The following is a 57,671-nucleotide window of genomic DNA, read 5'->3' as shown; positions in this document are numbered from 1 at the left end:
TGTCAGACAAGCAGACTGTTGAATAACTGGTTCCCATGGTCCGAGATCGATGCCAGGGTGCTTGTTGCTTCGAATATTGCACTTTATCAGCCCCACGTCCTATGGAATACCTCTCTTACCTGTACCTGCCCCTCCTGGAAAACGCTGCCCAAACCGAAGATATCGGTGAAGCATCTGTCCCCGCTCAAAGCAGTACTATTTCTGAATTGTCACCAGAAGAAGAGTTGGACTCAGTGATTGATAGCGATCGCGCCAATCAGATGTACCCAACTCTCTATTTCTAGATACTGACGATAGCCTCCATTATCTCCAATTCAACGGTCCTAATCAAGGTTTTCTGGCAGGCGTAGACAATTTGTCTTGTCCCGTGCTGGTGCTTGTTTCCGGTAGCCCACTCGCATCGTTTTGGCTCCTTTCCTGAACAGCTACTGATGCCTTTAACCTTACGGACTCTCAGCTTGGCAGCCGGTGAATGTGGCGCGTGCGCTTCCAAATCCCCCTTTTTTTTGGAACACCTGTCCGAGGTGGTCGGCACCAACTCGACGTTCCGCTCACTGGCTAACTTGTGGTCCAGTTGCTGACGATTGTAGGTGTGCGGCTCTGTTAGTAAGCACGCTTCCAACGTATTCCATATCTTCTGGTTGCCAGCGTCTTTGCGACCCTGGTTTAGGTGCATCCCATAGTCCACCTAATCCCTTGGGGACTCGCAAATTAATAATCCCAACGTCATTCCCGCGCAGGCGGGAATCCATCGTGGAACAGATTGTCTAGCGGGTACTTTATTTTGGGGCACATCCCTTGGCTTACCAGCGCTGCAACATTTCTTGCACCGTCGCTCATTCCAGTTGGAAAAAAGCGGCGATTTTCTCCACATACATCCCTTGGTGACTCAAACGAACTACTTCAGCTCGACCTTTAACCCGCTGAGGAACGGTTGTCGTGGTGCGAAGCTCAAACAAGGTGCGCTTTTCGGCTCCATTGAGAGCAACGCGTAAGCGTGCGTCCTTATTCCGCCTCTCCGTCATCGTTGAAATCAATATCTTTATCTAACTTTACACTCTGAGCTTTTCAAGTCTAATCTACTCTGATCTACTTAGATAGAACATTTTGGGGTTGCTCATTGCAACGTTTGAACGTCCAACTGACCTGATACCAATTTTCTTTGAAGCTATACAGAAGAAAGCCTGGTAGACAAGGGGCTTAAGCCCCTTGTTAAATGCAAACGCATCTTGAACTGGGATGAGATGGCTATAGTTGATATTGGTAACCAACCGATTCAATTTTTAATAACCACCCGTTAAATTAGTTTAATTTGAATCTGAACAGATTCAACCTTTGTCAGGCACGGGAGCTTAAGCCCCATGTTGCATGGCTGCATAGAGAAGTCAACGTTGGGTATGAAAAAGAAAACGATATCGATATAGTATGATCTCATAAGCTAACACCAAACTTGAGGTTTATATCTCTTGGTAAGTTGGCAAAGTTGCAACCCACTCCCCACTATTTCGAGTTAAGTGAATGTCTAAAAAGAAAAAAATTGAGCCACTGACGGGTGATGCTCTGCTGAGGAAAGTCAAGGAACTGGAAAACCTTAGCAAAGAACAAAAAGCAAGAGAGTGCGGCTACTATACCATCACCAAAAATGGTGTGGAACGAGTTAATATGATGAAATTTCTCAATGCTCTGATTGATGCAGAAGGCATTGAGCTAGATGGTAAGCAAGGGGCAAACGGGCGCGGTGGACGTAGTGCCAGCTACCGAATTAGTGTGCAATCTAATGGCAACTTGTTGATTGGTTCGGCTTACACAAAGCAAATGGATTTAAGACCCGGTGATGAGTTTGAAATCTCCCTGGGGCGTAAACACATTCATCTCAAACAAGTTGACCGTCCAGAAGATGAGGACTTAGAAGAGGAATACTTAGAAGACGAAGATTTGGAAGACGAAGATGAAGATTTAGAAGACGAAGATGATGATGATGATGAAGAGTGAGCCTTATCTCTTATGCTGCTGATTGCTCTGAAATTGAGAGGTTCAGTGGTTCAGCAAGCACTGCTGGCTTCTCAATATAAGGTTGGAGCAGTTGTTGCGTCATTTCGAGACTAAACACTAAAGAAACTTTTTCCTGCTCTAATAGTCCCAAAATATGGGTTGGGTCATTGCGATCCACCACAGGTAGTTGGCGCAAGCCCCTGGTTGCCATTCGGGCAAGAGCATCAGAGGTTGGCTCATCCTGGTAGGCATAGAGCAAGTCTTTGGTACAAATTTCTCCCAAAGTCTGACTGCTTGTGCTGTCTGAAGGGAGATGCTCTGAAGAGTCGGAATCTTTCTCCCAACGGGAAACCGCTCGTCGGATATCCTGAAGGGTCACAATTCCGATTAGCTCATACGCTTCATTTACTACCAGAACACTGCGGGCTTGGTGCCGGGTCAACATCAAACCTGCCTGGAGAACGGGGACGGAGGTTGTCAGTGTCAGGAAACTTTGGTGCATTGCCCGACCGACTGGCAAATGGGTCAAAAACTCCACATTTGGATCTGGCTGTACGTTCAAGCCTGTGGACTGAAGGGTAGGAGCATGACGGGCGATCGGCTTCAGACGTTCAACTAACCAGGCGCTCAAGCCCACCGCTGCCATCAGGGGCAGAATGATGCGATAATCGCGGGTCATTTCAAACAGTAACAAAATTGCGGTCAGGGGAGCACGGGCACTGGCTGCCAAAACGGCTGCCATTCCCACCATGGCATAGGCAGGTGGGGCAGCAATCCAATGCGGATCAATCGGTAAAACTAGCGGTAGGAGCTTTCCATAGGCGGCTCCCAGGGATGCCCCCAAAAACATCGCTGGAGCAAATACTCCTCCTACTAGCCCACTGCCGAGGCTGATTGCAGTCATCGCCAGCTTAACAACGAGCAAAGTCAGTAATAACCACAGGGAAAACTGAGCATCTCGCAGCATCGCCTCAACCGTCTCGTAGCCAATCCCCAAAATTTGAGGAAATTGCAGCGCCACAATGCCCACAACTACGCCACCGATCGCCGGACGCAGTAAAAGTGGCACCCGCCCCATCCATGCCCCACGAGTTACATTGCCCTGAAAGAAGTTTTGTGCCCATTGAATGCTCTGGGTGTAAGCAATTGAGATCAGACAGGCAAACAGCCCTAACCCCAGATAAAGGGGTAACTCCAGCGAGCTGCGAACTTCGTAAACTGGCAGGGCAAAGGCAGGCTGCCCTCCCTGTCCAATTTGCGTGATGAGTGCGGCAACAACGGCTGAAAGCAGTACTACACTGACGGCTGACGTAGCAAAGGTCGTGCCTAAAACCACTTCCAGGGCAAAAAACACGCCTGCGATCGGCGCATTAAACCCGGCTGCCAGTCCGGCGGCGGCTCCTGCCCCCAACAACAATCGTTGTCGCTCTTGGGACACCTGCAATGCCTGACCTAGAATTGCTCCAATACTTGCGCCAATTTCCACACTGGGACCTTCGGGACCAAGGGATGCACCTGTGCCCAGAGAGACCGAAGCAGCGACGGCTTTGGCACTTGCCTGAACGGATGACAGACTCTCTACCCCTTGCGCCGTAGACAGTAAGGATGCAATGCCAGGACCAAAATCCTGCCATCGCCACCGCATTAGCCCAACCACCAGCCCACCGATAACGGGAATAGTTGCCAGGGTCCAGGCACCCAAGGAGGCAATCACTCCCATAAAGTCTTCCAGCATCAGGCTGTGGATCTTATCGATTAAAAAATGGAAGCCTACCACCGCCAGACCCGTTCCACTGCCGATCGCCACTGCCAGCATCAACACGACAGTCTCGGGCGAGGGCTGCAAGCGGTTCAAGCCACGAGCAAACCAGGACGATGGTGAGCGCACCATCGACAACGAAGAGGCGAAAGAATCGGAAGGGGGACTGGCGTTCATTGAAGATCATAAAAAAATACGACCCTGAATTGCCCTTCCGGTTGCAGGCTCCTAAAGGGTTAAGCTTTGGCAACAAGAAATAAAAATTCAGGAAATAGTTTTAAGAATAATTCTGACGGCTATACATTAAGTGTACACTCCAACAGTCCTGCTATGCTTGTCTTTAGAGCATTTTGTTGATTGAATCTTTAGTGATGAGGTTTTGCTAAAAGCATCCAGAGGGGGCAAAGTAAATTGGCGAGTGTGTAATCTTGGTGAGGGAGAGAACGATTGTTTTGCGATCGCGTCTCATTTTTCAGAGTTTACCGCTAATCCTAACGCGGCAATTTAATGTCCAAACGGTAGCTGAAGTCGCTGTTGTATTAACTCATACGAATGAACGCCCATACGTTTAACACGCCTTCTCCGACTTGTCCGGTCTGTCACCGAACAGATGCCATTAAGCCCCACAAACTGCTGCGTGGGCTAATTACCTGCCAGCATTGTAGGCAGCGACTCGTTGTTAGCTGGAGTGGGCACTACGTCCGCGATCCATTCACCTTGAAGCACCTGCTAACGGAGCAACGGTTGCGCCAGCAAAGCCATCCCTTAGCACGGTTTTGGCGCGATTGCAAAAGTTTTGGTAACCCATTGCTGCTTATGGTTCTAAGTAGTGTATTTTTTCTAGGCACAGCACTAGTTCTGCTCCAAGGTTCTCCCTCCAGGCAATCACCTTTAAGTCAGCCAATGCTGCTTGAATATAAGGATGATTAAAACCACAACTACCCTACGGGAACGCTTTTCGAATAGTCGCCACGACGATAGGCGGATAGGCTTTTAAAGCATCCTCTTACAGCCGTTTCCGCTTGCATAAGCCACCCATCCACACGCAATTGTAGTTTACTCATCTGGAAAATCGCTGTAAGGGAATTGCTAGCCAGATTTCTGCTCAAGCCGCCGCTTTGCTCCCTGCTCAAACCAGCCAATCACCTGAGTCAAGGTCAAATTTGTCACATTTATATTCGACTCTTGAGCAATCTGCTTTAAAGGCGGTAACGATGAAATCACTAGCTTGGAAAAGAACTTTCTAAACTCGCGATCGCCTCCTCCCTGCAAACTCTCATCCTGGTAAACCCAGTCCTCTATCTGCCCAGAGGTGAGGGCTTCAATCGTAGTTTGCTGCTGTTGGGCAATTTTTTTTAGCGATCGCAGAGCATAAATCGCGACCCGCGTCGCAAACTTGTCATGAGAAGTCAACAACGCCTTGTCTACTTCGGCGCACTCTTCAGGGGTCAAAAACTCAGTCGAAGGTTGCATAGGGTCAGGCTAATTAATAATCCAGTATTGGTTGCAAGGATTTAGTGGGTTTGGCGAATTAAATAGCCGCAGCGATGTTCACCGTCCACCAGCCAGTGAGTTCTTTCGACCTGGCAGTCAAGGGCGATCGCAAACATCTCTAATTCATGCCCACACACACTGGGGTAAGACTCGGCAATTTGGGAAATCGCACAATTATACTCTGTCAGAATGAAGGAAGTTCCATCCCCTTCCTGAACGTCAGCAACATCCGTCTGGCTGGCACCAACAGAATAGTATTCCGCCATATAGCCTTCTTCTCGACGAATTTCAACTAAATGTTTAACCCGTTCTTCCAGTGAAGCATCGCCTAGCCGCTCCCGATATTCAATTGCTTTTCGCTCCCACTGCTTTCGCAGAATAGAGCCAACCTGATCAGCTCCCACCGTTTCAGTCAGGGTATCCAGCAGAGATACCGCAAACTCTTCATGGCGGTGGGGAAACTGATTTCGACCCTCCCGACTGAGGGCATAAACATAGTTAGGGCGACCCATCCCCTCATGAATTACCTGATGGATAATCAACCCTTCGGTTTCCAAATCCTTTAAGTGACGACGAATCGCTTGAGGAGTGATCTGTAAATGTTCAGATAACTCTTGCGCCGTAGCCTGTCCCTGCTTTAAGAGAAGATGCAGGATGTCCTGCTTTGTAGAGTTCTGCTGAGTGGCAGTCATTCTTTTTCCACAAGTAGAACCTTTGCTATCCATCAAAAAGTAAATTTAAAGGCGATCGCCCACTTCCATCTACTTTGACAACAACCATGTTGCTAAAGTACCCTACAATGTAGTTAAGCAACAAAGTTGTTGTTTTAATTATAGAATCGATCCGTTGTCTTGTCGCGCTGCCTCATGAATACAGAAGCCAACCCTCCCAAAGCCAGCGAAAAAAGCCTCGAAGCCATGAGGCACTTCTCAGAAGCCTATGCTAAGCGCTCCGGTACCTACTTTTGCGTCGATCCTGGGGTTACAGCCGTTGTGATTGAAGGGCTGGCTCGCCATAAGGATGAGTTGGGTTCTCCTCTCTGTCCCTGCCGACATTATGAAGATAAAGAAGCTGAAGTCCACGCGACTTACTGGAATTGCCCTTGTGTCCCAATGCGTGAGCGTAAAGAATGCCACTGTATGCTCTTCCTGACTCCCGATAGTGATTTCGCAGGCGAAAAGCAGGAAATTACTTTTGAGGAAATCAGGAAAGTTACTGGACAGTACTAAGCCGTTAAGACTAAGCAGTTAAAAGTTTTGAGTAATGAGTTCTCGATCAATGACTCCCCACTCAAAACTCAAAACTCAAAACTTCTTGAGAGAGACACTACCCATGAGCACGATCGTCCAAAACCTGGTTAATCAGCCCTATAAATACGGGTTTATCACTAACATTGAGTCCGACACGATTCCGAAAGGGCTTAGTGAAGATGTGGTTCGGCTGATTTCGGCAAAGAAAGAAGAGCCGGAATTTATGCTGGAGTTTCGCCTGAGAGCCTATCGCCAGTGGCTCAAGATGACTGAACCCACCTGGCAAAATGCAAGCTATCCGGCGATCAATTATCAGGACATCATTTACTACTCGGCTCCCAAGCAAAAAGAAAAGAAGAAGAGCCTGGAAGAAGTTGACCCTGAGCTTTTGGATACCTTTGAAAAGCTTGGCATTCCCCTATCTGAACAGAAGCGACTGACCAATGTGGCGGTTGATGCCATCTTTGATAGTGTGTCTGTCGCTACCACATTTAAAGAAAAGCTGGCGGAACAGGGTGTGATCTTCTGCTCTATTTCTGAAGCTGTTAGAGAGTATCCCGATCTGGTGCGGAAGTACCTCGGTAGCGTCGTCCCTACCGCTGACAACTACTTTGCAGCGCTCAACTCGGCGGTTTTTAGTGACGGTTCCTTCGTTTACATCCCCAAGGGCGTTCATTGCCCGATGGAGTTGTCTACCTACTTCCGCATCAACAATGGAGACACGGGACAGTTTGAACGGACGCTGATTGTGGCAGAAGAGGGTAGCCACGTCAGTTATCTGGAAGGTTGCACCGCTCCCATGTATGACACGAACCAGCTTCATGCGGCGGTGGTGGAATTGGTTGCCCTGGATAATGCTGAAATCAAGTATTCCACCGTGCAGAATTGGTATGCCGGAGACGCGAACGGGAAGGGAGGGATTTACAACTTCGTGACCAAGCGCGGCTTGTGCCAGGGTGTCAACTCCAAGATCTCCTGGACTCAGGTAGAAACAGGTTCTGCGATTACCTGGAAGTATCCCAGTTGTGTGTTGGTGGGTGACAACTCAGTCGGTGAGTTTTACTCCGTTGCCCTGACCAACCATCATCAGCAGGCGGATACGGGTACTAAGATGGTTCACATTGGCAAAAATACCCGCAGCACGATTATTTCTAAAGGAATTTCCGCTGGTCAATCGAAGAATAGCTATCGCGGCTTGGTCAAAATTGGTCCCAAGGCAACGGGCGCACGCAACTACTCCCAGTGTGACTCGATGCTGATTGGCGACAACGCCCAGGCAAATACCTTCCCCTACATCCAGGTGCAGAACAATACGGGCAGAGTAGAGCATGAGGCTTCTACCTCCAAGATTGGTGAAGACCAGTTGTTTTACTTTACCCAGCGCGGCATTTCCGCAGAGGACGCGATCTCAATGATGATTAGCGGCTTCTGTAAGGATGTGTTTAGCCAGTTGCCTATGGAGTTCGCCGTGGAAGCCGATCGCCTCCTCAGCTTGAAACTAGAAGGTAGCGTTGGTTAAACGGACGGTAACAGCAATGGTTCAAACTCTCCAGGCAAATGATGTCACCTTACGAGATTTAAAGTCTCAGTTTGGACTTCAATTTGTTGAAGACGAGCAGTTTTTTCCAGAGTGGAAAAATGAATTGCCAGGAATTAGCGATCTAGAAAAATTCTTCTTAGATAAGGTGAAAGCAGGCTATCTGAGTTTAGTTGAAGATCCCCCTCTGCTTGAAAAGCCTGTTCAAATAGCAATCTTGAGTCCAATTCTATTTCTGGCAGATCCCTTTCTTCCTCCTTTTAGACTGAAAGCGGAACACTCTATTGAAATTGCTGCCGAGGATAAAGGAACGATCATTCGGGGTCAACTTGATATTTTGTTGATGAAAGAGCAGTTCTGGATCATGGCAATTGAGTCTAAAAGATTCTCTTTCTCAATGGAGGCGGGTCTAGCGCAGCTTCTAGCGTATATGCTGGCAAACCCCCATACGATTAAACCGAGTTTCGGATTAATCGTAACCGGTGGGACTTTTGTATTTATCAAACTGATTAAGGATACAACTTCAAAATACGCCTGCTCTAGAGAGTTTGCGATTCGCAATGCTGGAAATGATTTGTACGAAGTTTTCAGAATTTTGAAGCGGTTTGGGCAGCTTTGAGAGTTAAGGATGAAGAGGTAAAAATTGGTGATGAGCGAAACTAGTGAAGTGATTCTTTCAGTGCGGAACTTAACCGCTGAGGTTGATGGTAATCAGATTCTGAAGGGGTTAAATCTAGAGGTCAAAGCGGGGGAAATCCACGCGATTATGGGACCCAACGGTTCCGGGAAAAGTACATTCTCTAAAGTGTTAGCGGGACATCCTGATTACATCGTCACGGGTGGCGAAGTGACTTTCCTGGGACAGAATTTGCTGGAAATGGGGGCAGAAGATCGTGCCCGTTCTGGAATTTTCCTGGCGTTTCAGTATCCGATCGAAATCCCCGGTGTCAGTAATGTGGACTTTCTACGAGTGGCGTACAACTCCAAACGCAAACATGAAGGCTTAGACGAACTGGATGCCTTTGACTTTGACGAACTGGTTCATCAAAAATTGGATGTCGTCAAAATGAAGCCTGAGTTCCTTAGCCGTAGTGTGAATGAAGGATTTTCTGGGGGTGAGAAAAAGCGGAATGAGATTCTGCAAATGGCTCTGCTGGAGCCGAAACTAGGGATTTTGGATGAAACCGATTCTGGGTTGGATATTGATGCGCTCAAGGTTGTCGCAGGTGGGGTAAATCAACTGACATCACCGGAGAAGGCGATCGTCTTGATTACCCACTATCAACGCCTGCTTAACTACATCACACCTGACTATGTGCATGTGATGGAAGGCGGGCGCATTGTTACCACGGGTGGCAAGGAATTGGCACTGGAACTTGAGGATCGCGGCTACGACTGGGTGTTGGAAGAAGAGGCAGTGGGGGCAAAATGACGATTCAAGTTTCTACTGTTTCAGATGTGAAGGCAACGAATGGAAAGTTGAGAGGCGATCGCGTAGCTTACCTGCACCAACTACTGAGTTTGCGTCCAGAACTGGATGAATCAGTGGATTGGTTACAGCCTATTCGCGATCGTGCCGCTGCCAGAGTGCAATCACTGGCAATTCCTTCTACGAAAGATGAAGAATGGCGCTTCACTGATCTGTCGTCACTGCTGCCAGTCAACTTTCAAGCGGTTAGCCATCAATTTCCGGTTAATCCATCGAAGATTGAATCATTGAGTTTGGCAGAAAGCCCCTGTTGTCTGGTATTTGTAAATGGTGTTTTTTCTCCAGAGTTATCAACTGAATCGGTCCTATCTGAAAGTTTGATCACCGGGAACCTTGCCGGAATTCAGCAAACTTCTCTCAAAGATAAGATTCAAACCTATTTAGCAAAGCAGCAGGGATCAGAAGAGGTTTTTACGGCACTCAACACGGCAAGTTTGAGGGATGGGGCGATCGTCTATGTGCCTAAAAATCAAACCCCTGATACGCTCATCCATCTGCTGTTCCTCTCTACCACGGGTGAAAGCGCAGCGATTTCCCATCCTCGCACCCTCGTGATTGCCGAATCTGGCAGCAGTCTGACATTCGTTGAGCAATATCTCTCGCTGGGAGAAGGGGTGTATTTCACCAATCCAGTGACGGAAATCTGGGTTGAAGCCAATGCTCAGGTGAATCAGACTAGAATTCAGAGGGACAATCAGGCAGCTTTCCATATCGGTAAAACGGCAGTCTCTCAGGCGCAGGATTCTCGTTATACCTGCAATGCAATCAGCTACGGGGCGCAACTTTCTCGTCATAATTTAGAGGTTTACCAGGCGGGTGAGCAAACGGAGACTACTCTAAATGGGCTAACGATGATTGCTGGAGAACAGGTAGCCGATACCCACAGCTTAATCTCCCTGACCAAACCCCACGCCACCAGTAACCAGGTTCATAAGTGCATCGTGGATGACCGCGCCCATGCGGTGTTTAACGGCAAAATTTTTGTACCGAAACCCGCCCAACTGACCAACGCCGGACAGCTCAGTCGTAACCTGCTGCTCTCCCCCAAAGCCCGTGTGGATACCAAGCCCCAATTGGAGATCACCGCAGATAACGTCAAATGTGCCCACGGAGCGACGGTGAGCCAGTTAGACAGCGATGAAGTCTTTTATTTGCAAAGTCGGGGCATTGATGCCGATGCTGCCCGCAGGTTGTTGACCTATGCTTTTGCCTACGATGTGATCAGTGAAATTCCCGTTCCATCCCTTCGAGAGTCCCTTGCCCAGTTCGTTAGAGAACACTTCTAAATTGCAATGACATTCACCCAGGAAAAAACCCTCGCTGCCAAAGTCCACGCTGATTTTCCGATTCTGCATCAGCAGATTCATGGGCATCCTCTGGTGTACCTGGATAATGCAGCGACCTCGCAGAAACCGATCGCCGTCCTCAACGCGCTTCAGCACTACTACGAACACGACAATGCCAATGTCCATCGGGGGGTGCATACGTTGAGTTCGCGGGCGACGGATGCCTATGAAGGGGCGCGGGATAAAATTGCAGCGTTTGTGAATGCCGCTTCCCGGCAGGAGATTGTTTACACCCGCAACGCCAGCGAGGCCATTAACCTGGTCGCCTACGCCTGGGGGATGAACACCTTGCAACGGGGAGACGAAATCATCCTGACGGTGATGGAACACCATAGCAACCTGATCCCCTGGCAATTTGTTGCGCAAAGAACGGGTGCGGTTTTGAAGTTTGTCGAACTGACCGAGACTGAAGAATTTGACCTGGAACACTTCAAGTCTCTGCTATCGGACAAAACAAAGCTGGTTTCCGTGGTGCATGTTTCCAACACATTGGGCTGCATTAATCCGGTGACGGAAATTTGTGAACTGGCGCACCATTACGGTGCAAAGGTCTTAATTGATGCCTGCCAGAGTGCGCCCCATATGCCCCTTGATGTTCAAACAATGGACTGTGATTGGCTGGTTGCCTCTGGACATAAAATGTGCGGTCCTACGGGTGCTGGGTTTCTCTACGGCAAATTAGATTTGCTGCGCTCGATGCCACCTTTCCTAGGGGGTGGTGAGATGATTGCGGATGTGTTTCTCGATCGCGCCACCTATGCCGACCTGCCCCACAAATTTGAGGCAGGCACGCCCGCCATTGCCGAAGCGATCGCCCTCGGTGCGGCAGTTGATTACCTGACCGCTATTGGTATGGATAACATTCATGCCTACGAACAGGAACTGACTGCCTATTTATTCCACCAGCTTGAGCAAATTCCCGAAGTGAGAACCTACGGTCCCAAGCCGAACGCTGATGGCAGTGGACGCGCTGCTTTAGCTGCCTTCACCACTGGAACCACCCATCCCCACGATCTTTCCACCATCCTGGATCAGGCAGGAGTGGCAATTCGGGCAGGACACCACTGCACCCAACCGCTACACCGTCACCTGGGTGCCCAGTCTACTGCACGGGCAAGTCTTTACTTCTATAACACTCGCGCAGAGATTGATGTGTTTATTGCTTCGTTGAAAGAGGCGATCGAGTTCTTCGGTAGCATTTTTGGGTAATGGGTCATCCAGACCTTGGAGGTCTCAAAAACCTCCAAGGGATGTGCCCCCAAATAAAGTACCCGCTAGATAAGCTGCTCCACGATGGATTCCCGCGTGCGCGGGAATGACGTTAATGACGTTGGGACTTTATTAATTTGCGAGTCCCCAAGGTCTTAAACCTGCCCTAATTTCTTGAGGATTTCCTGCTGCACCTGCTCAATGGGTTGGTCGCTGTTAATTCTGAGGAGACAGTGACGCATTTGATAGTACTCCAGCAATGGGGCGGTACGTTCAAGAAATAGCTCAATCCGCCGCTGAATCGCCTCTACAGAATCGTCTTCTCTGCCTCTGGCAAGGGAACGGTTGATCATTACCGATTCGGGTGCTTCCAGGGCGATCGCATAGTCTACACGCTGATTCAGATCTTCCAGCAAAAAGTCCAGTTCTTCTGCCTGAAAAGCTGTCCGGGGGTAGCCATCCAGTACCCAACCAGGGGTGGCATCAGGACGCAATAATCGCTGGCGAATGAAGTGAATCATGACTTCGTCAGGAACCAGTTCTCCCCGCTCTACATAGTTCTGTGCCTGACGACCTAATTCGGTTTGGCTGTCACCATCCGAATCCTTGGCGGCGATCGCAGTTCGCAGAATATCTCCAGTCGCAATCCAGGAAACCTCAAGGCGATGGTGCAACCATTCAGCCTGAGTTCCTTTGCCAGCTCCTGGTCCACCCAGAATTACCAGTCTCATGTATGTATCCTTTGGTGTTTCTTACAGCATTCTCCCACTAAGGTGGGGTGAGGAGTTGGGAGTTGAGAGTTGAGAGTTTTAGACCGGAGGTTTTCCAAAGCCTCCGAGATTTGGGGGAAAGGGGATCTATTGACGAATCGACATATCTAGTGTTTCATATGGGAGCAATATCATCAGGCACGCTATATTTTGCCTATGATCCTGGTATGAAAACAATAAAAATTTAACCCTTGAGGAAGGCAACATGTCTTCTCTTTGGGTTTAATTAGACCAGAGTTTGACTGATACGACGACAAGAATCGTCAACTATTGGTATCTATTCACCCACCACCCTTTAGGTTCTTTGACATGGTTTCATCTGTAGAAGCCCCATCACTCACTTCTAAGCCGCCAATTACCCGTCGAATTGAAGGCTTGGTTCAGGTGTTTACCTGTTCTCACCGCAATTTCTTTACCAATGTGATAGCGCAGGCATTAAGACTGGCAGGGCAGGGAACTTCGGTGCTGGTGGTTCAATTTCTTAAAGGGGGAATTGATCAGGGATTTGATCATCCGGTGCAGTTGGGGCAAAACCTGGACTGGGTGCGGTGCAATCTGCTTCGTTGTATTGACAACTCCCACTTAGAGGAGGAAGAGACGCGATCGCTGGTTGAACTCTGGCACCACACGCAGCAAGTGGTGATGGGTGGAGAATATGAGCTGATAGTGTTGGATGAGTTGAGCCTTGCGATCCGGTTTGGGTTAATTTCTGAGGCTGAAGTCTTAGCACTTTTGCATCAGCGTCCCCGCCATGTGGACATTATTCTGACTGGACCAGAAATGCCCGGTTCTTTATTGGATGTAGCGGATCAAATTACCGAGCTTCGGCGCAGTCATCAACCATGAAGTGGGGAAAGGGGAAACGCGAACTGCCCCAGCCATTCAATCATGAGTCTGTTCACAACCTCTGGATTCTCGTCATGGGGACAATGTCCTGTATCTGGAATTGGGGTGAAAGTTACCGGATGGGTTTCGGTGAGTTGCTGGTAAATGGCAGAAACGGTAATCGGTGTCCACGGGTCAGCTTCACCCCACAGCACCAGCAAAGGAGCCTGAACCCTGGGCAGCAACTCTACCGGGGAAGGACCTGGAGGAGCCGTCAAAACAGAGGCAAACACCTGAGCTGCACCTGGATCGCAGGATGGTTCATAAATCAAGTCAATTAAATCATCGGTGACGGCTTCCCGATTGCGGTAGACCTGGTAAAGGGTGCGACGCAGGCGAGCTTTTTGGCGAATGCGGTTGAACAGAATTGGACCAATGAGTTGCGATCGCACAACCCGCGTAAACGTCCCCATGATTATTCGCAGAGGGAAATTTAGCTCATCAGGACGGTGGTTCAAACCGCCTGCACAGTTAAGTAGCACTCCCCCTGCCGCCATTTCGGGATAGTTTGCCAGCAGCATCAAACAGAGCAACCCGCCAATGGAGTTACCCACAAAAACCGCTGGCTGCTGGATATGATCTGTCCAGAAGTCGCGTAACATTTCCTGCCACAGTTCCAGGGTGTAATCCAGAGCGGGCTTCTCGGAACCGCCAAACCCTAGCAAGTCGATAGCAAACACCCGGTAGCCTGCTGCTGCCAGAATGGGAAGATTTTTACGCCAATGTCCCAAAGAGGCACCAAATCCATGAATCAAAAGTAATGGCTGCCCCGTTCCCATTACGGTGTACTGTATCCTGTGACCCCGCCAGGTCCAGGTCAATTTCTCAAGCGTCGAAATCTTGTCGAGGTTTGTAACCACAGTTTTTATAAAGAATCATTAACATTTCTATCATAATATTTTTTCTATAAATTAAATTTTGGAGTTGGATCCATGACCGAACCCTGGCAGCAGCCCCATGTCATTCACCATAGCCAGCGACTATTGCAGAGCTTCTCCCATTGGGTGGGGCGATCGCTCCTGGATGGCAAAGGTACCGGTACCCCCCCAGAAATTGCCCGCTTGCTGTTTGAAGCCCCGTTTGTGCTGGTTTCCCACGGTACCGAAGCAGACCCCATCTTTAACTACGGTAATCGTAGAGCGCTGGAACTATGGGAATTGAGTTGGGAGCAGTTTACCCAAACCCCTTCCCGCTTAACTGTTGCCCCGGTTGAACAGGAGGAACGCGATCGCTTACTCGCCCAAGCTCGATCCATGGGCTATATCGACAACTACAAGGGGATCCGCATTTCCAGTACTGGCAAGCGATTCTGGATTGAGGACGTTCTGCTCTGGACCGTCATCGATGAACACCAGCAACCCTGCGGTCAGGCAGCAACTTTCCCTAAGTGGGAATGGATTGCGGATTGATGCTACCTGCCTTTTGCAGCAGGAGTGTTACCGGAAAGACCGGGAGCCGTTCCAGCCAGACCGGGAGGAAGGCTGCCTGATTGACCAGGCGTATTGCCCGAAAGACCGGGAGCCGTTCCCGTTAAACCGGGAGGACCACTGCCTTCCTGACCAGGGGTGTTACCGGAAAGACCAGGAGCCGTCCCAGCCAGACCGGGAGAAGAGTTGCCCAATTGTCCAGGCGTATTGCCCAAAAGACCGGGAGTCGTTCCCGTTAAACCGGGAGGATTGGACCTTCCTTGCCCCGGAAGATCTCCGGTTGCTCCGGTTCTCGAATCGGGTTGACGACCCGCACGCTGGATAATGCCTGTCACCGACAACGTGCTGGGTCGAGAAACCGTTCCAGATTGAGGGATGGTTAGATCGCCTGGATTTGGAGGGGTCACTGGAGACACAGCGGCAGATGCCGGACTATCCATCCCAGGGGACCCATCCTGAGTCTCACTCGTTCCGGTGGGAGAGCTTGAAGTTACAGGGTTCTGGGCTGTGCTGGAGCCAGTGATGGGAGCCTGTGCCTCGACAGCGGCGATCGTTTCTTCCTGGACGGCAGCGATCGCTGGATCCGCTGATCGGGAACCTTCCTGCCCCGACAGGCTTAATCCCTGAACCAGATTACTGGTTTCATAGAACGTTCTCAGGTCAAAGTTGTAGACCCGCTCAATTCGGTTCTGGACGATAACTGCCATTTGCCCCGCTACCAGTGGTTGGTTCTGAGTGCGATCGCGGTTAGCAACCTCAATTCCGCTAGTAGTCAGTGCCCCCACCAGCGTCGTCTCTGTCTCCGGCACGTAGCGAACAAACAGCGCCGAGCCACGAATGCCGGTAGCGGCGTTTGGCGTTTGGATGCGTGTCTGTCCCCGACCAGGGGGAATCAGCAATAGAACCGTGCCGTTGTTTAACCGAAAGTTGCGGGTTTTGGGTAAAAACTGAAACAATGCCTGCTCACCAACTCTTGCCAGAGAACCATCATTAAACCGCAGTTCTGCCAAAGATTGTTGCGCTGTAGAAAGGGCATCTCCGGGTGTCATGGTATCCCTGATCCTGGCAGGACGGGGAGCCTGATTTCGCTGTAACAGACGGACTGTTCTGCGAATGGATTGAACAACTGCTCGCGTTAATGGAGTCTCTGCCCGTACTGCAACAGGCAGCAGGAAGGCATGTCCTGCCCACACGGTTACAGTCAGGAACAGGGTTAATCTGCACCGCAGAAGTTTTCCGACCATACTAAACAACCTCAGCGAACTGGGCTTCGACTTCTCTACACCAGACCGTCAGTGCATCTCTTCATCTCTTCCAGACGAACAAATCACTTTACGGTTCCATCCCTTCCCGTTGGCACTGCTTGATTTCGGGGATAGAAAAAAGCACTGAATGCTTGAAACTTCATTTCAAATCATCTTGCTTCCAGCAACACCAAACTCATTCGTTAAACCAGCAAGGTAAGGGACGATAGAAGCCACCCATGAACAGAACGAAGAAAAGAATCACTTTGGTAGAAATACCAGGTAAAGACAACTCTATTGCCACTACTGTCAGATTCAGGCACAGGTAGATACTTCCGGATCTTTGATGCTTGATGCTCAGGTTCAGAATAGGCAAAAAGGGCAACAGCCGAACTCTACCAGAAGGTGCATGCTAAGGAAATTTAATTTTAACAACGAAAGACTTGCATGGACATTTCCCTAATGGAGTGTTGCACTGTCTAATTTTATGGATCTACTGATCGCCTATCACCCGGACTATGGGGCATCCCTCCCAGAAGGACATCGCTTCCCGTGCGGTGGGGAGCACAGGCTAATAGTCAGGTGTGGGCTTGGAACTCTCAACTCTCAACTTTCAACCCTCAACTCTCAACTCTCAACTTCCATAATCCACCCTTTGATCTCGGTTTCGGTGAGGGGGCGTTCTAGTTTGATGTACTCACTTTGGGCTGCCTGGAGCAGGTGTTGCATTTGCACGGGCACTCCCTGGTCGGCAGCCAGAAAAGCGGCGTTTAAGGCAATGTTGCGAATGTTGCCACCAGGAACATTAAGTCTCGCCAATTTTGCATAGGACAGGTTTTCTGTTGGCGTGTTTTTGGGAAATACCCGTTGCCAGATTTCTGCCCGCTGGGTGGCATCGGGAAAGGCAAACTGGACGACAAACCGCAACCGACGCAAAAACGCCTGATCGAGGGAGTTTTTCAGGTTGGTTGTCAGAATTGCCAGCCCCCGGTAAGACTCCATTCGTTGCAGCAGGTAGGCAACTTCCATATTGGCGTAGCGATCGTGGGAATCCTTCACTTCACTCCGCTTACCAAACAGGGCATCCGCTTCATCAAATAGGAGGATGGCTCCCCCCATCTCGGCGGCATCAAAAATGCGTCGCAGGTTCTTTTCGGTTTCCCCAATGTACTTACTGACGACGGAACTCAAGTCAATCCGGTATAGATCCAGGTGCAACTCATTGGCTAAAACCTCAGCCGCCAGGGTTTTGCCCGTACCACTGGCTCCCGCAAACAGGGCACTAATGCCCAACCCGCGCTGCCCTTTGTTGGCAAACCCCCATTGCTCATAGACCTTTGCCCGCTGTCTCACCTGAGCCGCGATCGCCGCTAAAGTTTGGACTTCTTTCTCTGACAAGATCAGATCATCCCAACCAACCTGGGTGCGAATCGGTTGTGCCAGTTCTTCCAATCGGGGGCGTGAATGGCTCAGACAGGCATTCCAAAGGCGTTGGGATAGATGCCCCACCTGCCCAGACAAGCTCTGAGTAGAAATTGCTTGAATTGCCAGGGTAGACAGGTTAAAGTGGCTGACTAATTTATCAATTTGGGCAGTCACTTTTTCGTTACCTGGTGCCCATACCTCTCTCAACGATTGCTGCCAGAGTTGCCGCTGTTCAGTGGCAGTGGGTTGAGTTACCTCAAAGCTGAACGCAGACCGTTGTCGAATTGAGCGGCGATCGCGGCTAAACACAAACAGCGGTTGCTGGCTGATCTCCATCAGACGAGCAATGGCACTGATTTGGGGATGGGGATGGTTGTTTCCCTCACTGGTTTCTGGTACGCCGTCACAATCCAGTAGCAGCAAGCTATTTCTTAAAAGGGCTTCCCGTTCCCACAGGGTTTGAATCAGATTGAGCTGATTGAAATCCGTTGGCAAAATATCTGCATTCAAATTCAGCAGACCACAGCCTAATTTGGCGCATACTGCCGTAGCGATCGCCCGTTTTGTGGCGCTGTCATACCCACACAGTTGCACCAGGGCAGGACTGGTTGCCTGCTGTAACAGGGTGGCGATCTCTGTTACAAGCTGCTGTTGAGACTGGGGTAAGGAGAGTGGGGCATCGGTGGGCAGTACCGTGACAATGCCGACCAGTTGGGGATCTAACTGGGTGTCCCCTAACAAAAAATGGAGGATTCGCTCATTAATGCGTAACGGACTATGGATGAGGGACGACGAGCCACTCAATTCAACCAACTGCCAGCACCGCAGAGGCGATTCCACGGTTAGGGCACTCCAGTGAGGCTGGGGCAAATGACTCAACGCAAAACCAAAGGTTGGGCTGGCGTTTAATGAATCCATAGACCGGATCAAAGCGATCACTTCAGGGTGTAGTTCCATGCCTGCACACAGAAGCACAATCGCCCGTTCAAATTGAGAAAGTTCAAACAGGCGACACAAATCATCAATTGCCGCTGGAGGGGTCAGCGGTTCTGGTAGCGATTCTAAAGTTTCCTCAGATTTCAGGTGCGCTGTGATCTGAGCGATCGCCGCCGTCAAATATTGGTGATTTAACCCTGCCCACTGAGGCGTATGTTGAGAAACAACCCCATTAATCATCTGGCTGCTCGGCTGACTGAATCAATGACTTCAAATAAGCGATCGCCGCCTGGGGGGACATCAGCAAGGCTTCCCCCCGCTTTAACAATTCATACTGTCCCTGGTGGTAACCATGCCCCGCAATTAACCCTAGTGCGATCGCCCGATTCCCCAACTGATTGAGCTGGTTATAGTCAAAGCTATCCGCTTCGGAGCCGCCATTATTGTTGGGGTTGATTGAATCGTCCATGTTGGGAAAGGGGAGTGATTGGTGGTTGCCAGACCTCCGAGGTTTTCAAAAACCTCGGAGGTCTAAGCCTGACGATCCTACTTCTAACAACTAACAACTAACAACTTCCCTCACTCCCTACCGAACTGTCACTCTAGGTCCGATATACCATTCATAGGTGAGGCTATCTGGATTATCGTCAATGTGTAACTGCGTCTCTGCTCCATCTATCATCAGGCGCACTAAATAGTCTCCTGGCTTAACTTTTTGGAAGGGGATGGTAATAGAGGTGCTGTCTTGATTCCGCTTTTGGGCATCAAATAAATAAGACGCTGGATTTTCGATGCCCCACTCATTCAGTACCATCACCACACGCTGGGTCATACCCATGGCTAAGTTCGTTTGCAATTCTAATTCTCCCGATCGCAACTCATCCTCATCCTGAGTTTCCGACGATAACGAAATGGACAACAAGCGGGGGCGTAAAACAAACGGGGCAGCATTCGATTCCTTGCCACTGTGGTGGGAGGACTGACCAGGGTGGGGGGGATGGATGACTTGCAGGCTTTGAATGCCCGCCCGTAGTACTGTTGGTGGCATCAGGGACAGGGGCACCAAAATTTGAGTTGGGCTAACTTCGGCAGGAGTGACTTCAATGCCACATAGGCGCACCTGAGTTGCCCAATCCCCTTTTAGTTGTTTGCCGGTAATCACCAAAGTGCTGTCCGCCAGAATGGGTTCAGACCTCCCTCCCTGAGCAAAGATTTGCTCTACCTGGGGATGGGTGAAAAAGGGAGACAACCCACTGGTGCGGCGATCGCGAATCGGTAATCCTCTGGTTGGGGATTCCTCTCCTTCCACCAGCACCACCAGAATTTTGTAACCAATAGAGAGTAAATAGGGCGTTTGAAAAAACACTGACCAGGCTTTTGACAGATCTTCTAAATTAAAATCCAGCGGCACAATGTTCATCTGCTGCACCTGCTCTGCCAGATTTGACTCCTGCAAAAATGGCAATGTCGAATCGCGACAGGCTGCACGGATCATCTCCTGGGTAATGATGCGCTTATCACTCAGGGTCCGAACAACACTGCCCAGCAACCGTTGCGGTTCCAGTTCGGCATCATTGCCATAGAAGGTGAACATATAGAACAAATCCAGAGCTGCCTGGCGTTTGGTTGGCGAACCCCGCGATCGAAATGGGGCGGCATCCATATTGTTCAGCGCCGGATTGGTAATCACCTGGTATAGAAACAGGTTCACCCCTGTTTCTGGCGTGCCATTGCCAATATCACTGGGACGCACCGTGGTAATCCGCGCTCCCTCAATATCAGTTTGCACCGCTGCCTGAAGCGTTCGCTGGAGTGTTGCAGTAACCGTTGCGACGGCGAGGTAGTTGCTCATGAGGGAGAGGAGAGAGGAGTGGGGGAGAAGGGGGAGAGGGAGAGGGAGAGGGAAGCGTTGCTTCTAATTTCTATTTCCTCCTATGGGACACTGAGTACATAGCACCTACCTCCAGATACTAGTGGTTTGTCAACTTTGGATTTGTGAGTCTGGGATAGGAAAGGAGTTATTATTTTGGGGTTTTCGACCCACAAAATAATTCTTGACAGACCACTAGTGCAGGTTGGCAGACATAATCCGACAGTACCTTGATGCTCAACTTTAGAAGTTGTCGGGATTTCGCCTTCGCCTGCTGCCTTCTGCCTTCTTGCACTAGTGCTCATAAGCAGAAATCTGGCTATCCTGATTTACTCCGTACTCCGCACTCTCTGAACCAGGGTTGCTAGACTAATGTCTCAGTCTACTAAGCAGAAACTAAACCCAACTTAAGTGCCTGCAATGCTGCCTGGGTGCGGCTGTTGACGTTGAGTTTTTCAAAGATCGTAGTTAAGTAGGCTTTGACAGTGCCCACAGTAATGTTGAGCTGGTGAGAAATCGTTTCATTAGATGCCCCCTGAACCACCCAATACAATACTTCCCGTTCCCGCTGGGTCAGGTGGACGGTCTGAGTTCCGGTCATGGAGTGCCCTCCAGAGAAATGAAACAGTTGGAAAAATCGAGTGGCAACTTCGGGAGATAGATAGATTTGATTTTGCATCACAACTTGGATCGCTTCAATCAGTTGCATCGACAGGTGATGTTTGAACACATACCCCTTTGCGCCTGCTTGCATGGCTTTGAAGACCCACTCTTCTTCTTCATGTCCAGATAGCACTAAAACTTTGCTGTCTTTAGTGTGCGATCGCAATTCCTGCAACACCTCCACACCATCCCCCTGAGCCAGTTCCATATCTAGCAAAATCAGCATGGGTGATTGTTGTTGCACCAAATGAATCGCCTGTTGCAGGGAAGCAGCCTGCCCCACTACCTGAAATTGCATCGGACTGGTCATGCTGTGGAAGTCCAACAAATTCTTTAAGCCCTGACGAAAGGCAGGGCAGTCATCCACCAGCAAAGTCGAAATGGGATGGGCCAGTTTGGGAGCAGTTGGCGGCAATGGGTACATCTTAAAAGCCCCTCTGTAAACCTTCTAAATCGATCATCTAGATTCATTACATCCTTTATGCACAAAACTTTATCCCTCATAACAAGGAATAAAATTTATTCGTTCCTCAACGCTTTCAAAACCACCCTTTAAAGCTTTACCTCCATCGCTAACGGCAGGCAGTTAAAACACAGGAAAAACCTTTATAGAGTCTCCTTTCTGGGTGAGGTACATCTTATTTGTTTGACTCAAGGCTTCTACGACTATCCACTACCTCACTGGATTTAAAAACGTTATAAATTGGTATTCCCAAATATTTCCAAAAACTGACAAAGCTCAGTCATCTTTTTAACAGGTTTTTGAGAGATTCCTTGAGAGATATTTCCAACCAAAAGCAGGGGACTAGCAAATTACCCTTCACCTCCTCAGCATTTTTTACGATCCCCCCTGGCAATGGCTAACCAATGGCTAACCAATGGCTAAGTTCTTCTGGGCAAAGTGATGCAAAATTGGGCACCTCCAGTCGGTAAATTTTCAGCCCATAAACTGCCCTGGTGCTCCAGAACAAATTGCTTGGCGATGAACACCCCCAAACCAGTTCCCCCAGAGCGGCGGGAGTAAAAGGGCGTACCCAGCGATCGCAAATCCTCAGCCGTCAGTCCCGGTCCACCATCCCGAATTTTGATCAGAACTTCGGTTTGAAAGGTTTGCCATTCACAGGTAATCTGACCACCCACAGGAGTAAAGGCGATCGCGTTACTGAGCAGGTTTTGAAAGACCTGTTGGATTTTCCACCCATCGACCCGCAACCAAGATGGCTGTGAATCATAGACCAGGGTCAGGTTTTTCTGTTGAATCCAGGGCTGCATCTTCTGGCAACACTGCTGAAGCAACTGCCGCAAATCGCAACTGGTAAAAACTTCTGGCTCAGCGGAGACTGCCGATTCAGTCAAGCGATCCAGGCTCAGGTGCATTTCCTCAGCCGCAGCGCGTAAATCCTCTAACCATTGCTGCGATCGAGAATCTACCGAAGTCGCTTTTAGTAAATCAACATATAGCAGCATCAGGGATAAAGGAGTCCGAAGTTGGTGACGAGTGCGATGGAGTAACTCATTCAGGGTTTGAGTGCCCCGTTTCTCAGGCTGAGGAAATGGCTGCTGATTCAAAGTTTGGGCATAAAGACTTACCCCGTAAGATTGATGCTCAGATAGCGGCATCTGATGCCAGCACAACAGATAGTAGAGAGATTCAGAATTGTGGCTACAAAGACAACCATAAAGGTAATAGGAGCCAGAATGATCCCCGTCTTCTATGAGACTGATATGCAATGGCGGCGCAGTAAAAACCTGTTGCCAGTTGAATCCTAACTCAAGTTGCGGTATGGGGTTGTTGACGAATAATTCATTCCAGTAATAGCCAACCTGATCTGGCTTCTGTCGTTCAGGGCTAAACCGAAGCAGGCTACAGCCACTCAATCCAAATTGGTGAACGAATTGTTTTAAGGATGTTTGAAGAATTGGTTCATGAAAATTATTTTTAAAATCCCTGGTGTCTAAATCTCTGGCTTCTAAATAAGCCTGACCCAAAAACTCTGAGGTTGAGATAGCCACTTAAATCTCCCCTATGCTGACAATCTATCAAAGGAAGGAGTCCGAGTCATTGCTGAGTTGAGTACAATTTCCACCCCAAATTTATCGTGACGAATTATTTCCTAACTTACACGCACTGGAAGATTTCTCAGGAAATTACTGAAACCAATTCATCTAATTTCAAATTTCTTAATGTAAGAGGAATTTTATGGCGCTGGCAGTAGAAAATAGTTTTGTAGTTTAGATCACTGAACTTAGCTATCACTCCGCCAAGGATCTTGCAACTTTGAAGCGAGTCAAGTATAGCCACAGACAATCCTTAACCGTACCCTCTGGCGTTGCTGATTTTGGGTATGGATTGAGCGTTGTATGAATTGAAACTTCGTTCCCATTCATACTGCTATTCAGCACCACCTAACCCTCTGGACCCCTGCCAATTCCTAACTAAAGTCAAGTTTCCCTGGCAGACTCCCTTCTCTAGAGTATGGAAAGATTGGATTTCACATTGAAAGCCTATCCGAAAAGCCTTCATTGCCAGAGCCAGGTACTACACCCAAAAAGTTTGCGGATAGGTTTTACAGCCGTTTTCATTTGGTATAGCCCGATACCTTTAGGGTTTGCCCACCTGAAAATTGCTGTGAGCGGATCTGGATAACTAAGTCTGGAGTGAAATCTGGTTTCTGAACCAATCTAGTTCCTGACCTATGATTGCCGCTGCTTCCAAGACGTTAGCCGGGTTACTTGCCCAGGAGTTAGCTCAGATTTCTCAGGAGCAAATTTCCTTTGAGCATCCCCGTTCCTGGCAACAGGAAAAACCGGGGCTAAACCTCTATTGCTATCACGTTCAGGAAGCGGAGTTTGGTGAAAAGTCTAGTTGTCGCTGGCTGGACCTCACCTTTCTAGTCAGCGTTACAGATTACACACGTCTGGGGGAACAAAATCTGCTCTCAGAAGTGCTAGTGATGCTATCCCAGTACCAACTATTACCCGATGCAGTCTTAGATTACAGCCTGCGGGGTTGTGGAGCCGTGCGAATGAAGGTTGTCACCCAACCACCTACGGACAGCATCCTATTCTGGACGGTGCTCTGTGTCCCGATGCAACTGGCATTACACGTAACACTGACGGTTCCCTACCACCTTCCCAATCAGGCTGTGCTTATACCCTGAAATTTTGGACCTGAAATTTTGGTCATCCTGAACAGCTTGAAACACCTTGTTTTAACGACTAATCCTGAATCCAGCAACGGAGTGTGAATCATGGCATTGGATTATTTTGCACCTGGGGTATATGTTGAGGAGGTTGATCGGGGCAGTCGCCCGATTGAGGGCATCAGCATGAGTGTTGCCGGTTTTGTCGGTTTCACTGAGGATGTACGGGGCGATGCAGATCTGTTCAAACCGGTCTTGATTACCAATTGGAATCAATACCTGGAATGTTTTGGCAAACCAGGTTCCGACGGCTTTACCGATTATGATGCCTACCTGCCCTTTGCGGTGCAGGGCTGGTTTCAAAATGGGGGAGGACGGTGTTGGGTGGTAAGCATTGGCACTCGGTTGCCAGGAACCCCTGCACCTGAAGCAGATGAAACCGCAACGCGCCTTTTAACCTCGGCGAAAAAGCCATCCCTCAGCTTGAATCTGAGGTTGCCAGAGGCAGAAGGTGATCTTCCCGCCCTTCCTCCTGCTGATCGTGTCGTGGTTACTGTCCAGGAAAGCACTCCGAAGCCGGTTGAAAATGCAGACCCGGACGAGGAGCCGCCGTTTAACACCGGAGAGTTCTTTAAAGTGGTGGTCAGCAGTGGCGATCGCGTCCTGGAAACCTATCCCCACCTGACAATGAATTCCCAGGTAGACACAGCGGTTGCCGATTACGTCGTCACTGCCCTGCAAGAGTCTGAATACCTGACCATTACCGATATTTCGGGTGAGCGCGGACAACCCCTCACCCGTCGCCCAGCCAATGGTCGCTATGAAGTGGCTCCCCCTCCCTACATTGCCCCTTTAGAGCGGCTATCGAGAGACTTACATGGTGTTCGGGATGAACGCCGGGGCATCCAGGGGCTATTTGAAATTGACGAAGTGGCAATGATCGCCTGCCCTGACTTGATGCGGGCATTCCAAAACCGCTTACTAGAGCTGGATCAAATCCATGCCCTGATGGAAACGATGGTCAGTTGTTGTGAAAATTCATTCCCTGGTCCTGCCTATCGTATGGTCGTCCTTGATCCTCCCCCGGTTAAACTACGGCGCGGAGAAGAACCTGTTGCGCCTGAAGAGCAGAAACCCCAGGACATTGCCCAATGGCTGAGCCACTTTAACCGCCGCTCCATGTTTGGGGCACTTTACTACCCCTGGATTAAGGTTGCCAATCCCCGCAACAACAACCGCCCGATCATGGTTCCTCCCTGCGGTCACATGATGGGGATTTGGTGCCGGACGGATGAATCGCGGGGAGTGTTCAAGGCACCTGCAAACGAAACCCCCAGAGGCGTTCTGGGACTTGCCTATGAAACCAACATGCGGGAACAAGAACTGCTCAACCCCATCGGCATCAATTGCATTCGTAACTTTGCCAATTACAATCGCGGTTACAAAGTTTGGGGTGCCCGTACCCTGGTTGAGCCAGATAATATCCAGTGGCGCTATATCAGCGTTCGTCGCTTGATCAGCTATATCGAAAAGTCGATTGAACTGGGAACTCAGTGGGTCGTGTTTGAACCCAATGATCAAGACCTGTGGGCACGGGTAACGCGCACCGTCGAAGGCTTTTTGACCCGGCTATGGCGGGACGGTGCCCTGTTTGGGGGAAGCCCATCGGAGGCATTTTATGTCAAGTGTGATGGGGAATTGAACACCCCGGACACGATGATGTTGGGTCGCCTATATGTCGAAGTGGGAGTCTGCCCGGTACGTCCAGCGGAATTTGTCATCTTCCGTATTAGCCAGTGGGCACCAAACCAATAACCTGCATCGGGGCGAGTTGATTTGCACACCTCAGTTCGCCCCAAGCAGATTTGCCTCGATTGAAATTTGGGCCAGTTACAGCCATTTTCATTTGTGTGTGCCACATCGATCCATGATTTCGCATTCATCTGCATCGCCTGTGGGGGAGTCGTCTGAAAGCCGCTGTAAGAATGGTCAAAATTTACTTCAAAGATTTCCAGGTCGTAAGCAGTAAAGGGATTTGAGACTATGACAGACATTCCAGTCAAACCGATTACTACCAGCACCTTCTATGTAGAGTTTGACGGCATGACAGACAAGATGGTGAAAAGTGTGCAGGAGATTGCCTTTCAGGGACAGGTCAAGGGTTACGAAAAAGCCCTTGCCTCAACCAAAGGGGGCAAAACTTTACGCCAGAGTACATCCAGTGGATTTGAGGAAAATCCCAACTTCACGATAGAAGTGTATTTGCTCGAAGGCGATATGGATTTCTACAACTGGATGCAAGCAACCATGCCGACGAACTATGCTTCTGGGTCGGGGGCGGCCGGTCAGGGGCAGTGGTCCCAAAACCGCAAAAATGGCTCCATTACTGCCTACGATCCGGGGGATAAACCGATTCTGCGCTGGGATATTAAAAATGCCTGGATTAAAAGCTATAAGGTCTCAGATTTTTCTGCTGATGGTAGCGATCTGGTGTTTGAAACCTTTGAAATCGTTTGTGAAGATATTCGGCGGGTAGATCCGAACAGTGGTAGCCGGATTGGTCCAGGGTAGTGGGTGTAAAGAGTTGTTGATTATTAGTTGTTGGTTGTTAGTTGTTAGAGAAGAGGAAGGGTTTGGGGATTGGATAACCAGTGCTCAGTGTTGAAGGGATTGAATTTGCTGGTGAGGCAGGATCAATTTCTTTTCAGGTTGTGGAACGTTGTTTACTTAATCGATCTATTGAATTGAGGGGCTGATCTGATGGCTAAAGGTGAAGTTCTTGCCAGTTCCAAGTTCTATTTGGAATTTGATGGTGTTACGGAACTGATTGTCAAAAAAATCAGTGGACTGTCAATTAAGTTGGAATCTGCTGGTGACATGAAATCTTTTGGGGTTCGCAAAGATGCAGCCAGCTTCATGCAGGCAACGGTTAGCGGTGTCACCAGCGGCACGATCAACGTTGAGTTTGTGGCAACGGTTGAAGATCACTCGATGCACGACTGGTATCGCGAATCCCATTCCATTGGGGGTCCCCTCGCTGGTAAGGGATCGAGTACTGGTGGAACGCGCAAGAGTGCTTCACTAACCCTGTTCAACCAGAAGGGAGAAGCGGCGGCTAAGTGGAATTTTTCAGGCGTGTTTCCCAAGTCTTACAAAACGTCCAAGCTGGAACCGGGTAGCACAGAGTTGTTCACTGAGAAAGTTGAGTTTGTTTACGAGACCTGCCACCGTGTCCAGTAAGGAATCAGGGCATGCAGGTCTGGGATCTAGGGAGGGGAGGTTCACCCCTCACCCTCACATTAACCAATCCAAGGAGGTGATCCCCATTGACCGTTCCAAAGTATGAACTCTTAGCCAGTTCCCGGTTTTATGTGGAGCTTAAGCTAAACAATTCTAAGGATGAAATTGATGGCTACTTCATGGAATGTCTGGGACTCAAGCGATCCTATGAGGTTATTTCAGCTTGTGAAGTAGTTCCCCAGAAATGGGGCAGCAAGGATGCCAAGGTAGGGCGGGTGTTACGGACGAAATTGCCAGGGAATAACAAAAGCGAAAATATTATTCTCAAACGGGGATTGTGCATTTCGGATACTTTCTGGCGCTGGTTTAAGGCGATGGAAGAGGGGAAATGGGGCGATCGCCGCCAGGAAAACGTGATCCTCACAATTTACGACCAACATGCCGATGCCAGAGCCAGGTTTTGTTGTTCCAGAGCGTGGCCCCTGAGCTACAAAATCACGGATTTGAAAGCATCGTCGTCAGAGTTTGAGTTGGAAGAAGTGGAGTTAGCAATAGAGGAGTTCTTTCGGATAGAGATTGAGGGGAATGAGATCCGCGAAATTCGATCATCGTAAGGGGGGCTGAGTGTTACAAACCGAGTTTGAATTTACCCTACCGAAGGGCTACCTGGATGAATCGGGGAATCTACACCGTAAGGGTGTAATGCGGTTGGCAACGGCAATGGATGAAATTGTTCCCCTCCGAGATCCGCGTGTGAAGTCGAACCCAGCCTATGCAACGGTGATTATTCTGTCACGGGTGATCACCAAGTTAGGTGCCCTAGAGGAGGTATCGCCCCAGGTGGTGGAAGGCTTTTTTGCCTGTGATTTGAGCTACTTACAAAAGTTTTATCGTCAAATCAATGAGTTGGAAGAGCCGTCCGGTGCGGCAAATCTTTCCCATTCGTCTGAGTCTGTATCAGTGGTTTAGACATGATGGTTGCCAATCCCTTACTGACGGAATTTAATTTTATGTTGCCCCGTGGTCTGGTCGATAGCGGGGGTGTGGTGCATCGGTTAGGGGTGATGCGGTTAGCCACAGCACGGGATGAGCTGGTGGCACATAAGCATCGCCATGTACAGTCATATCCAGAGTATTTGATGCTGGTGTTACTGTCCCAGGTGATTACTCAACTGGGGACTCTGGAAGCTGTTTCCCCGGAAGATTTGGAAAATCTGTTTACTCAAGATCTGGCATATCTGCGGGAATTTTATAACCGAATTAACCAAAACGGCAGTGCCAAACTACCGATTCAATGCCCCCAATGTAATCACCAATTTCAAACGGATTTTGTACTATCGGGGGAGTCATAAGCTACCCCCAGGAACAGCTTCACCAGGAGGTAGCGTTTATTGCTCTTCATTTTCACTGGTCTTTAGAAGAAATCTTGAATTTGGAGCACCGCGATCGCAGGCGTTGGGTACAGGAGATAAAGGAGGCAGGAGGGACATAGTGTTATGCCACGATTAGGTAGCCCATCTCTAAAATCAATGCTCAAGACCGTTTTGTTGGCGAGCCTGGTGTTTACGGTGCCCGTTGTGGCAATTCGTGTCCTGGGTGGATTTGAGGGGCTTGAGCTAGCTGCCTATGATGCTTTTATGCGTCGTCGCCCGATCGAGGGTATGGACGATCGCATTGTGGTTGTAACAATTAACGATGATGATATTGAACAACTCCAGCAATTTCCGATTCATGATGGCACTCTGGCTAGGGTTTTGCAAAAGCTAGAGAGTTACCAGCCTGCCGCCATTGGGTTAGATATCGCGCGGGATGTACCCCAGGGACCTGCTGCTGGGCGAAAGCAGTTAACCCAGGTGATTGAGAAAAGTACAGCGATTGTTTCAGCCTGTTTACTAAGTAGTAGCAACCATCCCGGTTCACCACCAGCTCCAGGTACTCCAGCAGAGGGGGTTGCATTTGCGGATTTCCCCATTGATGTGGATAAAACCGTGCGGCGAACCATTCTGGTGTCTACCCCAGCAAAAACCAATAAACCTGTGCGGCGGGAGCATGTCTGCAATGATGCCAGTACCGAAAATGAAATTCTATCCCTGAGTTTTCAACTGGCGACCATGTACCTGGCAGGTCAGGAGATTAAACCAGAAGCCACAGCGAATAGTGAGATTCAGCTTCGCCAGCAGGTGTTAAGCCGACTTTGGTCAGGGTTTGGTGGCTATGCCCACATGGATGCAGATGACTATCAAATGATGTTGAATTACCGGGGGGCAAATCAGGTTTTCCAGGAAGTTTCAATTAATGAGATATTGCAGAATAAGGTCGATCCTGGCTCAATTCGCGATCGCGTGGTTTTGATTGGCTACACGTCTGAAGTTTCAAAAGACACGCTCTCCACTCCGTTTATCGAGACTCAAAGTGGTTCGCGATCGATGCATGGGGTGATAGTTCACGCTAATGCTGTCAGCCAAATTCTTAGTGCGGTACTGGAACAGCGCCCTCTGATTCAGAGTTGGTCTAAAGTCGGTGAGGTACTGTGGATTTTTGCCTGGTCCTTAGGCAGTGGACTGATTGCCTTCTATAACCGACGGTTGGGATGGTTCCTGATTGTCCTGGTTGCTTCCGGTGGGCTTCTATGGAGCATTTGTTACGCGCTATTTCTCTATCAGGGGTTGTGGGTGCCGTTTGTCCCCACTCTGACCGTAATGATTGTGACGGCACTGGGGGTACGGCTGCTCGATCTGGCAAACCGGACTGGCTATGCCCAGGCAATCTATGAGCATTTACGGGAGAACATGGTCGGTAATGCCACCGGGCGCGATCGCACCGGAGACTATCTGGAAAATCTGGTCCGGCGTGCCCGGGCGGTACGTCAGGGGCAGGATGTCAGGGAGTTAATTGCCGTTGGCGCTGAACCAGATGCCTTTGCCACCCCAGAAATGAAGGCACTCTATGAACAAATTGCTGACAAAGTTAGAGAGGATGTGGCAGCAGAGCAAGCTGCCCGTCAGTCAGCGATGGCGAATACTTCTGGTAACAGCAAGCTCAGTCGGATCAATGCCCTGCTCAACCGGGCGCAGTACTCCCGGACTCAAATTCAGCCACCGCCCCCTCTGGGAGTGCAAGGAAACGCAAAATCACCAGAGGGTTCCCCATGACTGAAACGTCTCCCCCTTCGCGCCTTACATCTCTCGGTTCAGAAGCACCAAGTTCTCCATTGGTCGCTCCTGCGGCAGTTAGTCCAACCGGATATGCCGCCCCGGCTCGGTTTCTTCCCGTCTCTAAAACTGAAGAGATTGAGCGATTGGCTCAACTGGCTGCCCAACTATTACAGGATCCAATGGCAATGCAGCAGTTGAGCGATCGCGTGGTGGAGTTGTTGCAACAGGATTTGAAATTGCAGCGGGAGCGTAGTCATGGTTATGGGAGGCGGTGGTAATGGCTGACTTAAATGTACTGAACTACGTCACGACCAATCGGTTTTATGTTGAGATGGAAAGCCAGGTCACCGCTGCCTTTAGTGAGTGTTCTGGCTTGGATGTGCAGATTGAAAAAGATGTGTATCAGGAAGGGGGAGTCAATAATCAGCAGCGAATTTTTCTAAAACATACAAAATTTGGTGACTTGACCTTAAAGCGAGGTATTACCGATGACCAGGTGTTCTGGAACTGGATTCAGCAAAGCCTGATTGCAGGGGAGTCACGACGACGAAATATAAACATTCTGATTTTTAACCAGGCGGGAGAGACGATGCAGGTCTGGAGCCTGATTGGAGCGGTTCCCGTTGCCTGGAAAACCCCATCACTCAAAGCAGATTCCAATACGGTCGCGCTGGAAGAGTTAGTGCTTGCCTACGAAGGACTTAAGGTGATTCACAAGGGTAAGAGTGGTGGAGCAAAAGATCAGCAATTGAAGCGAGATCCCAAGGGCTATTTCCCAGATTCGGAATAGGAGATAGCACCCATGCCGATCGCTCCTGACCCATCCAATGCCTTTGCCCTGCCTCCCGAGGAGTTGCCGCTGGGAATTCAGCAGCCGTTGTTGCCGTCTGCTCCGCTGGGACAGTCGATGCTGCAACCAAAATTTATCACACCCCTGGGGGCGCAATCGCTGACCGTGCTTGACCCATCTGTTTTTTCAGCAGGGCAGCACTCCCTCCAATTTGAGCAGCAATTACCCTTTCAAGATTCACCCTTTTTCGACCCACCGGATTTATCCCGCAGATCTGAGGCATATCTACCAGCAATTCAACCAGCACCATTACCCGATGCCCCAAATTCAGCCTCCCGTTTTCTGACAGACCAACCCGGTGAATTGACCCCAATTCAGCGAGAGACTGGGGATCTTAGCAGTCCAGTAGAACATCCCAGGAATATTTCAGATGCGATCGCTCAACCTTTCGTTGAACCTGATCCAGTGGCGCAGGGAGTTACACCTCTACCAGAATCCCCTACCGCTCTCATAACAGATGGAATTGCAGCACAGACTGTAGATTTGCCTCGATCCAATACAAAAAGTGAACAAGCAATTGGTTCATCCAGTCATCCAGGAATAAGTCATCCAGCAATACCTAATCCAACGATTCCTAATCAAACGAATTTAACTGAAACCATTCAAGCAAAAAATGATGGCTCCAAGGAACAAGAGATTGATTCAAGTATCGATCAATTAACTAGTAGTCAGGAAAATACGTTTGAGATCAATCAGACAGAATCAGATGACTCAAGACAGCAGTTAACTGATTCACTTATCAATCTGGAAACTAATCATCAGCAAACTACACCTGAGATGGTTCAGGCAGAATTGGATGACTCAAGCCAGGCGTTAACTGATTTACCTTCCAATTTGGCAACTAATCATCAGGAAAATATACCGGGAACATCTCAGAAAGCAGTTAATCCTTCGCAGCCTATTGATTCCTCTCCAGTGAATATAAATTCGCTGATTCAGCTTGATCCAACTGATGATATTCAGCGATCGCTCACTCAACCATCCGCAGAATCTTTTCCTTCTCATTCCCAGACTCCCCCTGAAAATGCTAACGAGGCAGAGCCTCCAGCCAGTGAGACAGAATCTTCAATCCTTGAATCAACCACCCTTAAAACTGCAAGATCAGATGATCAGGTTCCAGAACAATTTGATGTAGCCAGTGAAACCAACCAAAGTGAGCAGATAGATATTAGCTCAGTTCAACTTGATCAGGCTGGAGATCCTGTTCAAAAAGCGATTCAGCCATCATTAGAAACTCAGCCTTCAATTCAAACTGGTTCAGAGGATATACAAGCAAAAACAAATGCTTCAATCCAGCTTGATCAATCTGAAAAACCAGCAAGGTCGATCGCCCAACCTCAAATTGAGACCCATTCGTCGGTTCATCTTGAGCAAGCTGAAAGCACTACACAGCCAGAAATACAATCAGATATACAATCCCAAATAGAAACACCATTACAGACGGCACAACCAAACGATTCGACAATCCCAACCTCCCTTCCTGTTCTCCCATCTGAAACTGAGCAGAATCAAGCTGGTCAGGTTTCAGAGCCACTTCAGAGAGAACCTGGAACTAAGGAAGCACAAATAGAGCCAGTCAGTCACAAACCTCTGATTCAACCCGATCGCCTTTCTCAGTCCTCCGGTGCCCAGGCGGAACAGGGGAATGGGCAAAACCAGGCTGGTCAGGTGTCAGAGTTGTTTCAGTTAGAATCGGGAGAAGCACAACCACCGATCGCCCCATCTTCTATCGAGGCTCAATCCACCAGCATCGATTCCTCTACCCAGGCTGCTCAGGTTGAGAGTATTCCCCAGTCAGCTATACAGCCCAAACCAGACCCTCAATCTGCTGTTGATCGGTCTATGCCGGAAGATCAGGGAGTGCCGACAGAGGCGATCGTCCCTCCTCCAACCGCTCCAGTGGATGGTTCCCCTGAAGCTTTAGCGGTTGCTGCTGCGCCGCCAGAAGCGATCGTCGATCCCCCACCGATGGCTGATATTTCTCAAACGTCCTCCATTCATACAGAAGCTATTCAGCCGAAAGCAATCGAGTCACAGGCAATTGAGTTAGAAGCCACTCAGCCAGAGACAGTTCAATCAGAAGCTCTTCAATTAGAGCCAATTGAATCAGATGCAGTTCATCCAGAGTCAGTTCAGTCACAAGCAATTCAGTCAGGAACTATCCAGTCAGAAGCAATTCAATCAGAGTCAGTTCAATCAGAACCCATTGCATCAGAGTCAGTTCAACCCAAAGCGATTCAGTCAGAGGTAATTCCGTCGGAAGCGATTCAGTTAGAGCCAATTGAATCAGAAGCAGTTCAGCCAAAAGCAATTGAGCCACAGGCAATTGAGTCAGAAACGACTCAGCCAGAGGCAGTTCAATCAGAGGCTCTTCAAGTAGAGCCAATCGAATTAGAACCAAATGAATCAAAAGTAGTTCAATCAGAGCCAATTGAATCAGCAGCAGTTCAATCAGAGACTATTCAATTAGAGCCAATTCAGTCAAAAGCAGTTCAATCAGAGCCAGTTCAGTCGGAGGCAACTCAGTCAGAAACTATTCAATCAGATGCAGTTCAACCAGAACCAATTGAATCGGCGGTAGTTCAGCCAAAAGCAATTGAGTCACAGGCAATTAAGTTAGAAGCCACTCAGCCAGAGGCAGTTCAATCAGAAACTATTCAATTAGAGCCAATTGAATCAGAGTCAGTTCGTCCAGAGTCAACTGAGTCAGAAGCAGTTCAATCAGAACCAATTCAATTAGAGACAGTTCAGCCCAAAGCAATTCAGACAGAGCCAGTGCCGTCGGAGGCAACTCAGTCAGAAACTATTCAACCAAAATCGATTCAATTAGAGCCAATTCAGCCAGAGCCAATTCAGCCAGAGGCAGTTCAGTCAGAGCTAGTTCAGTCGGAGGCAACTCAGTCAGAAGCCACTCAACCAGATGCAGTTCAATCAGAATCAATTGAATCAGAGTCAGTTCAGCCAAAAACAATTGAGTCCCAGGCAATTGAGTTAGAAGCCACTCAGCCAGAGGCAGTCCAATCAGAAGCTCTTCAATTAGAGCCAATTGAATCAGAGTCAGTTGATCCAGAGTCAGTTCAGCCAAAAGCAATTGAGTCCCAGGCAATTGAGTTAGAAGCTACTCAGCCAACGGCAGTTCAATCAGAAACTATTCAATTAGAGCCAATTCAGGCAGACGCGATCGCGGCTTCTCCACCATCCACAACAGACATTTCTGCTGCATCTGTGGCAGAGGCTCTACCAGAGTCATCTTCACCGACTGAGCGATCGGTCACAGAATCCCCTCAAGACTTGCCAGAGTTACCAGCCGTTATCCAGCGATTATCGGTTTGGGAACCACTGGCACAAATGCAACCGCTTCAGACACCAGCCAATGCATCACCGATTTCAACCGTTCAATCCATTCCAGCGATTGAAATTCCAGCTATTCAGATGAAACCGAGTGATGGTTATCGAGAAATACTGGGCGATCGCCCAGATGCCGACTCAATCAACCGCAAATCTGCTCTCACCTTGCCTGCCAATGAAAGCGATGCCAGTTCCATCTCTACAACCGGAAATCCCGTCCCTGGAGAATGGTCAAGCATTGCCGAACTGTTTGAGGCAACCATGGCATCTCATTCTGAGCTAAAGCAACCTCAGGTTTCATCCGATAACAGCTATCCAGATCTGCAACTTTACTCAGACTCTAATTCAATCCCAACAGATGCGATTCAGCGGCAACCTGCGGCAACCGCAACCCCTATACCCCAAAGTCTCACCACTCCTGCCGAGCCTGCCAGCGAAGAGCAACCCCCTTCTGCTCAACAACCCCAACCCCAGGCATCCCCAGAGGATTTAGAACGCCTTGCCCAGGAAATTTACCGACTGGTGCGGCAACGCCTATCTCTGGAACGAGAACGGTCAGGGGGATTTTATTCAGGACGTTTATGGTAATCATTCAGGAGGTGAGTCGTCATGCAATTGGAAAAAGCAACCCTGACACCCGCACCGGGAGAATCCGCCGATAAGATCGAGTTTATGTTCAACCCAACCGAGGTGAAATTTAACCGCAGTGTCAGCATTGAGCAATCAGAAGGCTCCCACACCCAATCGGGGCAAAACAAAACCAGCTTCAAACATCCCAACCCTTACCAGGTTACCCTCAGCAACATCATCCTGGACACCTACGAAAATAAGGAAGGTCAGCGCAGTGTGCTGAAACCACTGAAGCCCTTTACCGATGCCGTTGCCTATGTCAGGGGAGATGGCAGAGGGAAGGAACAACGCCCACCTGTTTATTTATTTACCTGGGGTGCAAATACTTACCTGCGATGTTTCATCAAAAGCCTCTCCTTCCGATTCACCCTGTTTTTACCAGACGGCACTCCAGTCCGGGCAATTCTAGACCTGACGCTGGAACAGGCGGATGATAAGACTCCTCAGCCCTCCCAGGGAACTCCCAATGTGAGCCAGAACCAGCGAGAAAGCCAGGGAAGGACGGCACTTTTTCAATAAGTTGATGGTTGTTAGAAGGTGGTCATAGGTTATTGGTCATTGGTCATTGGTCATTGGTCATTGGTATTTACAAAGTGACATAAGGAGAAATGACAAAGGACAAAGGACGAAGGACAAGCAACGATTAGTTACCATTGTCATTATCTATAAACTCCGAACTCCAAACTCCAAACTTTCAACCCTCAACTCTCAACTCCTCCCCCTTCTAACACTCATGCCGCAATCTACTCTCTACGTTCCTAAACTTGATTTAGAAATTGATGGGCAAATTGCCTCTAATGAATTGATGCAAGATATTTTGCAAGTCTCGGTTGAGGAGAGTTTACATTTACCAAGTATGTTTACGCTAGTGCTGGAAAATGCGGCATTCTCAGGGCGATCGGATGAAAGGATCTGGGAACATCAGTCTCAGTTCACGATTGGTAAATCGATTCGTATCCGTTTTAGTAATAGCACCACAGAAGCTCAGGAATTTGATGAGGAGAAAAAAGATTGGGTTATCTCTGGGGAAATCACAGCACTCGAAACCCATTTCACGTCGGGTGCGCAGGCTCCGATTATTGTTCGCGGTTATGATCATTCCCATCGGCTACATCGGGGTCGCTACAACCGCTCTTTTCAAAACATGACGGATACGGATATTGTCAAAAAAATCATTGGAGAAGTTGGGATTCAGGCAGGAACGATTGATGATAGTGGTGCGCCCCATGAGTATGTGTTTCAGGAAAACCAGACCAACATGGAATTTCTGCGGGAGCGGGCAGCCCGCAATGGATTTGAACTGTTTGTGCAGGGCGGAAAATTACATTTTCGTAAACCCAAACAAGACCAAGCCCTGGAACTGACCTGGCTAACAGAACTAACCAGCTTTCAGGTGCGTGTCAGCAGTGCAGAACAGGTCAGCAGTGTTGAAGTCCGTGGCTGGAACTATAAGCAGAAGCAGGCGATCGTTGAAACAAGCAGTTCAGCCAGCATTCTGACTAAAAATGATTATGGCAAAGGTCAACAGACCAGTTCTGCCTTTCAGGGGCAACCCTCTTCCCCCAAACTGATTGTTGTGGATCAACCGGTTGCAACGAGTCAAGAAGCCAAGAAGATGGCACAGGCATTGTTCAATGAGCTGGGCGATGAATTTGTCCATGCGGATGCTCAGGCGATCGGAAGCCCTGATATTCGACCAGGGCGGGTTGTCAAGATTAAGGGACAAAACATGGGCAAATATGCGGGAGATTACTACGTCACTGAAACCCACCATGTTTTTAATGAAGGTGCCTACACAACGGCATTTAGTGTGCGTGGGTTACGGGGTGGTAGTTTACTGTCCTTGCTGTCGCCAGCAACCCGCTTACAGCCCGGACAAACTCTGTTGCTTGGGACAGTAACCAACAACAAGGACCCGGATGGAATGGGACGGGTGCGGGTTAAATTTCCAACGTTGACGGAAGAGCATGAAAGCCATTGGGCGAGGGTGGTGGCGATCGGGGCTGGCAGTAGTCGAGGGTTTGATTGCTTACCCGAAATTGATGATGAAGTGCTGGTGGGGTTTGAACATGGCGATATCCATCGTCCGTTTGTGATTGGTGGGTTATGGAATGGAAAAGATAAACCACCGGAATCAGTCAATGATTCTGTAGCCAATAGTAAGGTACGGCTACGAACGTTTAAGACTCGAACTGGACATAAATTGCAATTCACCGAAGAAGATAAGGGTACTAGCAAAAAGGGAATTTATATTACATCGGTTTATGGACATAAGGTACATCTGAATGACAGCGATCGCTGGATTGAAGTCCGTACCAATGGTGGTCATGTCCTGCGAATGGATGATATGTCGAAGTACGTTGAACTCAACACAGCGGGAGGGCACCGATACAAGCTGGATGACCTCAGCAAAAGTGTTTCCCTTCAGTCGGTTGGCAGTATCTCCATTAAAGCCAATACCACCCTTGATCTTCAGGCTATGGGCATCATTACGGTTCGAGGTGCCTTAATTCGGTTGAATTAAAACAACAAGAGATTTACAACGATAAGGAGGTCTACATTATGGGACAACCTGCCGCCCGCATTACCGATCCTGTTGCTCACCCCTTACCTCCAGTGCTAACGGGTGGACCTGGAAGTGTGAATGTTTTAATTGGCAGTCTACCCGCATGGCGAGGGGTGCCGCTTGCGGCTGCGGCTGCCCTGCAAAGTGCCAAGGCAGTATCCGATACCACCATTAAAACATCTGAAGCGGCTACCGTTGCCGCCGCCGGAACTCCCGGTGCTCCTGCGGCAAAAGCGGCTGAGGAAACCACTAAATCTACTGCGGCTATCACAATGGGCAATATGATTAGTGCCACGGCTGCCGGAGCCGATATCCATAACTGCGTTACTCCATTACCGATACCTCCCCACGGTCCCGGTGTGGTGATAGATGGGAGTCAGACCGTTTTAATTAATGGCTTGCCAGCCTGCTTTCTAGGCAATACGATTGTAGAAGCTGTCGGTCCACCCAATAAAATTGTCATGGGGTGCCCAACCGTATTAATTGGACCATAGAGGCAAACGGGTGGATAGATTTTAGCCTCTGCGAGTTATTGGTCAGGATGTTGAAAGATGCGATCGCATCTTTCCAGAACATAAACCCCGTATTGCGGTAATTATTTATGAGAACTCGCTTCGGTCTTCAGCGTCGCAGCAACACCTCTTCAGATTTCCTCAGTGCTAAAGTCCAAAATCACTCTTTCAATACACCCGACTTTGAGCAAGCCCCCTCTCAAACCTACGATTTTTCTCATGTCGATCTATTTTCCCATGCTCCCCAACGAGGTTCCGCTCAAGTTGAGATCAGAGGGCGATCGCAAGACCAGTCCTCAAAAGAAGCTAATTCTTCATCACAAATCACAGAAGCGGCACCGACTGTCACTACAGGCATGATCCAGCGGGTGAAGACAACCCAGGACTTAAAAACCTCTAAGGAATTGACTGACTCTTTTAAGGCAGCAAAAGCCCTGGGGCGCTTTAAGCCCTGGCGCAAAGGGAAACCCAACGTGGATTTGCAGGGTGTGTTTAACCATTTAGACAACTATCATGCCTACTTAAATGGGGATGAAATCGTTGCATCGGAAGTTGCTCTTGTCGAGTTTCAGATTGAGCAGTTGAAACTACGCCTGCAAGCCATTAGTCAAGCAACCAACAACTATGTTAGGAAACATCCAAATGGTAAAAAAACTCCTGCCATTCAGGGGTTAGAGAAGTTAGCTACAGATAAGTTGAAAAAACTGGCTGAAGTTGAAAATAACCCATCCCTTTATCTCGGTGAAAGATGGAGGACAGTTCTGACTCAATCTGTGGGTGCTGACCTACCCAGTTCGGAAAATCTGGAACAGCAGGTTGGTGAAGCTCCGGCTGAACCAGACAACGAAGCCAACGAAATAGATGCAGCACAGGTTGAGCCAACTGAATCAACCATGCTCGGTTACTCCGAGGACGCTGAGGCTGAGAATCCTCCCATAGACCAACAACCATCAGTGGTTGAGCCAACTGAATCAACCATGCTCGGTTACTCCGAAGACGCTGAGGCTGAGAATCCTCAAGCTATAGCCCAACAACCACCATCGGTTAAGCCTCCCCATGTGGAACAGTTTGAAAAAGTCAAGTCAGTTCTTACGAACCAATTTAGCGAAGAAGATGTCAATAAAGCGATTAAAAACTTGAAACAACCCATTGCTTTTGATGAGTATTCAAAATACAAAGACTTTGACTTTAAAGATAAAAGTTTAGCTGGTGTTGGTAGACAGGGAAATAAAGGGTTACATACTACAAAACTCAGTGACGATGAACTTGCAAAATTAGCAAGCCTCTCGAAATATAGTCATCTTAAGCAATTAAAAGACCAGTATCAGGGAGAAATTGGCACTCAGGAAACTGAAGGAGTCTTTGGAGGAGGAGGACTGTTTAATACCAAGTACCTGAAGTCTGCGGGGCGCGATCGCTTTGAACTGAAGATCGAAAGTGGTCAAATTGCTGCAAAGAACAAAAAAGCGATGTTCAAGGATTTTGATACCAGCGGGATGAAAAGCCATTGGGGAGCGGAAGAAATTAAGGCGGCAGATCCAGAGTTTCAGGCAACCCAGAATCTCTCCGATGAAGCGGATGATTTGATTCGTTCTGGAGTAGCCATGTATGTTATGGATCCGAACGGCACCTTTTATGCGGCACCTCAGATAGGAGGGCGGTTTCAGCATTCTAGTTTTCTAGCAGGCGGACCGATCGCCGGAGCGGGAGAAATGACGGTCAGTGATGGCAAACTGAAGCGGATCTCCAACTCCAGTGGTCACTACATGCCCGACATTTTGAATATGGTTCAGGTACTGCAAGAGTTGGCATCAAGAGGAGTAGATCTGTATGAGGTAAAACTGAACCTGAAATTTGAAGGAATGGACAAAGAAGGGGTTCCGACAACGGGGTTATCCCTGGATAATGCGGGTTATTTTTTCCATGACTTAACCCAAAATGGAGCCATTACCGATCTGGATCAGCTAAAGGCACTGGTTAAGCAACAACATCAGAAAGAACAACAGCAACACCAGGAAGAACAACAGCGCCGTGCAAAAGCGACTCAAGTTACACAAGAGCAAATGAATGCGATAGAAGACGAAATTGAGAAACTGGGTGGAGACCAAAAGTTAATATCTTTGGGATTGACAGGATATGGTGGTACGGTCCTCCTAGAGACAGATTCCGGGGGTATGTTTTCTGTCTCATTGGAGGATAAGTTGGAATTGCTAAGAGGGAAGATTAGATTTGAGGATTTGAAGAAAAAATACAAGTGAGTTTCACTGAAACCGTTCAGTTATTTCAACTTACTCACTGTGCAACAACATTCAAAAGCTTTATCTCCTCATACAGCGACGCAAACTGTTAAAGCAGCTTGCTTTAGCATTCCAATCATGGAAGAACCTGAAGTATGACTAATATTTGGTCTTCCCAGATTAATACCCGGTCTACCTACTCTTCAACAATAAATGGCACTGCGTCGAGCAACAGCAGGTTACGCAAGTTTCCGTATCTAATTCAGTCAGACAGTTTTCACCCGCACCCACGACATTTTCTGCCAGCGCTTTCTTGCTGTCAATCAAGTTATGGAACTTCTCTTCCAATGTGCCATTGCAGACAAATTTGTGAACCTGCACATTGCAAGACTGAGGATTAGCATACCACCTTCGACCAGCCTATATAGGGCAACCTTGCTGCCGTTTGGCGGATTTGCTCTGCCTGGGCAACCAGTTGTCCACAGGCATCCCAGGTGCCGGTGAGCATCATTTGGCGAACACCTTCGCCGATCGCAATGGCAGCCGCAAAATTGCCAGCGCGAACCTGCATCGCCTCCAGGTCAATTTCTACCTGAGCCTGGGGATTCTCAAGCAAAATTTCCTGTAACCGCTTCACAGTAGCAGAATCAGCCGTGACACAGGGAATCCCCATTGCGACACAGTTACCAAAAAAAATCTCAGCAAAGCTCTCACCCACGATCGCCCGGATGCCCCACTTCGCGATCGCCTGCGGCGCATGTTCCCGTGAGGAGCCGCAGCCAAAGTTGCCATTTACCACCAGGATCTCCGCCCCCTGGTACTGGGGCAGATCAAACGGATGTTGTCCATTAGACTGGGCACGATCGTCGGCAAACACCTGAGCGCCTAATCCATCAAACGTGACACAGCGTAAGAACCGGGCAGGAATGATGCGATCGGTATCAATATCATTGCCCGTCAGGGGAATGCCCCTGCCCAAAACCGCCTTGACTTCACTTACCATAAATCAAACTCATAGCTCAGAATATTTAGTATATGGGTTTTTATTTGTTATAGACACCCACTGACGACTGACCGAAAAGCGTAACATCTTGCGAATGCATGATTGCCTGAGAGCACTCCAGGGAACACTGAAAACGTCTAACTGACGGAACGCCCTATGAACAAGCTACTCTTGACCAGTCTGACATTGACCGCTCTTACTCTGAACAGCCAATCTGGCTTTGCTCAAACCACCAGTCAAACCATTGAGCAAAGAACTGAACAAAGGACGGAAACCACGACGATCGTCTACCGCAACACGATCGCCAACCTGAACCGGGCAAAGAACTATGCTCGTCAGGCAGCGGAAGAAAGAAATGGTGGGTTGCGGGTTTATCGGGCTGAAGCGCTGATGCATGGTCCCGTTGAAAAGACCCGCTTTGTTGAAAATGAGGATGGATCAGTGACTTTTACATTTCTCGGCGGTGCGCCTGGTGCTGCCCCTACGATCGAAAGCGTTGTCACTGTTGCGGTTAACAGTTGGCAGAAAAGGGTGGACTACAACGGTCGTATTCGCCCCACTGCCTATACTTCTTCGGGAGTCGTTCGCCAGGGCAGCCAAACGGTTGTGACCCAGCCCACCCAAACGACAAGAGTGGTTTACCGCAACACGATCGCCAACCTGAACCGGGCAAAGAACTATGCTCGTCAGGCAGCGGAAGAAAGAAATGGTGGGTTGCAGGTTTATCGGGCTGAAGCGCTGATGCATGGTCCCGTTGAAAAGACCCGCTTTGTTGAAAATGAGGATGGATCGGTGACGTTTACCTTCTTCGGTGGTGCCCCCAATGCGGCTCCTACCCTTGAAAGTATCGTGGCTGTTGCAATTAACGGCTGGAGAACTCGCATGATCTATAACGGTCCCATCCGTTCACGCTGAAGTGTTAACCCAGCAATTGTTACATATACCTCACAAATCATCTTTTCTGAGACTGAAATTGGGTCAACCACCAGGCTTCTATTTGCTAATGGGTCGTAAATCATTCATGGCTCAGCTTGCCTGCTCCACGATGCGCTCTTTGATGGGTTGTGCAGGGTTGCCTGCATAAATGGTCATCGGTTTGAGCGATCGCCCCGTTACGCTTCCCAGACATAGCACTGCACCTTGTCCAACGATAACTCCGGGACCAACGACCGCATTGGCAGCAATCCAACTCCCCTGTCCAACCCAAATGGGGTCGGGCTTGAGTTTAAAGGCGGAATGTTGCCAATCGTGGTTGCCGGTACAAAGATAAACGCCCTGAGAGATGCAAACATGGCTTTCTATCGTGATCGGTGCCACATTATCCAGCCATGCATTTTCTCCAATCCAGACATAATCACCCAGGGTTAACCGCCAGGGAAACTTTACCTGCACCCCTGTTTTGATGCGTACCCCCTGCCCAATCTGGGCACCAAAAAGGCGAAGTACCCAGACTTTGAGCGCAGAGAAGGGTAGCCCTCGACTACGTACCACAGGGTCACCCAGGTAATACCAGAACAATTGTTTCCAGAGGGGCGCACCGGGTGTGTAATCACCCAGGGTATATTCGTTCAGTTGCATGGGAACAGAGGGTAGGTGGTAGGCAGTCGGTGGTAGATACTCCCTCCTTTATCCCGATCTCTGGCGGTAAAAATGCGGCTGCCGAATTCCCTGCTTAAACAATTGGCGCACTCCGCTTCGCAGGGCAATATCTCCCCGCAACACAAGATCCCTTAAGGGCTGTTCTGGTCTCCCCCGGAAAGACGTGATGTGAAAATAATCTGACTGATCTAAGGGTTGGGGGGAAAAGTAGTAATTTGACACGCAGCAGCGCTGACCTTTGTGCAGAACTTGGCTGACTGAATGCCAGGACGAGCGATGGGTGACCATCATGACCAAGCGGTTAAACTGGCTGTGAATGGTGCGGCAGGGTTGTTTCACCCCCCGATCCCATAGTTCCAAATTGCCGCCATAGTCTGCTTGCCAATCCGGAGTCACGTAATACAGTAAATTCATCACCCGATAATTCCGCCGATCTTTGTCATGGGAGTTATCCAGGTGGGGATTCAGAAAACACCCCTGGTGCATCAGGCTAATGCCACCGGCATACAGAAACTCATCCGGTAATAAGTTGGGAATACCAGTAATTTCAGAGACTAGCTGAACGACTTTAGGATCTTGAAAGGCATAAATAATTTCTTCCAGAATGGGATGAAACCGATTCATTTGCATCCCAACATATTTGAACTCACGCCAATCCTTTAGCAACAACATTTCAGACGATTGTGGAAATGCTTGATAAATGTTTGTGGCATCAGTTTCATCTAATATATTGTCAATGTAAGCACTGGAAATGCGATCGCTCAAATGAAACTGCTGCTGCAAATCGTCTTTGCAGGCAGCCAACCGCGCCCAAATTTGGTCAGCAAAGTCCTGACGCGACTTATTTGAGATTGCTGCTTGAGAGAGCATGAAACCAATCGCCTGTTGGAAGTATAGGTTCACAGGACACTGCCCCTGCTTCCACTCTTTTCAGAAAGTCTGTGGAAAATCCGGATGTCTTCCTAACGGATATAAGCCTAAGTTAAATAACGTTATGGTTATGATGAATTTATCGGTCATGGGCTGAAAAGGTATTGTTATGACAGAAAAGTAATCGAGCCACGGTCTGATCAGCCTGAAGCAGAAGCACAGTATTTTGTTTTTGATGCAGCACAGTTCCGTGTCGATTGATTTAATGTTTAGGGTGCTCTCTACCACGGCTTCGTTTATCTGCCACACAAGGCGTTGAAACCGTTCCCCGTGTGCAGTTATTTTGTCTCACAAGGTAGAGTTTGATGTTGGAACAATTACCCATTACACTGGCTCAGTTTTTTGCAGAACCCGACAACCGTCTCGATTACTGGGATCAAGATATCCCAGTTTTCAAAATTCCCCGCCTCACCCCAGCAATTCAGGCAAATAGTGAGTATTTCAGTGATCCAGAGTGGGCAAAGGGGTACCTTGAGGCTTGTCATCGCGATCGGATTTTTGTGGATCGGTGGCAGGCGGCGATCGGAAGCTGGCAGGGCAAAATCGTGGTTGACATTGGCTGTGGACCCGGCAACCTGTATGCGGCTCTACGTCAATCCTGTGGGGTGCCCCGGGTTTTAATTGGGGTTGATGTCGCCCTGGGTGCCCTCAAAATCGCCCGCCAACTGGGGTATACTCCCATGCTTGCAGATGCTCAACAACTTCCATTGGTTTCCGGGTTTGCGGATGTGGTGGTCGTCAATGCTACTATCCATCACTGTGATGATATGGAAAAAACGCTGATGGAGGCTGCTCGCCTGGTGCGTCCGGGTGGGGTTTTGATGACTGACCATGACCCTCAAGGCACAGCCTGGAACAATAATTTAATTGCAAAATTTATTTGGAATGCTCGACTGCCGATTTATCGCTTGATTAAGCGCGGTGGACATGCGAGTGCCAGGGAGCAGCGTTTAAGTTTAGCCACCGAGGCACACCATAAAATCGGTGATGGGGTCTCATCTGAGTTATTTCATCGGGTGTTAGAACCCCTGGGTTTTACGGTTAACCTGTTTCCCCACAACATTGCTGGTTCAGAGGTGTTGCGGGGCGATCGCGGTCGAGCAAGTTGGAAGATCCGCCTGGCTCAACGTCTATGTGGCGTGAATCCTGATCAACCAGAGTCAGCCTTGCTGTTGATGTGTATTGCAACTCGCCAGAAGTAGGGGATTTGCCTGGAAATAATAGCGATCGTACTTTCCTAAAACCTCGTCTCATACTCAATAATTGCCCGACTATCGCCAGAGAAGTCGGTTGAAGTTCTGAGCAGAATTTCATCGTTCAGGCGGTAACGCAGGTTGAACTGTGCAGGCACATCAGATGTCAGAATTTTCAAGACGCTAAAGGATAGGGCACGGGTAATATCAATCCCCGCTTCCATTGCCAGATCCAAACTAGATTCTCTGCGGGAATCGCGACTGTCCTCTGAGGGAGTAATCGTCGGAAACAGGCGGAAATCACTGAGTCCCAGGGCATTGCCGATAAAACCCTGAACATTGGTCAAGAGGGCGGAACCGGCGATGTTCGCTAATCCTAATGCGCCACTACCCTGCCCCAAGGTGGATACAAAGCCTCCGCCGATCAAGCTGACAATTTCAGATTCGGTACGAGCAGGACTACTGGTTAACTCCAGGTTTTGATTCAGTTCGCTGGCGGGTCCGACAATCCGCGCCTGGACTCGGACACTCTGCACACTACCATAGCGGTAAAACTGAGGAGCATCCACCACTTCATTGGAGAGGTTTGATGTGGGCAGGCGGCTACCAACCACCTCAGACACCAGGGTAATTAAACGAATATCCAGATTGGGGTTGAGTCCCTGTTGGGGAAGAAATTCCGCCGTTTGAGGATAGCCCCGTGCCAGGGTGAACTGGGTGGTAAACAGGTTAACCTGCCCCGCAGTCAGGTTAATGACACCGTTGGGGCGAATCTCGCTGAGAGAGCCATTAATCGTCAGTTCACCAGACGCAACAAAATTCAGAATGGGGGCACTGGTGATCCGCAGGTTTCTGCCTAGTTCCAGTTTTAAGTTGTTGAACTCTACGTTGGATTCTGATTCAGCTTCTAGTTCGCTGATTGCCGTTTCATTGCTATCCCCTGTCTGTTCTGCCAGCAGCACTTGCCCATTACTAAGCTGAATTGCCCCACCCAGCACTGGGTTCAGAGCAGTCCCCATAATATCAACGTTGCCGTCTACCGCTCCCTGGTAAAGCCCTTTTAGATTAAGCCGTATGTTTTCTAGCTTGACCGCGACTACTTTGCCTGCTTCCGGGTCTTCCAGGAGAAACGGGGTTGCCAGGGGCAGGGTTCCCTCTGCTGTAACTTGACCTTTGCTAAATTGCCCGGTGATGGTTTCAGTAATGTTGAGCCGATCGCGGTTAAAGGCGATCGTTCCGTTCACATTTGTAATTGGTTCAGGCAGTGCTCTGGCTTTGAACGTAGACCCGCTTAACTGGATGGTTCCCTGCGCGTCAGGTTGCTCCAGGGTGCCTCTGACGCGCAAGGCTACGGAGCCTTGACCATCCACCCACTCAACTTGGTTATTCAGGGCGTTGAGAACTGCCAGACCCTCATCTCTAACGTTAATGTCCAGGCTGATCTGGTTGCTGGTGGGGGGCACCGCTCCTTCATAGGGAAGCTGGAAGGGAATGCTGCCGACAATACTGATGGGTTCGGGTTCGGCAATCACAATCCGACTGCCAAAGTTTAACCGGGCATTGGCGTACTGGAAGTTGCCCCGCCCTTGCTTCACCGGCGTACCATTGAGGCTGCCATCAGTCAGGCTAATTTCTCCGATCGCCTGGGGATTGTCCCAGGTGCCTGCCAGGGTAGCCGTGGCGTTCAAATTTCCTTCAATCGGAAGTGGAGTATTGACCAGGGGTTGCAAACTCTCCACGGGTATATTTTCCACCCGAAACTGTCCCGCTGGTTCTTGTCCGCCAATCTGCCCAGAAAAGCTGACAAAGGACTGATCGGACTGAAATCGTAGAGGAAGCAGGGTCAAAACACCGTTTTCAAAACTCCCGATCGCAACCACATCTTTGGCAGAATAGGGTCCCCATTTCCACTCCTGCCCCCGCAGATTAAAGTTGGCATTGAATCCAGTTTTTAGGGAACCGGATAAATTCAATTCTCCATCCAGGGAGCCAACCAGTTCCCGCAGTTCGGGAATGGGGGCTTCTGCCCGCTGCTCCTCTGCTAATTTCAGTAATGCTTTAACCTCAGACAGGCGACGGAGTTGAGTTTGGATCGTGCTATCAGCCAGGTCAACGGGAACGGTTTCCATGTCTTCACCGGTACCGTAAATAGGAGGCTGTACTCCCCTTGCCAGATCGGTTAGATCGAAGATTTGCAACAGTTTCAGCACATCCTGGAGATTCCCCTGGGCGATCTTGATCTGCCCCTTAACAGTCGGATTCTCCCCTTGCAGAGCCGCAGTGCCATCTATCTGGAAGGTGGAGCCGTCCCGGCGTAGTTCTGCTCCGGAGAGGGTGGCAACCCCATCGGCAAAACTAATCCGACCATTAAACTGGTCAGCCCGATAAGTACCAAAGGTAGGATTGGCGATCGCTACCTGCCCTGCGGCACTCCGCCTGTTTAAGTCCACTGCCAGATTACCGCTCAAATCACCGGAAACCGGAAACAGGGCGGCCATTCCTGGAGATGACAACATTCCTAAAGGGAAGTTTGTGGCTTCAACCAGTAGTAACTCTCCCTGGGTTCGACCCGTTGCCACGGCATTTTCACGTCGAATATTGAATGCCAGCAGTTGATAATCTGCTCCCAAGGCAACCGACAGGCGATCGCGCGCCCCTGCCACACTTAAATTCACCCCATTCGCAACCTGCAAGTTGCCCTGCATTAGCGGTTCAAAAGCATAACCATTCAGGACAAACTGTCTCAATGCCAGCCCACCGGAAACGTTGGGATTCACCGGAGACCCCGTCACCCGCCCATTAAAATCGACCCGTCCCGAATAGTCCACCCCCCCTGGAAGAGGCAACGACAATGCTTGCAAACTGTAATCCGTTGTCTGCACATTCAGGTCCAGCCCAGTAATCTCTGGCGCACCCTGCCCTTCCAAACGGGCAAAGACGGCTCCATTGGCGCTGAATCCGGGTGCGGTCGCCTGCTGCACCACCACTTTTTGCCCATCCCACTGAATTTGGGCTACCAGCGGTTGCCCAACCACCGAGATGCCTTCAGAAAAACGCACTTGCCCCTGTCCCCGCACAGCCGCCGGTCTGAAGGAAGCCACCGAGCCTGACAGTTGCATCTCACCACTAAACAGACCCCGCAGATCGGCAGAAAATCGGTTGAGCTGAATTCCAGATCCCACTACCGTTGCCTGCCAGCGATCGCCCACCGACCGCGCCCGAACATTTGCCGTTCCCCCTGCAACCTGCAACACAGTATTCCGCAGAGTTGTCACTCCATTCGCAATCAGAATCTCTCCTGAACCTGGGTACTCACCCTCCGTTGCCTGCCAGCGGGTCAAAATTTGCAGCGCATCAGCCGGTCCCGTAATTTGCGTCTGGGCATTAATCCGACCAACTCTCACAGGGAAAGGATTGCCCCCATTGTAGGGAAGGACAATTTCATCTCCTGGCACCCCCGTTGCCTGAAAATTAAGGGCAATCTGCACCGGATCTGCCAGATTGATTTCACCGGAACCTGTGACTCGTCCACCCGCGGTTGGGGTTGCTTCCACATTTGCAATTGTCACCCTGCGGTTGGCTGCATCTAGCCGAAACTGTGCACTGTACCGACCCAGGGCAACTCGGTCAAGCTGTCCAGGTTTAGTACTCCGGGCAGTTCCTGACAGAATGGGCTGTTGCAGCGGTCCAGTCAGCTTCAGATCGGCGGCAATTTCCCCAGTAGCGGAAAAGGGCAGCGGCACCTGCAACGTCTCCAGCACCTCTGGTACTGTTGCCGACTTCACCCTGGCAGTCAGGTCAAACCCCTGCTCCAGGTGAACTGTTCCCTTGATCTGGGCAGGAACCTTACCATAAAAGGCATTTGTAGTGTCTAGCCGAATTTGCTTCCCTTGCAGTTGCAACCCTCCTTTCGCTTTAGTAAAGGGACGGGGAACCCCCTGTGCCTGGAGCGTTACCCCTTCAAATTGGGCTGTCCCGGTTAAGTTGGGCAGGGTTTCATCTGGTCGTAGCTGCAACGATACCTTGCCATTTACTCGACCTGCTGAAAGCGTCAGGTTAGGAATATTGACCAAACCGTCAATTTCAGAAACTAGAAAATTCTGTCCCCGAATTTCTAGATTGGTTTGTAGGGCGACCTCTCCAGTGGCGGCACTACCTGAACGGGCAGATTTTGATCGCGGCAATCGCCGGGTTTCACCCCGTAAATCCAGGCTTCCTCCTGCCGCGGACTTTCCAGCAACCTCGTAGGTAAAGCGCTGATTATTGTCAAACAGTTCAGTCTTGCCATCCAGTTGCAATAAAACCACTGGAATCCCTTTTCCACTAGCCTTAGACCAGGGCACCAGCACAGCCCTGGCATCCTGAAACCGAATCGTTTTTAGATCGGTTCTGATCGGTCCAGTCTGTTCCTCCTGCTCAAGCTGGGTTTCAACCCAGGCACCATCTTTTGCTTGCTCCAGATAAATTTCTGGTTTAACGGCTGTGATATCCAGGTTCAGGTTGCGCCTAAAAATGAGCCGTAGCGGGTTAAATGCCACATCTACGGCTTGAATAGAGAGGTTGTCTGGGTCTGTTGGCGTTGGTGGAAGAGAGGAAGGACCGAATCGGATGCTAAAGGGCGTAAATCGTTCAACCCTGCCTAACTGCACGGGTCGATTTAACGACTGGCTCAGATTCTTTTCAATCAGAGGTGATAGTTCGGTATGAACAAAATTCCACCCCCACCAGGTGACTCCAGCACCCCCTGCCAGCGATACGACCCCCAGAGGAATCCCAATTCGCTTAAGCTGGCGAACCCAACGGCGATCGCGACCATTGGGACTTGGTGAATTTCCTGGGCTTGGCGGATTTGTCATTTCCGGGAGTTAAACAAACGGTTTGTCAATTCTTGTAGCCAATATACTCCTTTCGGTTGACACGTCAATCTTTCCGATGACAGTTGCGTGGGGTATCACCTTTGGTAAAAAGCAAGTTTTGAGTTGAGAGTTTTAAGGTGAGAGTTTTGAGTGTTCTTACCGTCTTAACCCAACCCTTACGACTTCTCCTCAGTTCTGCCTCTCTACCTTCATCCTTCATCTTTCATCCTTCACCCTCCCCAAATCAGTAGAATGAGAGAAATAGTGATGAGACAGGTCCATGATTCCTACCGTTATTGAACAGTCTGGTCGCGGTGAACGCGCGTTTGACATTTACTCGCGGCTACTGCGGGAACGAATTGTCTTCTTAGGGCAGGCGATCGATGCGGATGTTGCCAACCTTGTCGTCGCGCAACTACTTTTTCTAGATGCCGAAGACCCTGAGAAAGATATCTATGTTTATATCAACTCTCCCGGTGGCTCGGTTACGGCAGGCATGGGCATCTTTGACACCATGAAGCACATTCGCCCTGATGTTTCTACCATTTGCGTTGGATTAGCTGCCAGTATGGGCGCTTTTCTGCTTAGTGCCGGCACCAAAGGCAAACGCATTAGCCTACCCCATTCACGAATTCTAATTCACCAACCCTTAGGCGGTGCCCAGGGGCAGGCAACCGACATTGAAATTCAGGCTAAGGAGATTCTGTACCACAAGCAGCGGCTCAACGAGCTTCTAGCAGACCATACCGGGCAACCTCTGGCGCGCATTCAGGAAGACACCGAGCGAGATTTCTTTATGTCAGCCGAAGAAGCAAAAGCCTATGGCTTAGTCGATCAGGTGATCGATCGCCGCCCTAATATTGCCCGTCCAGCAGTGGTCAAGTAGTCATTGGATGATTGACGCAGAAATTGTGCTTCCGGAAGCCATCTCTGTGGTTAGCCCTTAAATTTCCGTAGACAAGCTACTTTGACAAGTTCCCTGGGTCAACCTGGGAACTTTTTTTAGTTTTCCCCCTCTTTCTCGACCTTCTCTAATCACCAACAACTGACAATTAATAACTCCTCCCCCCTTCCCCCTCACTCCTCCCCTCCCCCCTCACAACAATCCACCGCTCGACATAGGATAGAGATTGATCTTTGAGCAGGAAAGCTTGACGCAATGAGTTGGAAACGTATCTGGAAACGATTGGGGCTGGTTGCCTTGTTTGGTCTAATGCTCAGTTGGGTTGTTAGCTGCGGCTCACCTTCCCCTGACGACAGGCAGCAGCAGTCAGGAACTCAAGAAATTGAATTTTGGACCATGCAGCTTCAGCCTCAGTTCACCGATTACTTCAATCAGCTTATTGCTACGTTTGAACAAGATAACCCCACGCTTAAAGTTCGCTGGGTGGATGTGCCGTGGGCAGATATGGAGCGCAAGATTTTGACCGCTGTATCCGCCAAAACTGCCCCAGATGTGGTGAACCTCAACCCTAACTTTGCTTCTCAATTAGCAGAGCGCAACGCCTGGTTAGACCTGGATGCCAAAATATCAGCGGTAGAACGGCAACAGTATCTCCCTAATATCTGGAAAGCCAGTACCCTCAATGGTAAAAGTTTTGGCATTCCCTGGTACCTGACAACCCGTATCGCCATTTACAATACAGAATTGTTCAAGCAGGCAGGCATGACTACTCCACCTGCTACCTTTGCTGAGCTTGCCCAGGTTGCCAAACAGTTAAAGCAAAAAACTGGAAAATACGCCTTTTTCACAACAGTCGTGCCAGAAGACTCGGCTGAAGTACTGGAATCCTTTGTCCAGATGGGGGTGCAACTGGTTGATGCGAACGGCAATGCCGCCTTTAATACCCCCCAGGGCAAAGCTGCCTTTCAGTACTGGGTCGATCTTTATAATAATGGTCTGATGCCTAAAGAAGCCTTGACAGAAGGTCATCGTCATGCGATCGACCTTTACCAACGGGGTGATACCGCTATCCTGGCATCGGGAGCCGAGTTTCTCAACACGATCGCCAAAAATGCCCCGACGATCGCCCAGGCTTCTGCCACTGCACCTCAGGTAACCGGAGAAACCGGGAAAAAGAATGTAGCGGTGATGAACCTCGTGATTCCTAAAGATACGAATGTGCCGGATGCTGCCCTTAAGTTCGCTCTGTTTGTGACCAACGATGCCAACCAGCTTGCCTTTGCTAAGGCTGCCAATGTTTTGCCCTCAACGGTCAAAGCCCTGCAAGATCCTTATTTCACAACTGAGCCTGCCAAAGCTACTCCCGTTGACAAAGCCAGGATCGTCAGCGCCCAACAAATGCAGGATGCCGAAGTTTTAATTCCGGCAATGAAAAATGTTAAGCGGCTTCAAAAAGTAGTTTATGACAATTTGCAAGCAGCCATGTTAGACCAAAAAACCGTAGATCAGGCAATTAATGATGCAGCTCAAGAATGGAACCAACAGCAATAGCAATTGATACGGGTTGTGAAAAATTTACTTTTGGCAAAGAATCTTGAAACGGCTTCCCGGATGGTGAATTGAGGAGAGATTCTATACAGGGATCAGAGAAAAATTACTTGTTGATTAGGAACGACCAGGGAATATCCTGGTTTTTTTTTACGCATTTTCCGATCCAAGTCAGCAATCATTTCATGCTTTTTGACTTTAAGTAATTTTTCCATGAAGCAATCGCGAAGTCACCATCTCAAAAGGTTCTCTGGCTCTATATTAGTCCTAGCTTTGTTCAGGATTTTCGATGGTTTTTCGTTTATCATTTTGCCAGAACCTGGCTTTGCAGTTTTTGCTAAGACTCGTTTGCAAGCTCGATTACGATTTTTGGTACCTTCCCTGGTGCTTTAAAGCTCTCTGGCAAGGTTAGGTCCATAGAGTTCATCAAAATCCATCACGTTATGAATTGTTGACAGCTACCAATTGAGGACTAATGGCTGAGAGATTTCCGCGCTTAACTCTTCTTAAGCAAAGTTCAACTGTAAGTAATAGAGTTGGCATCCTCAACGTGCAACTTGATAATTTGAGTATGCGGGAGTTGCTGGAACAGCTTGAAAGCGGAGTTGTCTTAACTCCCAATGTCGATCACCTGATGAAGTTACAACATGATGGAGAGTTCTTTAGAATCTATCAGCTTGCTGACTACAGGGTCTGTGATAGCCAGGTATTGATGTATGCGGCTCGTCTTTTGGGCACTCCGTTAAGGGAAAAAATTTCGGGGTCTGACTTTTTTCCTGCTTTCTGTGACTTTCATAGACATAACGAAGATATTTCTATTTTCCTCCTGGGTGCGGCTCCTGGAGTGGCTGATACAGCCAGACTCCGAATCAACCGTCGCACAGGTCGGGAGATTGTGATTGATTCCTACTCACCCTCCTATGGGTTTGAGCGGAATGAACGGGAATGTCTTGAAATCATTGACATGATTAATCGTTCAGGAGCAACGGTGCTGGCAGTTGGGTTAGGCGCTCCCAAGCAGGAAAAATGGATCTTTAAGTATAAAGACCGGCTCACCAACATCAAGATTTTTCTGGCAGTAGGAGCCACGATCGATTTTGAAGCTGGAACCATTCAGCGATCGCCTAAATGGATCAGCCGATTAGGACTTGAATGGCTGTTCAGGATTAGCCAGGATCCCCAACGGCTCTGGAAACGTTACCTGCTAGAAGACTTGCCTTTCCTGTGGCTTTTATTGAAGCAGAAACAGGGGCGGTATAAGTCTCCATTTCTCACGTTGTCCGAGCAGTTGCCAAATCTTCTAGATGTAGAAGAATTACCAGAAGTACCAAAGCTTGCAGGTAGCCATATTCCGACGCAGGTTTGATCTACAGCAATTCTTAGCTTTAGCAATTCTTAGCTTTGTGAGGTACATTTTTGGTCGTTCTTGGTCATTGGTCATTGGTCATTGGTCGCCCACAAAGGACTAATGACCAATGACTAATGACTCATAACCACTAGCTTGTACCACATCAGCATGAGAGCCGCTGTATCCGGTTGATCAACACTTTCTGAGACGGGTGGTTCGCTGAGGATATTAGCTGAGGATAAAAGTTCTGCGTTAGTGTGGGGTTGGACTATAGCTCTAACCCCTATTTTTATACTGTGCTAAGCCATCGTCGATCGCTCACTCCATTGTTCCTTAGTGCCTCTGTCCTGCTGGCGGGCTGTTCCAACAGTTCTTTAGGCGAAGCGTTGCAAAAGTCGTTTGCGGCTGACCCCAAACTCACCGAAAACCAGCCTTCCGACTCCAACATAACGAATATTGCCAATCCGGTTTCTCAGCAAAATCCATCGGTTCAGCTTCCTGAGGATTTTCCTACTGCCATTCCCCGCTACCCAGAGGCAGTGCTGCAAACCGTGATTCCACCAGGTGGTGCATCAACCAATGCATCGAACGTGGAGACCCGATGGCATAGTTCAGATGCAGGCGATCGCGTTTTGTCCTACTACCGGCAAGCCTTTCAGAAAGACAACTGGCAAATTCTTGATCAGCCAGATAGCAATAGTGCAAAAGGTCCGGTGGTTGCCCGTCAAAACGACCTTAACGTGACCGTTAATGTTCAACCGAGTACTCCAGTGGCTGCTGCCAGCCCTGGACCAGGAACCTCCGCAAACACGAAGGCGGCTACCACAGACCTGGTGATTCAGTACACCCGTGCGGGCATTCAGACCGGGCAAGCCACACCTTCCCCTCAATCCGGTAATGACCTATCGACCCTTTCTCCGTTTTCAAGCAGTACAACCTTGGGAGTTTCAGGTGACTCCACGGGGGCGGGAGGGCAGCCCTTATCCAGTGACACCCGATTCACGGATCTGAACAAAACTCCAGCAGAACTACGTCAGTATGTAGAAGAGGTTGCAAGGCTGGGAGTCCTTTCTCCAGTTGCGTCTCAGCAAAAGCAGAATCAGTCCCAGGAAAGTTCCCTCTTTGCTCCAAACAAAACAATTACCCGGCGAGAGTATGCCCGCTGGCTGGTAGCAATTAATAATCGGCTGCATAGCGATCGCCCAACCCAACAAATTCGGCTGGGGCAAACCTCTGCCCGTCCAGCCTTTAAGGACGTGCCTCGCACGGACCCTGATTTTCCTGCTATCCAGGGGTTAGCAGAAGCGGGTATCATTCCCAGTTCCCTGGCAGGCGATCCAACGATTACCACTTTTCGTCCTAACGATCCGCTTACCCGCGAGAGTATGCTGCTGTGGAAAGTACCCGTAGATACCCGTCAGGCACTACCCACTGCCAATATTGACACCGTCAAACAAACCTGGGGATTTCAGGATGCTGCCAAAATTAATCCCAGATCATTGAGGGCAGTCCTGGCAGACTATCAAAATGGCGATCTATCTAACATTCGCCGCGCCTATGGCTATACCACCCTATTCCAACCTAAAAAGCCAGTCACCCGTGCAGAAGCCGCCACAACGCTTTGGTACGTTGGATTTCAGGGAGAAGGGCAGTCAGCGAAGGGGGAAAGGACTGGGGAGAAGGATGAAGGATGAAGGAGTAGCAAGGGTTGGGCAACAGAGGGAAAGCACTCAAAACTCTTAACTCAAAACTTTGAACACCTACCACCTTTCTTCTGTAACATCCTGATAAATCCAATTTGGTTGATCTCCGCAATTCCCTACAATGAACTAGTGACGTTACAAGAGGGATAGCTGTTGAGCATGCCCAAAACCGTTGGGGATGTTATGAGCCGTAATCCAATTACGGTCAACCCCGATACCCCACTGACAGATGTAATCCGTACCCTGGCAGAGCGCCGCATCAGCGGTTTGCCAGTGATTGACGCGGATAGCAAATTAGTTGGAGTTATTTCAGAGACAGACTTGATGTGGCAGGAATCGGGGGTAACCCCTCCGGCATACATTATGTTGCTAGATAGTGTGATTTATTTAGAAAATCCTGCCCGTTATGAGCGTGATTTGCACAAGGCATTGGGGCAAACCGTTGGAGAAGTGATGACTCGGAATCCAACCACGATTACGTCAGATCAACCCTTACAGGAAGCCGCCCGGTTGATGCATGAGGGTGGTGTCCACCGTCTACCTGTTTTAGACTCAGCACAGCATGTGGTGGGAGTTTTGACCCGTGGCGATATTGTCCGGGCAATGGCATCGGAGCAATCGACATGAGCATTACCCCCGAATCGGTTGGAGAATTACTTCATTCACAAGATTTTGGCGATCGCCTGCGGGCAGTCAATCAGATCCGTCAACTGCCTCCAGAGGAAGGATTTGAACTGATCCAGATTGCGGCTGGAGACAGTAATCCTCGTGTTCGCTATGCGGCTGTCAGTCAATTATCTGTTCTGGGTCATCAAGATCTGGCACAGGCAGCCTCTCTGCTGCGGGGACGCTTGAGCGATTCTGAACCCGATGTTCAGGCAGCCGCGGCGGATGCAATGGCTGCCCTCAAGTTGAAAGAAGCCTTTGACGATTTACAGAAGCTTTACGCTTCCACCTCCGAATGGCTGGTTCAGTTCAGCATTATTGCGGCTCTGGGTGAGTTAGGTGATCAGCGGGCATTTTCCATGCTGGAGGAAGCACTGCAATCAGGTAATGAATTGCTACAAACTGCGGCGATCGGCTCTCTAGGTGAATTGGGCGATGGGCGTGCGGTGCAATTACTGATTCCCTTTGCTACTAACCCAGACTGGCAGATTCGCTACCGGGTTACCCAGGCGCTCTGCCGTCTGAGTGGACCTGATGCGCGTCCTGCCCTTGAAATTCTGGCTCAGGATGAAATGGAGCAAATTGCCCAGGAAGCCAAGAACTGTCTAGGTTAACAAAGGATTGTTCTCATAACTTTAACTTCTGTTAATGATTCACCTGGCAAATTGTAAAGGATGTCCCTATAATTGAGGGACAGTAAAGAAACGTAAACTCTGTTCACATTTCAGCCTCTTTTCTGAATTTATGACGGCAAATGCCTGAATAGAGGTTTACAGTTTTTTAAGTCCTCGTATTTAACTATCTGGAGTTTTCGCCCATGATCACCGCAGTCGGACGTGCGCCTGCTGATCGAGGATGGTTCGACGTTCTCGACGACTGGCTGAAGCGCGATCGCTTCGTCTTCATCGGCTGGTCTGGTCTACTGCTGTTTCCCTGCGCGTTTT

50 protein-coding genes and 2 pseudogenes are annotated in these 57,671 nt (G+C 49.3%); 36 read left to right on the top strand and 16 right to left on the bottom strand.

What is annotated here, in order from left to right; genetic code table 11:
- The first annotated feature begins 101 nt into the window (after positions 1-101).
- A complete protein-coding gene (locus AC1S52_RS03330) occupies positions 102-284 on the top strand; it encodes a hypothetical protein (protein WP_482027621.1) in 183 nt (60 codons plus the stop codon).
- 181 nt (positions 285-465) lie between these two features.
- On the opposite strand, the pseudogene AC1S52_RS03325 reads toward AC1S52_RS03330, so the two are convergent.
- Positions 466-1,025, bottom strand: a pseudogene (locus AC1S52_RS03325) (COG3415 family protein); the annotation flags it as partial.
- Positions 1,026-1,518: 493 nt separating this feature from the next.
- On the opposite strand from AC1S52_RS03325, the gene AC1S52_RS03320 reads away from it, so the two are divergent.
- Entirely contained in the window at positions 1,519-1,992 is a 474-nt protein-coding gene (locus AC1S52_RS03320; protein WP_482027620.1) for an AbrB family transcriptional regulator, read from the top strand.
- Between the two features lie 10 nt (positions 1,993-2,002).
- Here AC1S52_RS03320 and AC1S52_RS03315 read toward each other — a convergent pair whose 3' ends face one another.
- Positions 2,003-3,928: a chloride channel protein gene (locus AC1S52_RS03315; RefSeq protein ID WP_482027619.1), complete on the bottom strand. Its 1,926-nt coding sequence runs from the start codon at positions 3,926-3,928 to the stop codon at positions 2,003-2,005.
- Between the two features lie 375 nt (positions 3,929-4,303).
- Here AC1S52_RS03315 and AC1S52_RS03310 point away from each other — a divergent pair, with 375 nt between their 5' ends.
- Positions 4,304-4,681, top strand: coding sequence for a hypothetical protein (locus tag AC1S52_RS03310; protein ID WP_482027618.1), 378 nt, complete (start codon positions 4,304-4,306; stop codon positions 4,679-4,681).
- A 159-nt stretch (positions 4,682-4,840) separates the two neighbouring features.
- On the opposite strand, the gene AC1S52_RS03305 is transcribed toward AC1S52_RS03310, so the two are convergent.
- Positions 4,841-5,224 carry a hypothetical protein gene (locus tag AC1S52_RS03305; protein WP_482027617.1) on the bottom strand — a complete coding sequence of 128 codons (384 nt, stop codon included), beginning with the start codon at positions 5,222-5,224 and terminating at the stop codon, positions 4,841-4,843.
- Positions 5,225-5,265: 41 nt separating this feature from the next.
- Complete coding sequence (gene sufR, locus AC1S52_RS03300) at positions 5,266-5,937, bottom strand: iron-sulfur cluster biosynthesis transcriptional regulator SufR (protein WP_482027616.1); 672 nt, start codon at positions 5,935-5,937, stop codon at positions 5,266-5,268.
- Positions 5,938-6,111: 174 nt separating this feature from the next.
- On the opposite strand from sufR, the gene AC1S52_RS03295 reads away from it, so the two are divergent.
- From AC1S52_RS03295 to AC1S52_RS03270, 6 genes are all read left to right on the top strand, one after another.
- Positions 6,112-6,474 carry a ferredoxin-thioredoxin reductase catalytic domain-containing protein gene (locus tag AC1S52_RS03295; protein WP_482027615.1) on the top strand — a complete coding sequence of 121 codons (363 nt, stop codon included), beginning with the start codon at positions 6,112-6,114 and terminating at the stop codon, positions 6,472-6,474.
- Between the two features lie 103 nt (positions 6,475-6,577).
- Complete coding sequence (gene sufB / locus AC1S52_RS03290) at positions 6,578-8,014, top strand: Fe-S cluster assembly protein SufB (protein ID WP_482027614.1); 1,437 nt, start codon at positions 6,578-6,580, stop codon at positions 8,012-8,014.
- A 16-nt stretch (positions 8,015-8,030) separates the two neighbouring features.
- Entirely contained in the window at positions 8,031-8,651 is a 621-nt protein-coding gene (locus AC1S52_RS03285; protein ID WP_482027613.1) for a restriction endonuclease subunit R, read from the top strand.
- A 30-nt stretch (positions 8,652-8,681) separates the two neighbouring features.
- The gene (gene sufC, locus AC1S52_RS03280; RefSeq protein WP_482027612.1) at positions 8,682-9,464 is read left to right on the top strand and encodes a Fe-S cluster assembly ATPase SufC; all 783 of its coding nucleotides are present in this window, start codon (positions 8,682-8,684) and stop codon (positions 9,462-9,464) included.
- The gene (gene sufD, locus AC1S52_RS03275) at positions 9,461-10,807 is read left to right on the top strand and encodes a Fe-S cluster assembly protein SufD (protein ID WP_482027611.1); all 1,347 of its coding nucleotides are present in this window, start codon (positions 9,461-9,463) and stop codon (positions 10,805-10,807) included. Before sufC ends, sufD begins: the two co-directional genes overlap by 4 nt.
- 6 nt (positions 10,808-10,813) lie before the next feature.
- Entirely contained in the window at positions 10,814-12,076 is a 1,263-nt protein-coding gene (locus tag AC1S52_RS03270; protein ID WP_482027610.1) for a SufS family cysteine desulfurase, read from the top strand.
- A 155-nt stretch (positions 12,077-12,231) separates the two neighbouring features.
- On the opposite strand, the gene AC1S52_RS03265 is transcribed toward AC1S52_RS03270, so the two are convergent.
- The gene (locus AC1S52_RS03265; protein WP_482027609.1) at positions 12,232-12,807 is read right to left on the bottom strand and encodes an adenylate kinase; all 576 of its coding nucleotides are present in this window, start codon (positions 12,805-12,807) and stop codon (positions 12,232-12,234) included.
- 348 nt (positions 12,808-13,155) lie between these two features.
- Here AC1S52_RS03265 and AC1S52_RS03260 point away from each other — a divergent pair, with 348 nt between their 5' ends.
- Positions 13,156-13,692 (top strand): P-loop NTPase family protein, encoded by a 537-nt coding sequence (locus AC1S52_RS03260; protein ID WP_482027608.1) that lies wholly within the window; start codon positions 13,156-13,158, stop codon positions 13,690-13,692.
- On the opposite strand, the gene AC1S52_RS03255 is transcribed toward AC1S52_RS03260, so the two are convergent.
- Complete coding sequence (locus AC1S52_RS03255; protein ID WP_482027607.1) at positions 13,683-14,591, bottom strand: alpha/beta fold hydrolase; 909 nt, start codon at positions 14,589-14,591, stop codon at positions 13,683-13,685. The two genes, AC1S52_RS03260 and AC1S52_RS03255, sit on opposite strands and share 10 nt — an antisense overlap.
- Positions 14,592-14,663: 72 nt before the next feature.
- Between AC1S52_RS03255 and AC1S52_RS03250 the strand changes: the two genes are divergently transcribed.
- Positions 14,664-15,140 carry an MEKHLA domain-containing protein gene (locus AC1S52_RS03250; protein WP_482027606.1) on the top strand — a complete coding sequence of 159 codons (477 nt, stop codon included), beginning with the start codon at positions 14,664-14,666 and terminating at the stop codon, positions 15,138-15,140.
- A 2-nt stretch (positions 15,141-15,142) separates the two neighbouring features.
- Here the strand turns inward: AC1S52_RS03250 and AC1S52_RS03245 are convergent, their stop codons facing one another.
- The 6 genes from AC1S52_RS03245 to AC1S52_RS03220 form a co-directional block, all read right to left on the bottom strand.
- Positions 15,143-16,402: a FecR domain-containing protein gene (locus AC1S52_RS03245; RefSeq protein WP_482027605.1), complete on the bottom strand. Its 1,260-nt coding sequence runs from the start codon at positions 16,400-16,402 to the stop codon at positions 15,143-15,145.
- Between the two features lie 627 nt (positions 16,403-17,029).
- On the bottom strand, positions 17,030-19,003 hold the full coding sequence (locus AC1S52_RS03240) for an ATP-binding protein (protein WP_482027604.1): 1,974 nt from the start codon (positions 19,001-19,003) through the stop codon (positions 17,030-17,032).
- Positions 18,996-19,232, bottom strand: coding sequence for a hypothetical protein (locus AC1S52_RS03235; protein WP_482027603.1), 237 nt, complete (start codon positions 19,230-19,232; stop codon positions 18,996-18,998). The genes AC1S52_RS03240 and AC1S52_RS03235 overlap by 8 nt, the downstream gene beginning before the upstream one ends.
- Positions 19,233-19,349: 117 nt before the next feature.
- Positions 19,350-20,615, bottom strand: coding sequence for a Pvc16 family protein (locus tag AC1S52_RS03230; protein ID WP_482027602.1), 1,266 nt, complete (start codon positions 20,613-20,615; stop codon positions 19,350-19,352).
- Positions 20,616-21,018: 403 nt separating this feature from the next.
- Positions 21,019-21,720, bottom strand: a complete 702-nt coding sequence (locus AC1S52_RS03225; protein ID WP_482027601.1) for a response regulator — start codon at positions 21,718-21,720, stop codon at positions 21,019-21,021.
- Between the two features lie 458 nt (positions 21,721-22,178).
- Complete coding sequence (locus tag AC1S52_RS03220) at positions 22,179-23,309, bottom strand: sensor histidine kinase (protein ID WP_482027600.1); 1,131 nt, start codon at positions 23,307-23,309, stop codon at positions 22,179-22,181.
- Positions 23,310-23,992: 683 nt separating this feature from the next.
- On the opposite strand from AC1S52_RS03220, the gene AC1S52_RS03215 reads away from it, so the two are divergent.
- From AC1S52_RS03215 to AC1S52_RS03140, 16 genes are all read left to right on the top strand, one after another.
- Positions 23,993-24,457, top strand: a complete 465-nt coding sequence (locus tag AC1S52_RS03215; protein ID WP_482027599.1) for a Pvc16 family protein — start codon at positions 23,993-23,995, stop codon at positions 24,455-24,457.
- Positions 24,458-24,547: 90 nt separating this feature from the next.
- Positions 24,548-26,254, top strand: coding sequence for a phage tail sheath family protein (locus tag AC1S52_RS03210; protein WP_482027598.1), 1,707 nt, complete (start codon positions 24,548-24,550; stop codon positions 26,252-26,254).
- 228 nt (positions 26,255-26,482) lie between these two features.
- Positions 26,483-27,010, top strand: a complete 528-nt coding sequence (locus tag AC1S52_RS03205) for a phage tail protein (protein ID WP_482027597.1) — start codon at positions 26,483-26,485, stop codon at positions 27,008-27,010.
- Positions 27,011-27,199: 189 nt separating this feature from the next.
- Positions 27,200-27,679 carry a phage tail protein gene (locus AC1S52_RS03200; RefSeq protein ID WP_482027596.1) on the top strand — a complete coding sequence of 160 codons (480 nt, stop codon included), beginning with the start codon at positions 27,200-27,202 and terminating at the stop codon, positions 27,677-27,679.
- Between the two features lie 86 nt (positions 27,680-27,765).
- Complete coding sequence (locus tag AC1S52_RS03195) at positions 27,766-28,293, top strand: phage tail protein (RefSeq protein ID WP_482027595.1); 528 nt, start codon at positions 27,766-27,768, stop codon at positions 28,291-28,293.
- Positions 28,294-28,303: 10 nt separating this feature from the next.
- Positions 28,304-28,648 carry a hypothetical protein gene (locus AC1S52_RS03190; RefSeq protein WP_482027594.1) on the top strand — a complete coding sequence of 115 codons (345 nt, stop codon included), beginning with the start codon at positions 28,304-28,306 and terminating at the stop codon, positions 28,646-28,648.
- A gap of 2 nt (positions 28,649-28,650) precedes the next feature.
- On the top strand, positions 28,651-29,031 hold the full coding sequence (locus AC1S52_RS03185; protein ID WP_482027593.1) for a phage tail assembly protein: 381 nt from the start codon (positions 28,651-28,653) through the stop codon (positions 29,029-29,031).
- Positions 28,995-29,171: a DUF6760 family protein gene (locus AC1S52_RS03180; protein ID WP_482027636.1), complete on the top strand. Its 177-nt coding sequence runs from the start codon at positions 28,995-28,997 to the stop codon at positions 29,169-29,171. The genes AC1S52_RS03185 and AC1S52_RS03180 overlap by 37 nt, the downstream gene beginning before the upstream one ends.
- Positions 29,172-29,175: 4 nt before the next feature.
- Complete coding sequence (locus AC1S52_RS03175) at positions 29,176-30,831, top strand: CHASE2 domain-containing protein (RefSeq protein ID WP_482027592.1); 1,656 nt, start codon at positions 29,176-29,178, stop codon at positions 30,829-30,831.
- Complete coding sequence (locus AC1S52_RS03170; protein ID WP_482027591.1) at positions 30,828-31,112, top strand: hypothetical protein; 285 nt, start codon at positions 30,828-30,830, stop codon at positions 31,110-31,112. Before AC1S52_RS03175 ends, AC1S52_RS03170 begins: the two co-directional genes overlap by 4 nt.
- Positions 31,112-31,624, top strand: a complete 513-nt coding sequence (locus AC1S52_RS03165; RefSeq protein ID WP_482027590.1) for a phage tail protein — start codon at positions 31,112-31,114, stop codon at positions 31,622-31,624. The genes AC1S52_RS03170 and AC1S52_RS03165 overlap by 1 nt, the downstream gene beginning before the upstream one ends.
- Before the next feature lie 12 nt (positions 31,625-31,636).
- Positions 31,637-35,620, top strand: a complete 3,984-nt coding sequence (locus AC1S52_RS03160; protein WP_482027589.1) for a hypothetical protein — start codon at positions 31,637-31,639, stop codon at positions 35,618-35,620.
- A gap of 21 nt (positions 35,621-35,641) precedes the next feature.
- Positions 35,642-36,181, top strand: a complete 540-nt coding sequence (locus AC1S52_RS03155; RefSeq protein WP_482027588.1) for a CIS tube protein — start codon at positions 35,642-35,644, stop codon at positions 36,179-36,181.
- Positions 36,182-36,395: 214 nt separating this feature from the next.
- Positions 36,396-38,186: a VgrG-related protein gene (locus AC1S52_RS03150; protein ID WP_482027587.1), complete on the top strand. Its 1,791-nt coding sequence runs from the start codon at positions 36,396-36,398 to the stop codon at positions 38,184-38,186.
- A 38-nt stretch (positions 38,187-38,224) separates the two neighbouring features.
- Positions 38,225-38,722 (top strand): PAAR domain-containing protein, encoded by a 498-nt coding sequence (locus AC1S52_RS03145; protein WP_482027586.1) that lies wholly within the window; start codon positions 38,225-38,227, stop codon positions 38,720-38,722.
- A gap of 107 nt (positions 38,723-38,829) precedes the next feature.
- Positions 38,830-40,998, top strand: coding sequence for a hypothetical protein (locus AC1S52_RS03140; RefSeq protein WP_482027585.1), 2,169 nt, complete (start codon positions 38,830-38,832; stop codon positions 40,996-40,998).
- Between the two features lie 376 nt (positions 40,999-41,374).
- On the opposite strand, the gene leuD is transcribed toward AC1S52_RS03140, so the two are convergent.
- The gene (leuD, locus tag AC1S52_RS03135; protein WP_482027584.1) at positions 41,375-41,980 is read right to left on the bottom strand and encodes a 3-isopropylmalate dehydratase small subunit; all 606 of its coding nucleotides are present in this window, start codon (positions 41,978-41,980) and stop codon (positions 41,375-41,377) included.
- Positions 41,981-42,136: 156 nt separating this feature from the next.
- Here leuD and AC1S52_RS03130 point away from each other — a divergent pair, with 156 nt between their 5' ends.
- The gene (locus AC1S52_RS03130; RefSeq protein ID WP_482027583.1) at positions 42,137-42,895 is read left to right on the top strand and encodes a hypothetical protein; all 759 of its coding nucleotides are present in this window, start codon (positions 42,137-42,139) and stop codon (positions 42,893-42,895) included.
- Between the two features lie 111 nt (positions 42,896-43,006).
- Here AC1S52_RS03130 and AC1S52_RS03125 read toward each other — a convergent pair whose 3' ends face one another.
- Positions 43,007-43,558, bottom strand: coding sequence for a WcaF family extracellular polysaccharide biosynthesis acetyltransferase (locus AC1S52_RS03125; protein WP_482027582.1), 552 nt, complete (start codon positions 43,556-43,558; stop codon positions 43,007-43,009).
- 48 nt (positions 43,559-43,606) lie between these two features.
- Positions 43,607-44,482: a 2OG-Fe(II) oxygenase gene (locus AC1S52_RS03120; protein ID WP_482027581.1), complete on the bottom strand. Its 876-nt coding sequence runs from the start codon at positions 44,480-44,482 to the stop codon at positions 43,607-43,609.
- Between the two features lie 332 nt (positions 44,483-44,814).
- Here AC1S52_RS03120 and AC1S52_RS03115 point away from each other — a divergent pair, with 332 nt between their 5' ends.
- Positions 44,815-45,711, top strand: a complete 897-nt coding sequence (locus tag AC1S52_RS03115; protein WP_482027580.1) for a class I SAM-dependent methyltransferase — start codon at positions 44,815-44,817, stop codon at positions 45,709-45,711.
- 35 nt (positions 45,712-45,746) lie between these two features.
- Here AC1S52_RS03115 and AC1S52_RS03110 read toward each other — a convergent pair whose 3' ends face one another.
- Positions 45,747-50,558: a translocation/assembly module TamB domain-containing protein gene (locus AC1S52_RS03110; protein ID WP_482027579.1), complete on the bottom strand. Its 4,812-nt coding sequence runs from the start codon at positions 50,556-50,558 to the stop codon at positions 45,747-45,749.
- 280 nt (positions 50,559-50,838) lie between these two features.
- Here AC1S52_RS03110 and clpP point away from each other — a divergent pair, with 280 nt between their 5' ends.
- The 7 genes and pseudogenes from clpP to AC1S52_RS03075 form a co-directional block, all read left to right on the top strand.
- On the top strand, positions 50,839-51,444 hold the full coding sequence (gene clpP, locus AC1S52_RS03105) for an ATP-dependent Clp endopeptidase proteolytic subunit ClpP (RefSeq protein ID WP_482027578.1): 606 nt from the start codon (positions 50,839-50,841) through the stop codon (positions 51,442-51,444).
- Positions 51,445-51,717: 273 nt separating this feature from the next.
- Positions 51,718-53,013, top strand: a complete 1,296-nt coding sequence (locus tag AC1S52_RS03100) for an ABC transporter substrate-binding protein (RefSeq protein ID WP_482027577.1) — start codon at positions 51,718-51,720, stop codon at positions 53,011-53,013.
- A 547-nt stretch (positions 53,014-53,560) separates the two neighbouring features.
- Positions 53,561-54,376 carry a WecB/TagA/CpsF family glycosyltransferase gene (locus tag AC1S52_RS03095; RefSeq protein WP_482027576.1) on the top strand — a complete coding sequence of 272 codons (816 nt, stop codon included), beginning with the start codon at positions 53,561-53,563 and terminating at the stop codon, positions 54,374-54,376.
- Positions 54,377-54,654: 278 nt separating this feature from the next.
- The gene (locus AC1S52_RS03090) at positions 54,655-56,052 is read left to right on the top strand and encodes an S-layer homology domain-containing protein (protein ID WP_482027575.1); all 1,398 of its coding nucleotides are present in this window, start codon (positions 54,655-54,657) and stop codon (positions 56,050-56,052) included.
- A 168-nt stretch (positions 56,053-56,220) separates the two neighbouring features.
- The gene (locus AC1S52_RS03085; protein WP_482027574.1) at positions 56,221-56,688 is read left to right on the top strand and encodes a CBS domain-containing protein; all 468 of its coding nucleotides are present in this window, start codon (positions 56,221-56,223) and stop codon (positions 56,686-56,688) included.
- The gene (nblB, locus tag AC1S52_RS03080) at positions 56,685-57,341 is read left to right on the top strand and encodes a phycobilisome degradation protein NblB (protein ID WP_482027573.1); all 657 of its coding nucleotides are present in this window, start codon (positions 56,685-56,687) and stop codon (positions 57,339-57,341) included. The genes AC1S52_RS03085 and nblB overlap by 4 nt, the downstream gene beginning before the upstream one ends.
- Positions 57,342-57,544: 203 nt before the next feature.
- Positions 57,545-57,671 (top strand): annotated as a pseudogene (locus tag AC1S52_RS03075) (photosystem II D2 protein (photosystem q(a) protein)); the annotation flags it as partial.

This window comes from Kovacikia sp. CALU 1929, from assembly GCF_056784235.1.
The sequence above is the reverse complement of the archived record's forward strand: the minus strand, read 5'-3'. Positions and strand labels throughout refer to the sequence as shown.

Excerpts from the sequence above, each read along its gene's own strand:
- AC1S52_RS03100 (WP_482027577.1), top strand. The coding sequence starts at position 51,718 with ATGAGTTGGAAACGTATCTGGAAACGATTGGGGCTGGTTGCCTTGTTT.
- AC1S52_RS03210 (WP_482027598.1), top strand. The coding sequence starts at position 24,548 with ATGGCATTGGATTATTTTGCACCTGGGGTATATGTTGAGGAGGTTGAT.
- sufB (WP_482027614.1), top strand. The coding sequence starts at position 6,578 with ATGAGCACGATCGTCCAAAACCTGGTTAATCAGCCCTATAAATACGGG.
- AC1S52_RS03160 (WP_482027589.1), top strand. The coding sequence starts at position 31,637 with ATGCCGATCGCTCCTGACCCATCCAATGCCTTTGCCCTGCCTCCCGAG.
- AC1S52_RS03295 (WP_482027615.1), top strand. The coding sequence starts at position 6,112 with ATGAATACAGAAGCCAACCCTCCCAAAGCCAGCGAAAAAAGCCTCGAA.
- AC1S52_RS03240 (WP_482027604.1), bottom strand. The coding sequence starts at position 19,003 with ATGATTAATGGGGTTGTTTCTCAACATACGCCTCAGTGGGCAGGGTTA.
- AC1S52_RS03265 (WP_482027609.1), bottom strand. The coding sequence starts at position 12,807 with ATGAGACTGGTAATTCTGGGTGGACCAGGAGCTGGCAAAGGAACTCAG.
- leuD (WP_482027584.1), bottom strand. The coding sequence starts at position 41,980 with ATGGTAAGTGAAGTCAAGGCGGTTTTGGGCAGGGGCATTCCCCTGACG.
- AC1S52_RS03205 (WP_482027597.1), top strand. The coding sequence starts at position 26,483 with ATGACAGACATTCCAGTCAAACCGATTACTACCAGCACCTTCTATGTA.
- sufD (WP_482027611.1), top strand. The coding sequence starts at position 9,461 with ATGACGATTCAAGTTTCTACTGTTTCAGATGTGAAGGCAACGAATGGA.
- AC1S52_RS03110 (WP_482027579.1), bottom strand. The coding sequence starts at position 50,558 with ATGACAAATCCGCCAAGCCCAGGAAATTCACCAAGTCCCAATGGTCGC.
- AC1S52_RS03235 (WP_482027603.1), bottom strand. The coding sequence starts at position 19,232 with ATGGACGATTCAATCAACCCCAACAATAATGGCGGCTCCGAAGCGGAT.
- sufC (WP_482027612.1), top strand. The coding sequence starts at position 8,682 with ATGAGCGAAACTAGTGAAGTGATTCTTTCAGTGCGGAACTTAACCGCT.
- AC1S52_RS03230 (WP_482027602.1), bottom strand. The coding sequence starts at position 20,615 with ATGAGCAACTACCTCGCCGTCGCAACGGTTACTGCAACACTCCAGCGA.
- AC1S52_RS03085 (WP_482027574.1), top strand. The coding sequence starts at position 56,221 with ATGCCCAAAACCGTTGGGGATGTTATGAGCCGTAATCCAATTACGGTC.
- AC1S52_RS03170 (WP_482027591.1), top strand. The coding sequence starts at position 30,828 with ATGACTGAAACGTCTCCCCCTTCGCGCCTTACATCTCTCGGTTCAGAA.
- AC1S52_RS03145 (WP_482027586.1), top strand. The coding sequence starts at position 38,225 with ATGGGACAACCTGCCGCCCGCATTACCGATCCTGTTGCTCACCCCTTA.
- AC1S52_RS03225 (WP_482027601.1), bottom strand. The coding sequence starts at position 21,720 with ATGTACCCATTGCCGCCAACTGCTCCCAAACTGGCCCATCCCATTTCG.
- AC1S52_RS03185 (WP_482027593.1), top strand. The coding sequence starts at position 28,651 with ATGATGGTTGCCAATCCCTTACTGACGGAATTTAATTTTATGTTGCCC.
- AC1S52_RS03115 (WP_482027580.1), top strand. The coding sequence starts at position 44,815 with ATGTTGGAACAATTACCCATTACACTGGCTCAGTTTTTTGCAGAACCC.
- sufR (WP_482027616.1), bottom strand. The coding sequence starts at position 5,937 with ATGACTGCCACTCAGCAGAACTCTACAAAGCAGGACATCCTGCATCTT.
- AC1S52_RS03320 (WP_482027620.1), top strand. The coding sequence starts at position 1,519 with ATGTCTAAAAAGAAAAAAATTGAGCCACTGACGGGTGATGCTCTGCTG.
- AC1S52_RS03125 (WP_482027582.1), bottom strand. The coding sequence starts at position 43,558 with ATGCAACTGAACGAATATACCCTGGGTGATTACACACCCGGTGCGCCC.
- AC1S52_RS03245 (WP_482027605.1), bottom strand. The coding sequence starts at position 16,402 with ATGGTCGGAAAACTTCTGCGGTGCAGATTAACCCTGTTCCTGACTGTA.
- AC1S52_RS03330 (WP_482027621.1), top strand. The coding sequence starts at position 102 with ATGGAATACCTCTCTTACCTGTACCTGCCCCTCCTGGAAAACGCTGCC.
- AC1S52_RS03285 (WP_482027613.1), top strand. The coding sequence starts at position 8,031 with ATGGTTCAAACTCTCCAGGCAAATGATGTCACCTTACGAGATTTAAAG.
- AC1S52_RS03215 (WP_482027599.1), top strand. The coding sequence starts at position 23,993 with ATGATTGCCGCTGCTTCCAAGACGTTAGCCGGGTTACTTGCCCAGGAG.
- AC1S52_RS03305 (WP_482027617.1), bottom strand. The coding sequence starts at position 5,224 with ATGCAACCTTCGACTGAGTTTTTGACCCCTGAAGAGTGCGCCGAAGTA.
- AC1S52_RS03140 (WP_482027585.1), top strand. The coding sequence starts at position 38,830 with ATGAGAACTCGCTTCGGTCTTCAGCGTCGCAGCAACACCTCTTCAGAT.
- AC1S52_RS03310 (WP_482027618.1), top strand. The coding sequence starts at position 4,304 with ATGAACGCCCATACGTTTAACACGCCTTCTCCGACTTGTCCGGTCTGT.
- nblB (WP_482027573.1), top strand. The coding sequence starts at position 56,685 with ATGAGCATTACCCCCGAATCGGTTGGAGAATTACTTCATTCACAAGAT.
- AC1S52_RS03130 (WP_482027583.1), top strand. The coding sequence starts at position 42,137 with ATGAACAAGCTACTCTTGACCAGTCTGACATTGACCGCTCTTACTCTG.
- clpP (WP_482027578.1), top strand. The coding sequence starts at position 50,839 with ATGATTCCTACCGTTATTGAACAGTCTGGTCGCGGTGAACGCGCGTTT.
- AC1S52_RS03260 (WP_482027608.1), top strand. The coding sequence starts at position 13,156 with ATGGTTTCATCTGTAGAAGCCCCATCACTCACTTCTAAGCCGCCAATT.
- AC1S52_RS03155 (WP_482027588.1), top strand. The coding sequence starts at position 35,642 with ATGCAATTGGAAAAAGCAACCCTGACACCCGCACCGGGAGAATCCGCC.
- AC1S52_RS03250 (WP_482027606.1), top strand. The coding sequence starts at position 14,664 with ATGACCGAACCCTGGCAGCAGCCCCATGTCATTCACCATAGCCAGCGA.
- AC1S52_RS03175 (WP_482027592.1), top strand. The coding sequence starts at position 29,176 with ATGCCACGATTAGGTAGCCCATCTCTAAAATCAATGCTCAAGACCGTT.
- AC1S52_RS03150 (WP_482027587.1), top strand. The coding sequence starts at position 36,396 with ATGCCGCAATCTACTCTCTACGTTCCTAAACTTGATTTAGAAATTGAT.
- AC1S52_RS03315 (WP_482027619.1), bottom strand. The coding sequence starts at position 3,928 with ATGAACGCCAGTCCCCCTTCCGATTCTTTCGCCTCTTCGTTGTCGATG.
- AC1S52_RS03270 (WP_482027610.1), top strand. The coding sequence starts at position 10,814 with ATGACATTCACCCAGGAAAAAACCCTCGCTGCCAAAGTCCACGCTGAT.
- AC1S52_RS03200 (WP_482027596.1), top strand. The coding sequence starts at position 27,200 with ATGGCTAAAGGTGAAGTTCTTGCCAGTTCCAAGTTCTATTTGGAATTT.
- AC1S52_RS03165 (WP_482027590.1), top strand. The coding sequence starts at position 31,112 with ATGGCTGACTTAAATGTACTGAACTACGTCACGACCAATCGGTTTTAT.